A 56378-nucleotide genomic window follows, 5' to 3' on the forward strand; every position below is an offset into this window, starting at 1 on the left:
CAACCTCTTCCGCACGTATCGCAGCATCCGCGATTACGGGTGGGAAGAGACCATGGCTTCAATGGCTCGCCGTACTTTTTACGACCACGTTCGTGACCTCCAGGAAGTGGGCATTTCCAAGGCCTTCCTGCAGAACCTCAAGGAACACGACAACGTCCGCAACGTCGTTCCGGTCCTCCAGCTCATCCAGATCGACTTCAGCGCCCAGCGCCCCGACTGGTACGTCGAGCCCACCGTGGAGGCTGCGTAATGACAGCCCTCAAGCGATTTTTCTCCGAGCTTCTGTTCCTCGCCGGTTATGCCTGTTCCCTTGGCCTGTTCTTTTACGGCCTCTACAGGTTCTCGTTCTGGATCGTCGACCTCGCCAACAGCTTCCCCGAGGCGTTTGCAGTCGGTGCCTTCGTTCCTGCGTTCCTGGCCATGTGCTTTCCCGGCTTCCGTGCCTTCCTCATGGCTCCGTTCAAAGGGGAGGGTGGCGATGCTCAACATTGACGCCCACCAGCGCCTGCGCAACGCCATGGAGGCCGAGATTGTTGCGCGTGTCCCTGACACCCAGCAGGCGCGGCACATCCTGGATGCATGCATGCGCCAGGTGCTGCTTGCCCTGGAGCAACAACAGCGTGCTCGTTCCGAGCTCGACCGCCAGTTCCACGAATTCCACCGCGACCCGAAAGCCCCGGCCCCGGCCTGGGCGTTCCGGTCTCCGGGCACTCGCCCACAACGTAACCCCCTGAGGTAATTCAAATGCTCGTACTGATCGGCCTGTGCCACGGCTACAACCAGACCTCCCGCAACGTCGGCGAAAACACCTACATCGATCACAACCTGTTGATCGAGGTAGAGACCATCAATCGTTACGGCTTCCCCGAGCGCAAGACCGAGGCCGTCAAGCTCTCTAAGGCCATGGTCGAGAAGGGCATGCAACACGTGTGGGACCAGATCAAGGGCCAACAAGTCAGCGTGCCCGTGTTCGTCAACTGCTGGGTCTCCAAGGCCAACAAGGCTGGCTATGACCTTTACCTCGCCGGTGACGGCAAGCCCATCAACCTCCAGCTCGTGCAGACCGCTGAAAAGCCGGCACCTGCCGTGCGTTCTGCGAGCTGACCATGGCTACCCGCGTCTCCTTCAGCTGCGAAGGCAACCACACGGTTGCCAGTGACGGGGCGCTCCTGTGTCAGGGGACCTGGATCGCCGAAGCGGTCCCGGCCCCGTTCGATTGGAAGACCATCAGCCCGGACCAGAAGGCCGAGCTGGCGGGGTTCTTCCTGGTTGGCTTCATCACTGTTGCCGGTGTCTGGTTTACCGGCTTCGTCCTGAAGCTCGTTCTCTCCCCACTCAGAAGGAAACACTCATGAAACTGATGAACATCGCTCGCAAGTACGGCCGTCAGGCCTCCGTCGCTGTCTCCCTGGTCGGCGCCACCGTGTTCTCCGGCCTCACCATGGCCGCTGACGCCACCAGCATCGCCGAATTGACCGCGGCCCTCGCTTCTCCGGCTGCCGAGGCCAAGACCGGCGCGCTCGCCATCGCTGGCATCGTTGGCGGCATTTTCGCCCTGCTGTTCGCCATCTACATCGTCCTCGGGATGATGAAGCGCCGCGGTTGATTCACCGGCCATCCGGCCTGTTGGGAAGGGGGCCTCTGGTCCCCTTTTTCATTGGAGGGAAACAACATGTTCGAACTTTGGCAGGCACTCTTCTTTGCAACTGGCGTTATCTGTGCATTTGTTTGTTTTGCGGGGTGGTGAATATGAAGCGCCTAATACTATTCATTCTGTGCCTATTTTCTTTTAACGCTTATTCCGCAACTACTTACAGCTGGAAGTTGACTGTTGTTGATATCAACCTTCCGCAATCCTTGCTTAATACGCAATATCCAAGCTACGCGGCTGCCTGCACTGCAATTCTAGATGCTTTCAAAGCAAAGTATCCAAAAGAGTCAATTTCCAAGATTGAATATATACCCTCGAATAACGCCACTTATTACGCTTGCAAAATAACCCTTTCTGGTGGCTTTTATCAGAACTACGGGGCCGCTACTCGTCAGGGCGACTCATGCCCCGCCGGCGGAACGTACAACCCAACTACCGGCGCTTGTGATGTTCCTTCTCAACCTCCTGGAACACGTTGCGGTGATGTCGATGCAACTGGTTATCCCAAGATTTACAACGCTTCCGGCGACTGTGTTCAAGCGACCCGAGCTGATATCGCGTCCTTTTGTAAGTTCCATGGCCAGGATCCCGACTACCAGGACTCCACGCTCGAAAACGTACTTGTTCAGAAAGACCCCAACGGAAACCCCATTCAACCAACCGATACCGCGCAGTTTGGATGCACGGTCAAAGTGACCGGCGCCAACTGCACAACTCCACCACCCGATGAAACATGCGCTGACGGTGTATGTGTCATCAAAGAGCGCTCTGCTGTTTGCACTCTAAACGTTCACCATACCGGCGAAGTCTTCAACGAGAAGGCTGATCCTGGTGTTCTCGCCAATGCTCGATGCAAGTCCGGTGACTGCCTCCCGCCACCTCCGAAACAGCAGACCAAACAAGAGCCCTGCACCTATGTTTCAACCGGCCCTAACTCCGTCGCCTGCGTTTCTTCGCAGTTCTTCACCAAGGAAGGCCAATCGCAATGCGGCACTGTGAATGGTGTTTTGACGTGTCGTAACGACATGCCGAAACCCGTTTCCGGTGGCATCAAGATCTCCACCGACGTCAAGACCGAGACGTTGCCTGACGGCTCCACCAAGACGACCAAGACCGACAAACGCACGGACACCAAGTGCGTTGGGATGGCCTTGGTCAACTGCATTTCCGGCGTCACCACCTCCAGCACCGTCACCATCAAGGACGGCAACGGCAAGGTCACCAGCACGACCGGCAGCTGTACCGGCAAGCTCTGCCCCGACTCGAACACCAACCCCGACGCAGACGGCGACGGCTTCGGCGATTGCGTCGGTGGCGACTGCACGAATCTTGGCGGGGAGGGCGGCGAGGGCGCTGGCGTCAAACACCCCGAACTCGGCGAGGTTCCTGGCTTTGGCGAGGCGCTCACCACCTTTGAGGACTCCGTATCCAATGGCCCCATACCCACCGCTCTACGGGGTTTTCGTGCGCCTTCTGGTGGCCAATGCCCCAGCGGCAGTGTCGATGTCTTTTTCGGCCATTTGGATTTTTCCGCCCACTGCGAGCTCGTCCAGGAGCAGGAACCATTGATTCGGCTCATCGCGAAACTTGCTTGGGCTTTTCTCGCCATGATGATCTTTCTGGGGTGATATATGGATTGGATAAAAAGCTTTTTCGTCGGTCTCTATAACGATCTTCTGCAATGGATTTACGATTTCGTTCTTTGGATTCCGCGTAAGTTGTGGTCGGACTTCCTCGTTTCGCTCGCAGAAAAGATTACCGGTATTCCTGCACCTGACTTCATCCTGGAAGCGAAGTCCCTACTTGCTCAACTTCCACCCGGCGTTACTTGGGCTCTCGATATGTGCCAGTTCAACTGGGGCATATCGCTCTGCATGAGTGCATTTGCACTTCGTTACGCCAAGAGTTGGATTCCGTTTGTCGGAGGTAAGTAATGGCTATTGATGCGTATGTCGGTCTTCCTGGTCACGGCAAGTCATACGGTGTTGTTCAACACGTTGTTATTCCATCGCTCAAGCAGGGCCGGCATGTTCTTACTAACATTCCGCTCCAGGTCGATATGCTGTTGCACGACTATCCCGACGGCAAAATCACTCAGCTCCCTGCCGATTGGTTTGAACGTGAAGACTTGGCCTCACTGTTTCCAAACGGTTCTGTTGTCGTCCTGGACGAACTGTGGCGACGTTGGCCACAGGCCATGACGTCGAAACAGGCGCCCATGGCCGACAAGTCGTTACTTGCCGAACACCGACACATGGTTGATGGCAACGGTAATTCCATGCGCATTGTTTTCATCACCCAGGACTTGAGCCAACTTGCGTCGTTTGCTCGCGTCCTGGTCGAACAGACTTTTCGCGTTGAAAAGCTGGTCGAGCTTGGTTTGCGCGGTAGATACCGGGTCGATATCTACCGTGGTCCAGTTACTGGCCAGCGTCCTCCGAAGTCCGCATTCATCCGCAGTTCCGGCCCGCACAAGTACAAGGAAGAGATTTACCGCTACTACAAGTCCGCCACGAAGTCCGACACCGGCGACGTTGGCGACGAGACCAAGGCTGACAACCGTGGCAGCATCTGGCGTTCTCCCATGCTCTGGGCAGCACTTGCCATGGGCCTCGCTGGTCCGCTGTTCGGCGGTTACTACCTGCTCAGCTTCTTCGATGTTGGCCGTTACCAGGAACAACCCCCAGCCACTGCCGCACTTGTGAATCCGCCGCCGCCATCGCTCCAGGAGCAGCCGGTTCTTCCAGGTGCATCGCCTCACGTCCAGGATCCCGCCACCAACCCAGCTCCACCAGCTGGACCCATCGTGTCCGACTTCTGGCGGGTAGGCGGCTTCGTCATGCCCGCAACCGATTCGCGACCCGATCAACCGGGATGGGCTTCGAAAGTCGGTTACGGTGACCGCCCTGGGGATCCGCCGATCAGCAAGACCGCCAAGGTCGTGCTCACCAGTCCGGCCGGTACCCGGTTCGTTCCGCTCGATAAATGCCAGCTCCAGGACGAGATCTACGTGACCTGTCCAGTGGATGGCCAACTGGTGACGTTCTGGAGTGGCGCGATGACGGGGGTAGCGGGTGCCATCAAGGGCGGCGTACAGCGGACCGTTGAGAGTGGCGTGGCGACGTATGAGCGTAGCGAAGCAGGAGCGCAGCCACGAACAACGGACCCCCGGCAGCCACCGCAGCAGAACCCGGTAACACCGCCAGCCGCTGCCACTTCACGGACGTTCTGAGGTTCGCCATGTCGCTTGACCAGGTCGTGATCATGTCTGTTTTCATCGCCGTGCATTCCGTGCTGTTGCTGGCGTGCGTTTGGCGGTGATTCGTCAGGGGGTTCCTGTTCCAGGAAGCCCATAATGCATATTATGTTAAATTGCATGTTATGGATTGGGCATCACTGATGCCTGTGTCCTCTCACTCACTCGCCCCGCTTCGTTCGTATCGGACATCGCCTCGACCTTCGCCACGTAGGTACTGGTCGAGGCTGTTTCGTTTCGCGGGCGCCGAGAGCGATGCCTGCGCAGCCAACTACAGGTGGAAGTCACCTGCAGCTTCCGGTTGGTAAAGCACCTTCCTGATCTCGATCCGGCGGGTCCGGTCTGAGATTCGCCAGTCGATGGCATCCCCCTCCTGGTAACCCAGGATGGCGGCGCCGATGTCGGAGCATACGGAAAGCTTACCGGCGCGGCTGTCTGCGTCTTCCGGGTAGACCAGGACCACCTCGAGCTCTTCGTCGTCCACCTGCAGCAAAGCCCGCGAGTTCATCGTGACGATATCGCGCGCCACCTGCTCCGGCGTGACGACGGTGGCCCGCTCGATTTCATGCTCGAGTTCCACAATGACTGGGCCTTCTTCAAGGACGATCAGGCTTTCGAGCCTGGCCTTGTCGAACTCGGTGATGGATATGCCAGTGGCATTGCCAAGAGCACCTTCGCGCAAGAGCTGGAAATAGCGTTCCGCCGACATGGCAAGCGACTTCAATGACGGCGTTTCGCTCTCGAGCAGGAAGCCGCTGCGCAGGAAGGCTTTCAGTGATCGCACGTTGTCCGGGTGGATCTTGGCGATGAGCTTCTTGGCCCGCATGTCGAGGAAGGCCAGCTTCATGCCCTCGCGGATCGTACTGGCGCCGAGGTTCCGGCCCCACTCGCCGCTGTTTCCGATGGCCAGGACGATCTCGCAATCCGGGCCGGTCTTGATGAGGCGGACAAAGCCCACCGGGGTGTCGTGCCGGTCGAAGGCCAGGAAGAATCGGCCATCCCGGTTGAACAGATGAGTGAGGATCGGCGATTGAGACCGATCGATGGCTTGCTCGATGGAGCGCGAGACATCACGCGAATCGCTCAGGTAGCAGGTGACGCGCTCATCCTCCAACCAGTCCATCAACGTCAGCGCGTGTGCCCGAGTGATTTCAGGGCACAGCGAAATGAAAGGCTTGTTCATCTTCACCACACACGTATCCGTAAAGAATGAAAGCCCTTCATGGCTACGGCCATGACGGTTCTTTCTGCGACCGGCCACTTTAAGGCATTGGGCAAGAATGGCGAACGACCTGAGCGCTTTTACTGGATCAGCCGTTGCATGCCTGCTGTGTAGGCACGGCGTAAAACCTACCGCACCTGCGCCCCAACCTCCTGCATGAACTGCCACAGCCTCGGTGGCAACTGGTCCGGGTCGAGGCCGTCGAGCAGGTTTTTCATGCCGAGTCCCAGGTCGGTATCGCCTTCGATGACCAGGCGCCGACGGAAGAACAGTGTGTCCGGGTCTTCCTGGCGGCTGGCCAGCAACAGGAAGTCGCGCCAGGTTCCGCGGATGCACACATCCACCGAGCGGCGCTGGGCCACTCGCAGCCGATTGCCGCTGCAACTCACGCACCAGGCCAGGCCCAGGTCGCTGACCTCCAGGCGCAGCCAGCGATTTTCCAGCAGATGGAACGCACCCTCGGACAGCGGCGCGGCGAACAACCGCGCGGCAGCCAGCTCGATCACTCGGCGCTGGATGGCGAACGGCACGTGACGGCTGTAAGGCAGCAGCGGCTGGCCCAGTCTCAAGGCCCATTTGGCGACGCTCATAGCCCGCCCTCCTCCACGGCCAGCATCCCCGGTTTGCCGTGCCAGTAACCGTTGCAGCCACTGACCGCGAGGGGCGGCAAGGCACCGTCACGCACGGCGGCGAATTCGCCAATGACCCGATCCATGCCCTCGCTGCGTGGGCTGAGGCGCAGCACATCAACGCCACTGCCCGCGACACTGGCGTAGTCGGCCAGCAGATTGCCCACCTCGGCGGACATCGTCTGGATGCCATTCAGCGTGAACAGCGCCTGGCCTTCCTGGCTCAGCAGCGGGATGCCTTCGGGGTAGTTCTGGCAGCAGAACTGGCAATCGTCCTTGGGCCGGTTCTCGGCCCGTGCCGTGAAGCAGCGGGCCGAATACGCCAGCGGCAGATGGCCGTAGGCGAACAGTTCCACCTCCGGGCGCGGCGCCTGCAAAGCGTCGAGTTGCTGCAGGCACTCGTCCAGCAGTCGCCCGGAGCACTCCACCGGCGGCACCCAGCGCTGCAGGCCACAGGCTTGCAGCTCCATCAGCGCATGGGCGTTGTAGAGATTGAGCGCCGGGCCGCCGACGAAGGGCCTGCCCTGCTCCGCCAGCAACTGCACCGCGCCCATGTCGTTGGCTTCCACCAGCAGCTCGCCGTTGTCGCACAGGCGGCGAAGGCTGGAGAGCTCCGAGGACGCCTCCACCAGCGCCAGGCCCGACAGCACAAGCTCGGCCCGAGTGCCCTCACGCAACTCGCGGGCCAGCCCCAACCAGTCGTCCAGCGACAAGGCGCGGCGCTTGGAGCACACCGTCTCACCCAGGTAGATGATGTCGAGCGGCTGGCTGGCCATCTCGGCGTAGAAGTCCAGCAGCTTGTTGCGGCTCCAGTAGAACAGCACGGGTCCGAGGCTCAGTTTCATAGGGTCCTCACTGCCAGGATCGGTGGTAAGCGCCGAGGGTCGTCTGGCTGCCTTCCGACAGCCCGTCCAGTGCCCTGCGCCAACGCTCCTGGACGACAAAGCGGCCGCTGGCGTGGGCGTCCAGTGCCTCGCGCCAGACCCGCGTGACCTGCTCGACATAGGCCGGGCTGCGTTGGCGGCCCTCGATCTTCACCGCGGCGATGCCCATCTCCGCCAACTGCGGGATCAGGTCGAGGGTGTTCAGGCTGGTGGGCTCCTCCAGCGCATGGAAGCGCTGGCCTTCGACCAGAAAGCGGCCCTTGCACAAGGTCGGGTAGCCTGCCGGCTCGCCCGGCGCATAGCGGTCGATGAGCACCTCGCTGAGGCGTGAACTCAGGCCCTCGGCATCCTCCTGCCAGCGCACCGCCTTGGCGGGTGAGCACACGCCGCAGAGGTTGGGCGATTCCCCCGTCACGTAGGACGACAGGTGGCAGCGGCCCTCCGCCATGATGCACAGGCTGCCGAAAGCGAACACCTCCAGCGGCACGCTGCTCTTCTCCGCCACCTGGCGCACCTGGGCCTGGGACAGCACCCGTGGCAGCACCGCGCGGCGGATGTTGTAGCGCTGCTGGTAGAACGCCAGCGCGGCCGGGTTGGTGGCCGAGCCCTGCACGGAAAGGTGCAGGTTGAGATCGGGGTGGCGCCGGCTGGCATAGGCCAGCACACCGGGATCGGCCGCGATCAACGCATCCACGCCCAGCGCCGCCGCCTGGTCCACAGCGCGTTGCCAGCGCGCCCACCCCTGAGGCTGGGCGTAGGTGTTCACCGCCACATAGAGCTGCCGGCCGCGCTGGCGGATCAGTTGAAGGCCGGTCTCCAACTGCCGCTCATCCAGATTGAGCCCGGCGAAGTGGCGTGCGTTGGTGTCATCGCGAAAGCCCACGTAGATGGCGTCCGCGCCTTGCTGGAGAGCAGCCTTGAGGGCGGGCAGACTGCCCGCCGGACAGACCAGATGCATGAATCGACTCCTGCTCGAACGGCGATGCGCCAGTCTAGACAGGGCATTTGTGGCTGCCTTGATCACGGTCAAGCGGTTCAGGCCAAGAGGCCGTCCAGCGCCAGGAACTCAACGGGCTCCCCAGCCCTCAAAGTCTGCCCCGTCTCCACCACCGCAAAACCTTCTGCCCAGCTCATGGCCCCCAGCATCGCCGAGCCCTGATGCGCGTGCAGCACGGCTCGCAGCTCACCAGCCACCGGTACCAGCCGAGCGCGCAGGTACTGCCGCCGCCCATTGGCCTTGAGCCAGTTGAAGCCGGCCGGCAGCGACACCGAGCGCGGCAATACGACACGGCGGCCCTGAGCGGCCAGAACGCTACCAGGCGCCCCAAGCCGTAGACGAGGGCTGAACCCCAGGCACACGCCGAAAATTGGTCTGCCTAACTGCTAAAAACTGGTCCGTAATCACCTACCACTGCCCCGGTATAAATCCCGGCCTGGGTCCTGGCAGTTGCCGACCCGGACTTTCATGACCAGCAAGGATTCAGACCCATGACAGCAATGCAGCAGGTGGTAGCCGTTCGCCCCGTTACGGACGCGGACTTCGAGCAATGGCAGGCGTACTGGGGCCAGTACCAGGCGTTCTACAAGGTGGAACTGGGGCCGGAAATCACCCGGCGCACCTGGGCCCGCTTCTTCGACGCGAGCGAGCCGGTGGAGTGCGCCGTGGCCGTGGAGGGCGAGCGGGTGCTCGGCTTCGTCCATTACGTGTTCCACCGCTCCACCTGGGGGCAGAACGACTTCTGCTACCTGGAAGACCTCTTCGTCTCCCCCGAGGCCCGTGGGCGGATGATCGGCAAGCAGCTCATCGAACACGTCCAACACCAGGCCCGTGCCCGCCACTGCGACCGGCTCTACTGGCACACCCAGGAAACCAACCACACCGCCCAGCGCCTGTATGACTGGATCGCCGAGAAACCCGGCGTGATCGAATACCGCATGGCGCTGTAACACCCTGGAGCGAGGCCCGGGGCCTCGCTTCGTTTCGCCCGCCAACACCCAACGGGTTGCCACCGGCTGCCGCTGCAATCCTGCTGAGGGCACCCGTGCCTGCTAGAGCCTTTCTTCATCACAGGACCGCGCATCCATAACCAATGGATTGGCAGGTGGCGTCCTCGCCTACGCGCCCTGCCCCCTCGGACCCCTCGTCCGACGCGGCTTTCAGTCCCTCCATGAAGTAGAACGCAGCGCCCTGGTGCGGGCTTCTGCTGCCACTGGCGGGCCAGTCGCGGCGCCTTGCAAATACCCCTTCGCTGGCTACGTTGATAGCAAAACCACAGTACAGGTAAGCCTTCTCCCAACCGACCCATCCGGAAGTGTGTCGGCCCCGCTGAATCCGCTGCACGGCAGCGCGCCTTGAGACAGACGGGATACGGAAATCCGCCATAAGAACAAGGACTTCGCATGAAACGTGGCCTGATGACTCACGTCCTCTCCCGCAGAGGCCGTACGGAATTCCTTTGCCTATCGCTGGCCCTCTTCGTGGGCCTGGTGATCGTCAGCTTCCTGCTGCTCGAAGCCCCCTTGCAGCAGTGGCTGGACGGCCTCGGCCCGACCGCGACCGACCCACTGCGCAGCCTGGGCCTGGCTGCCCTGCTGGTGGCCCTGCTGGCGCTGGACGTGGTGCTGCCGGTGCCCTCCAGCATGGTCTCCTTGCTGGCCGTGGCGGCCCTGGGCGCCATTGGTGGCTACCTGGCGATCTTCACCGGCCTTTGCCTGGGCTCGCTGCTGGGCTACTGGCTGGGGGCCGGCTACATCCGCCTGCTCTCGGGTTGGCTGAACCTCGCTGATTGGGACAAGGCCAGCCGCCTGGCCAACCGCATCAACACCCTGTCGCTGATCTGCCTGCGCGGCGTGCCGGTGCTGGCGGAAACCTCCGTGCTCGCCGCCGGCATGCAGCGCTACCCGCTGCGACGCTTCCTGGTCATCACCACCCTGGCCAACGCCGGCCTGGCACTGGTGTACAGCGCCCTGGGCAGCGTCGTCGCCGAGGAGCAGGTGCTGCTCTGGGCAGTGATGGCCAGCATGGTCCTGCCCGGGCTTTTCCTGCTCGGCAAGGGTGCCCTGGCCCGTCGCCAGCCCCGTGCCGCCGAGGCCGGCGAAACCCTGGATGGCCGTTTCACCGTGGCCTACCACTACCCGGTGCATTTCACCGACCACCTGTTCGACCCCGCCAACCCTTGCCTGCATGAGCAACTGACCCAGCGCGGCAGCGGCCCCGTCTCGCTGCTGGCCTTCGCCGATGCCGGCCTGCTCGATGCCGCGCCCGGCCTCGACGAACGCATCACACGCTACGTGCAGGCCCACGGGGACCTGCGCCTGCTGGCCGCGCCCATCCCGGTGCCGGCTGGCGAGGCGGCGAAGACCGCCGAGGTGCTGCAGTGGCTCTACGCGCAGATGCTCGAACACGGCCTGGACCGCCACTGCTACGTGCTCGCCCTGGGCGGCGGTGCGCTGCTGGACAGCGTCGGCTACGCCTGCGCCACCTTCCACCGGGGCGTGCGCCTGGTGCGAATCCCCACCACCGTGCTGGCCCAGAACGACGCCGGCATCGGCGTGAAGAACGGCATCAACGCCTTCGAGCAGAAGAACCTGCTGGGCGCCTTCCAGCCCGCCGATGCGGTGATCAATGACTTCCAGTTACTGCTCAGCCTGCCGCGCCGCGACCAGTTGGCCGGGCTGGCCGAGGCGGTAAAGGTCGCCGCCATCAAGGACGCTACCTTCTTCGCCTGGATGGAGCAGCACGCCGACGCCCTCGCCCGCTTCGAGCACGCCCCCAGCCGCCACGCCATCCACCGCTGCGCCGAGCTGCACCTGCAGCACATCACCCGCGCCGGCGACCCCTTCGAGCGCGGCAACGGCCGGCCGCTGGACTACGGCCACTGGGCCGCCCACAAGCTGGAGAAACTCAGCCGCCACCGGCTCCGCCACGGCGAAGCGGTGGCCGTCGGCATGGCCCTGGATGCGCTCTACGCCCAGGCCAGCGGGCTGCTGCCCACCTCCGAGCTGGAGCGCCTGCTGCACCTGCTGCTGGGCCTGGGCTTCGACCTCTCCCCGGCGGAACTGACCCTGCGCGACGAACAGGGCCAACTGCGGGTGCTGCAAGGGCTGGAAGACTTCCGCCAGCACCTGGGCGGCGCACTGTCGATCCCCATGCTCGACCGCATCGGCCACGCCGTGGACCTGCACCAGATCGACGACCTGCGCATGGAGCAGGCCATCGAACGCCTCGCCGGGTTCGGCCACCAGGCCTTCGTCCCTGCAGAGGGCGCCCCGTCATGATGGCCCAGGGCTCGCTGCACACCTGGCTGACCCTGGGACGGGTCTCCAACCTGCCCACGGTCTGGACCAACGTCCTGGCTGCCGCATTGATCGCCAGCGCGTCCGGGCCCCATGCCCCGCCCTCGGCCCTGGGCTGGCTCCTGCTGCTGGCGGCAGGGTCCGCGCTGTACCTGGCGGGCATGCTGCTCAACGACCTGTTCGACGCCGACTGGGACAGCCAGCACCAGAACCCGCGCCCCATCGCCCTGGGCCAGGCCAGCCGGCAGCAGGTGCTGCTCGCCAGTGCCGGGCTGCTGGGTATGGCAGCACTGGCCGTGCTCCTGCTCAGCCGCCTCGCCACGCAGCCCCTCTGGCTGCTGGCCAGCGCCGCCGCCCTGGCCGGGCTGATCCTGGCCTACAACCTGCTGCACAAGCACTACCTGCACAGCGTGTGGCTCATGGGCGGCTGCCGTGTTGCGCTTTACCTCACCGCTGCCGCCAGCCTCGGCGCCCCGTCGGCGTCCCTGTGGCTCTGTGCGCTGCTGCTGGGCACCTACATCAGCGGTCTCACCTACGTGGCCCGGCAGGAACACCTCAACCGGCTCACCAGCCTGGTCCCGCTGCTGCTGATGCTCAGCCCGCTGCTGCTGGCCCTCCGGGGAGAGGGCCTGATGTTCTGGCTGATGCTGCTGCTCTGGCTCGGCTGGCTGGGCAAGAACTACCGCCAGCATCTGGCGCGACCCGGCCAGCGCAACGTGCGGGCCTTCATCGGTGCCGGGCTGAGCGCGCTGCCGCTGTACGACGGCATGGTCCTGGCCCTGGCCGACGTGCCCTTGGGCAGCCTCTTCTGCATCGGCGTGTTCCTGCTCCTGCCGCGCCTGCAACGCTGGGTGAAACCGACATGAATCCCACTGCCTGCCTCCTGCCCGACCTGCGCCTCGACAGCGCACGGATCACCGACCTGCGCCAGACCCTGGTCGCCGCCCTCGACGATGACGCGCGAGCGGCCTGGGAGCTGACCTGCCAGCGCCTGGCCGAACACCCCGATGGCGACACCCTGGCCCTGCTCAGCGGCCGCCTGCGCCGCCAGCTTGGCGAGCAGTACGTACAGGGCCTGCACTGGCGGCGCGGTGAGCTTGGCCGTGCCCTGCTGCTGGCCCAGGCCCTGCAGGCCCAGCCAGAAGGCGCCCGCGAAGCGCTGCTGAAGCGCTACTTCGCCTGGGGCGACGACCTGGAGAAGGCCGCCCTGCTCAAGGCGCTGGACTGGCTCGATGGCCACGGCACCTGCCTGGACCTCGCCCTGCAGGCCACCCGCACCAACAGCAGCGACGTGTTCGCCGCCCTGGCCCTGGACAACCCCTACCCCGCCCGCTTTTTCCCCGAGCGCGCCTTCCAGCAGTTGATGCTCAAGGGCGTCGCCATGGAGCTGGACATGCGCCGCGTGCAGGGCCTGGAGGCGCGGCGCAACGGGGTGCTCAACCAACTGGTGCTGGACCAGTTGAACGAACGCCTGGCCGCCGACCGCAGCGCCCTGCCCGGCCTCGCCCAACTGCTGGCCTGGCCCCTGCTGACCCTGGCGCAGATCGCCAGCCTCCAGGCCCACGCCCGCGCCGGCCGGCTGCCGCCCGGCTGGCTGCCCGCCGACTTCCCCCGCACCTGATTCCCCGCACACCGAGAAAGGATGCCCCCATGCCCAGGTACTTCGACCCGCACATTCACATGGTCAGCCGCACCACCGACGACTACCAGAACATGGCCGACGCCGGCATAACCGGCGTCATCGAGCCGGCCTTCTGGCAGGGCCAGGCCCGCACCAGCCTGGGCAGTTTCGTCGACTACTTCGACACCCTGGTGGGCTGGGAGCGCTTCCGCGCCAGCATGTTCGGCATCCACCACTTCTGCACCATCGGCCTCAACCCCAAGGAGGCCAACAACATGACCCTGGCCAACGAGGTGCTGGACATCCTCCCGCGCTACCTGGTCAAGGAAGGCGTGGTGGGCGTCGGCGAGATCGGCTACGACGACATCACCCCCGAGGAGGAGCACTTCTTCGCCCGCCAACTGGACCTGGCCAAGCGCTTCAACCTGCCGGTGCTGGTGCACACCCCGCACCGCGACAAGATCGGCGGCACCCGCCGCACCCTCTCGGTGATCCGCGAGGTGGGCGTCCCCGAGCACCTGGTGCTGATCGACCACCTCAACGAGCTGACCCTGCCCCTGGTGATGGAGAGCGACTGCTGGCGCGGGCACTCCATCTACCCCAACACCAAGATGTCCGAGCAGCGCATGGTGGCGCTGCTGCAGCAGTACGGCACCGAGAAGATGGTGGTCAACAGCGCCGCCGACTGGGGCGTCAGCGACCCGCTGAAGGTGCCCAAGACCGGCGAAGCCATGCGCCAGGCCGGCTTCAGCGAGGCCCAGGTGGAGCAGGTGCTGTTCGACAACCCGGTGGACTTCTTCGCCCAGAGCGGCCAGTTGGACAAGGCCGAAGTCGGCAGCCTGCTGCCCATCGACCAACGCCGCCTGTGGCAGGAAAACTCGGCCCTGCGCGGCCAGGAACCGGTGGTGAAATGAACGGTGCGATGGGATGGACCCCAGCGCAACTGGGTTACTGCGGCAACGTCCACCCGGCCCATGACCTGGAAGCGCTCTGCGCCTCCATCACCGGGCCGTTCCAGGCAGTGCGCCGGCAGCGCGGCCTGGCCGAACAGGACAGCGGCCTGTGGATCAGCGCCCATGCCGCCAGCGAACTGCAGGTGCCGGACCGCCGTCGGGCCTTCCTCGCTCTGCTGCGGCGCTGCGGGCTGCGCCTGACCTCGCTGAACGGCTTCCCCTTCGGGCGCTTCCACGGGGCGGCAGTCAAGGCCGAGGTGTACCAGCCCGACTGGGCCGATCCCCGGCGTCTGGCCTACAGCCTGCTGTTGGCCGAACTGCTGGCCGAAGCTCTGCCGGAGGACTGCGACCAGGGCGTCATCTCCAGCGTCCCCCTGGGCTATCGCGCCCACTGGACGCCGGCCCGTCAGCGGCACGCCGAGAGCCGCCTGCGCCAACTCACCCGGAGCCTGGCCGAGCTGCGCCAGCGCACCGGCAAGCACATCCGCCTGTGCCTGGAGATGGAACCGGACTGCGTGCTGGAGCGCACCGAGGAGGCTCTGGCGTTCTTCACCCGCTGGCGCGACACGGACCCGAACTGGCGCCACCTGGCGCTGTGCCTCGACGTGTGCCACCAAGCGGTGCTGTTCGAGGAGGTGGGCGAATCCCTGGTGCAACTGCACCAGGCCGGCATTCCGGTGGGCAAGATCCAACTGTCCAACGCCCTCGCCTGCCAGTTGCCGATTCAGGCGCGCGCCCGGGCCATGGCCCTGGAGCGGCTGGCCGGCTTTGCCGAGGGCGTCTACCTGCATCAGGTGAAGGGCCGCCGCCACGACGGCAGGCTGAGCAGTTGGGTCGACCTGCCCCAGGCCCTGGCCGACCCGGCGCTGCACGCCTGCACGGAGCTGCGCGTGCATTTCCACGTGCCGCTGTTCACCGAGCGCTTCCAGTGGCCGGAGCTGCACGGCACCCAAGCGGCCCTGCACGCGGTGTTCGACACCCTGGCCGCGCACCCCGGGCTGCACCCGGTGCTGGAGGTGGAGACCTACAGCTGGAACGTGCTGCCCGAGGCTCTGCGCCCGGCCAGCGAAACCGCCCTGGCCCAGGGCATCGCCGCGGAACTGGCCTGGGTCGATGACCAGTTGGCCTCGCGCTTCGGGCCGGCCCTGCGCCGGCGGGCGGTGCGCCATGGCTGACCCCAGGCCCCTGCTGCTGGTGGACGTGGTCGGGCTGACCCCGTCCCTGCTCGGCGATAACACCCCCCACATCAACGCCCTGCTCAAGCGCGGGCGCATGGCCGGCCTGCAACCGGTGTTCCCGGCCGTCACCACCAGTGTGCAGGCCTCCATGCTCACCGGCCTGCCGCCTTCGGGGCACGGCATCGTCGGTAACGGCTGGTACTTCCGCGACCAGGCCGAGGTGCGCTTCTGGCTGCAGCCCAATGCCCTGGTCCAGGGCGAGAAGGTCTGGCAGGCCATCGCCCGCCAGTGGCCGGCGTTCCGCTGCAGCCAGCTGTTCTGGTGGTACAACATGTACGCCGACGTCAGCGCCTCCATCACCCCGCGCCCCCACTACCCCGCCGACGGGCGCAAGGTGTTCGGCCTCTACTCGTCCCCCGCCTCGCTGCACGCGGAGATCGAGCAGCGCATCGGTACCTTCCCCTTCCCTAGCTTCTGGGGCCCGATGGCCGGCATCGGCTCCAGCCGCTGGATCGTCGACTGCGCCATGGCCGAGTTCGACCTCAATCGGCCGCACCTGCAACTGGTCTACCTGCCCCACCTGGACTACGACCTGCAGCGCCTCGGCCCACGCCACCCGGAGATCGGTGCCCAGGTGCGCGCCATCGACGCCGAGGTGGGCCGCCTGCTGGACTTCGCCCGCACCCAGGACACTGCGGTGATGCTGGTGTCCGAGTACGGCATCGAGCCGGTGCAGCAGTCCATCTCCATCAACCGCCTGCTGCGGGCCGAAGGCTGGCTGCAAGTGCGCCGTTCGCTGAGCTGGGAGCTGCTCGACCCCGGCGCCAGCGCGGCCTTCGCCGTGGCCGACCACCAGGTGGCCCACGTCTACGTGCGCGAGCCCCGTGAGCTGCCCCGGGTCAAGGCGATGCTGGCGCGCCAGCCGGGCATCGAGCGGGTGCTGGACCGTGACGAGCAGCGCGCCTGGCAGCTGGACCACCCCCGCGCCGGCGACCTGGTGGCCATGGCCGCGCCCGGCTACTGGTTCGATTACTACTACTGGTTCGACGACCGCCTCGCGCCGGACTTCGCCCGCACCGTGGACATCCACCGCAAGCCTGGCTACGACCCGCTGGAACTGTTCGTCGACCCCGCCATCGCCTTCCCGCGCCTGCGGGTGGCGCGGCGCCTGGCGCAGAAGCTGCTCGGCTTCCGCTACTACATGGACCTGATCCCCCTGGACACCCGCCTGGTACGCGGGAGCCACGGCCGTCTTCCCGCCAGCGACCAGGATGGACCGCTGCTGATCACCGATTGCGACCTCCCCTTACCGGACCGCCTGCCGGTCACCTCGGTAAAACACCTGCTCCTGCAGTACTTCCTGGGGCACCGCACTCTCGACAAGGCTTCGGCCAAGGAGACCCCATGCAACGAGCCCTCTCCCTTGCAGTCCTGAGCATCCTGGCCGGTTCGGCCCAGGCCCAGAGCCAACCCTCCTTCGACTGCACCGGTTTCTTCGACTACGGCGGCCATGCCGATGCCCTGCGAACGCAGTTCACTGGCGCACCGGAAGTCACCGCCTGGAACTGGTTCGTCTGCCTCAACCAGCCCGAAATAAAGGGCAGCACCAGCCGCGTCTGGGAGGGCCTCAAGCCCACCGACCAGGTGTTCCTGCCCAACGGTGGCAAACCGCTGCCCTACAACGAGCGTGAACCCACCCCCACCACGGTGCTGAAGCAGGCCAAGCAACTGGGGCTGGACACCACAGCCACCTTCCACAACCTCGACAGCATCCAGCAGGTGGACGGTCTGGTGCTGGAAATGGGCGGCCAGGTGCCGGCGGCGCAGAAAGGCAAGCCGGTGCGCTTCCAGCTGCTGATGGGCCAGGGCACCTTCGACTACATCGTCGACAAGCAGGTCTACAACGTCGACGGCCAGGCTGCGCTGACCGCCAACCTGGCCTTCCCCGCCAACGCCTGGGAGGTGAAGACGGCGTGGATCTGGATCGGCACCGATAAGACCTTCCGCAAGACCCTGGAGAACGACGGCTACTACATCGCCCAGGCCTACTACCTGAAGAACGGCAGCCAGTACGAAGTGGGCTACGCCGCCCTCAGCGGCATGCACGTGATCAACAAGCTCACCCCCGACTGGGTCTGGACCACCTTCGAGAACCGCAACAACAGCAAGTACACCGTCACCAACGACATCCCGCCCAAGCCGATGACCAACAGCACCGGCCCGACCCCGGCGGCCCAGGCCGCCAACGCCCAGTTCCAGCCGCAGTACGCCGCGCTGGGCCAGTACGAGCTGATCGGCGTGCAGTACATCGCCGGCGGCGAGCCCAAGCTGCTGGCCAACTCGCAGTTGGAGTCGGCCTTCCAGAGCCAGTCCTCGTGCCTGGCCTGCCATGGCACGGCGGCCTTCTCGGCGAAGAAGGGCTACTTCAACTTCGCCCTGCCCTCCCAGGACGGCATCGCCTACCCCGTGGAACCGCTGCCGGAGAGCGCCTTCGCCGGCTACAACCGGCTGGACTACGTCTGGTCGCTCAAGCGCGCCCAGTGGAAACAATAAGGAGCACGAACCATGAGCGTCTTGAACTTCCCCCGGCTCTACCTCAACGGGCATTTCTTCTGGAACCCGCCCACGGCCAACAACAACGACCTCTACCCGCTCTACGACGCCGTGAAGATGGACCTGAACTGGCCCTTCCTGGAGCACTTCGGCATCAACCCCGGCAATGCGCGGGACAAGGTCCTGCCCTGGATGATCGCCCCGCTGCCCGAAGCCCAGGTGCCGGACTACGTGCTGCAGGTGCCCAACAACAGCGCCAACAGCGGCCTGCCGCAGATCCCGGCGGAATGGGACCTGTTCGGTGACAATGCCTGCGGCACCGTGGACTACAACGACATCCGCTCGCTGATCATCGGCGGCGAACTGCAGGCCAACAGCTACATCGAGCAGGACCCCATCGTGGGCAAGGGCTTCCAGTTGCTGGGCAACCCCTTCGGCAGCGACAAGCCCACCCCCGCGCGCTTCGTCGACATCAGCCCCTGGCAGAACACCTTCACCGCGCTGTACTTCGACCGCCTGGTGCTGGGCGACGCCACCTGCGGCCTCACGGCCAAGCGCGCCTACCGCATGCTCGACCGCTTCCTCAACTTCAACTGGGGGGCCGTGCAGGGCCTGAACACGGTCACCACCACCTGGCAGACCTGCTTCCCCCGCGAGAACCTGCAGTGGCAACTGGGCGACTCGGCCCTGCTCAAGGCCCTGCAGCAACAGATGGAGGCGCAGAACGCCAAGGGCCTGATGTTCCGCTTCACCACCTACCTGACCTACTACGACCGCAACGGCATCTTCAACGACTACCCGAAGGTGGTGACCCGCACCGGCGGCCCCGGCTGCGACACCTGCGCGACCGATCCCCAGTGCGATCAATGCAAGCAGTGCCTGGAGGCCCTGGCGGTGCAGCAACAGGCGCTGCAGGACATGTACCAGAAGGGCCTGGACAACGTCGCCGACATCTTCTTCAACCCGGCCTACAGCCGCACGGCCGGCGTGCTGGGCCTGTGGTTCGCCGATGAGTACCCCACGGCCCCGGCCGGTCGCCGGCTGGAGCCGGCCAATGCGGTCTCCGTCCTGTCGCCCATCCCAGGCAACCCCGATGCGCCCCCGTCGATCACGCTAGGGGTGATTTCTGCGCAGGCCCAGGGGGATCTGCTGTCCCTGGACCTGGGTACCGGCTTTCCCTTCTACCCCCTGCCGGACAGCCAGGCGACCGTGCCGGAATGCGAGAAGCTGCAGCTGGGGGACTTCCAGGTCGGCGTCCAGCAGAACGGCCAGTTCCAGCCCCTGGCGGACCTCGCCTTCGCCCAGTACGCCCAGGCCGCCTTCGACAAGCGTGCAGGCCTGGTGGACCTGCCGGTGACGGATGCCGTGGCCAGGACCCAGACCGGCACCCTGGCCCTGCAGACGCAGGGCAGCAGCCCGGTGCTCGCCGCCCAGCAGCAGATGTGGACCGCCGAGGTGATCGAGAGCGGCACCTTCATCGATGTGGGGGACACCCGCACCCTGCAGATCATGGTGCAGTACGACGGCCTGCCCGCCCCGGCCGGCACCACCCTGTGGGTGGCGGAGTACAACAACCCCTACATGCTGACCACCAGCAGTTATTTCCTGGCCTTCAGCAATGACGTGGACTTCGGGCTGATCACAGACGACCCCGCCAACCGCAACAAGAACGCCACGCTGCTGCCGCAGTTCGTCGGTACCCAGGCGCCGGCAAGCCTGGTCAGCGAGGGCGCCGGCCGCAGTCTGCAGCGAGTGCTGCCGACGAGCGACGAGCCGACGGCCACGATCAACTACCAGCACGTCAAGGCCACCCCGGCCGGCGTCAGCCTGGCGCCCTGCCTGCAGTTCATCCCGTCCATCCCGCGCACGGGCGTGCTGGGTGACGGCACCACGGTGGACTACAGCCTCACGCAGATCACCACCGACGCCAACGGCGTCGCCCAGGTGACGGTCAAGGCCATCGCCGCCGGCTTCCCGACCCTGCGCTTCTTCGTCCAGGACGGCCCCGGCGCGGCGCCTGCGGTGCCCTTCAGCTTCGACTACCCGACCGCCTACACCGACTTCCTCGCGCCCCTGCGGGTGCTGCCGGACGAGCCCGGGTTGATGGGCGAGTTCGTCGCGGCCTGGAACCAGGTGTGCAAGCTCACGGACGCGCGGGTGCAGATCTGGGAGGGCTTCATCTACCCACGCATCTTCGAGCCGTTCTATTACCTCTACCCGATCATGGACAAGTACATGCCGCTGAACTCCCTGCAGCGCATCGAAGGCGCCATCGACCAGTTGATCCGCCTGGTCAGCAAGCCCTACCAGGAAGAAAGCACCCTTGCCATGCCCATCACCCGTGACCTGCCGCAGAGCCGGCGCGCGGTGCTGGAACGCTGGGCCAACGAGCTGGTGAAGCTCAACTACCCGCCACGGCCCCTGACCTGAACCGTCGTTGACCTGGAACCCGCAGGCGGGCCGGCACCGCTCGCCCGCCCTGCCGTTACGAAGGAGAGTCCTCATGAAGAAAGTCCATCTGCTTGCCTGGCTGCTGCCCCTCGCGTTGATCGGCCAACCCGCCCTCGCCGCCGATGACGCCCCCAACGTGTTCTTCACCAACGGCGTGCACAACACCTACGAGTGCGACGCCAGCAACGGCAACTGCATCGCCGAGCGCAAACCCGGCGAGCCCAGCGACCCGTTCTTCCCCGCCACCTGGGTCAGTGACTGGACCATGTTCCGTGTCACCCAGAACTACGAGAAGAACCCGCCGCCCTACAGCAACCCGCCCAGCACCCTCAAGCCCGCCGACTACACCGTCTCCAAGGGCACCAGCTACTACGACACCACCTACATCCCCGCCGATGGCGACGGCTACGGCGCGATGATGGAGCACTACGAGAAGTACTGCCTGCCGATCTTCCCGATCAAGGACAACAACTACACCTGCTCCTTCGTCTCCCTGGGCAACAAGGCCTACTTCCTCACCTACGAGGACCGGCCCAAGACCATGCCCGAGTGCTGCGCCTTCTCGCCCATGAACCACCCGGCGCGGCAGGACTTCATCCAGCACCTGCCCTACAGCCCCACCCGCAGCCAGAACCTGGGCGGCAGCGTGCAGGCCTATGCACTGGACGTGCAGTCGCCCCAGGGGCCGATCCTGTTCGGCTACGTCTTCTACAAGGACGCCACCCGCGCCGCGCCCGGCCAGCCGCTGTTCCGCCACCCGCAGTCGTTCTACTTCTCCGGGGATGCCAGCGTCGCCAACGCGCCCATCGTCAGCCAGAACTACGTGAACTTCCGCATCGAGAAGCCCGACCCGGCCAAGACCTGGGACCAGGTGGCCAAGAAGTGCCCGGTCAACCCCGAGCCCTGCCAGTTGTTCAACCCGCCGTCGCCCCAGGCCAACGGGGCCAAGGCCCAGTGGAACCAGCTGAAATCCATGCAGCCCTGACCGGCAAGGAGCGCCACCATGAACCCGACCTTCCGCTACGCCGGCTCCGCCCTGCTGCTGGCCAGTGCCCTCGCCTGCCAGGCCCGCGAGCAGCCCCAGGCCGCCGTCACCGGCACCACCCCGGCCTGCCAGCCGCCCACCAGCGCACCGGCTCCTACTGCCGCCCAGGCCGACTTCGACCGTTACAGCTGGCAGCTCTTCATCGCCCTCAACTGGCCGGTGCAGGCCGGCCAGCGCGGCCAGCCGGATTGCAACCGGCCCCTGGGCTCCCCCGGGCCCACCGTGTGGCAGAGCTACAAGGACGTGAACGAGATCTTCCTGCCCAACGGCCAGAATCCCGGGCCCTGGAACAGCCCGATGAGCGCCCGCAGCCTGGGCATGATCAACATCGCCGCGCTGAAGAACACTTCCGTGGTGCAGTTAGTGGACCAGGCCGTGGGCGGCTGGCTGATCGACCAGCGCGGCAACCCCACCTACTACGACATTGCCGCCAACGAGGTCTCGTACGACTACATCGTGCAGAACCGCTTCTACGACCTGAGCGTGGTGAGCCAGGCGCGCAACATCGCCTTCCCCGCCCAGGCCACCGAGATCAAGGCTGCCTGGCGGGTGCTGACGCCCCAGGACAATGCCGCGCGCTACTTCACCACCCGCGCCCAGGTGGCGCAGTTCAACAGCCAGGGCGTTGCCACCGGCACGACCGTGGAAGCCACTCTGGGCCTGGTGGGGCTGCACATCATCGTCAAGGCGCCGGGCTACCCGCAGTGGGTCTGGTCCACCTTCGAGCAGGTGGACAACGTGCCCGGTGGCAGCGGCAGCGCCAGCCCCTACAGCTACTACGACGCCAGCGCCCCGGCGAGCAGCGTCAACCAGTCGCCCTGCACCTGGCAGCAGCAGGACAGCAACCTGGTCTGCGTTCCCAAGCCTGGCACCACCTTCCAGACCCCCGACCCGCTGACCCGTGTCACCCCCATCGCCAGTGACACGGCAGCGGTCAACGCCCAGTACCAGCAGAACGTGCAGCAGAGCGTGTTGCGCTACTACCAACTGGTCACCACCCAGCGCCCGCTGATGCCGGACAACCCCGGCAACCCACTGGGCCAGCCGACGCCGGCGCTGTCCGCCAACGTCACCATGGAGAGCTACATCCAGCCCAACAGCAGCTGCATGAACTGCCACTCCATGGCTACGGCGAGGAACAGCCCCTACAAGTCCGACTACTCCTACCTGTTCAAATTCGCCAAGGCGCCCGCCTCGGCCGCTCTCAACAAGGACGAGGAATGAGCCCATGAGCATCCTGAACGGACCCCGACTGAACTTCTGGGGCGGCATCCGCACCGACGTGAGCCTGCCCAACAACAAGCCGACCATTCCCATGGGCCCCGACGACTCGCAGACCCTCGACCTGTTCGACATCCCCAACTCCCAGGTGGCTCCCGAAGCCCAGGGCTACAGCGACGACGAACTCAACGATCTGATGAACGCGCCTGCCGGCGGCTACTACACCGCCGGGGGCTGGAACCATTACGGCCAGCACGTGGTGGACCTGCAGAACGTGCTGATCAGCTCCCAGGGCACCCCCGGCGCCATCAGCACCAGCGGTGATCTGGTGGGCCAGCCGGTGTACCTGCTCGGTTCGGTGGACCCGGTGACCGGACAAGCCCCGGTATCCGGCCCGATGATGGTGGACCTGGACCCCACCGGCTCCATCTCTACCCAGATTTACATCGGCGGCCTGCAGATCGGCGGCACCACCGACCCGCAACTGGTGATCCATGCCAACGTGGTGGCCAGCAGCTTCGACCTGGCCAAGCGAATCCTGGAGCGTATCGACGATGCGCCGGGCTCCTGCGTCATCAGCGGCACCTTCCAGGTCACCTTCCCGCTGAGCGCCATCGTCAGCTGGAACCAGAACAGCGCGGCCCTCAAAAGCCTGATCGAAGCCCCCGGCGCCACGGGCCTGGTGCTGCGCTTCGTGATGTTCGAAATGTGCCCCGGCATGACCACTGCCGAGTTGGACGCGGACTATGCCGCCGGCCGCTACACGCCAAACCCGAGCATCGGCCGGGTCATCGGTACGCTGGCCCCGGCGTTCGCCGGTGAGCCGCAGATCTGCCCGGCCGGCCGTTCGCTGTTCAACGCCGACACCGGCGGCGCGGGCTATGCCCAGGTGGTGCCCGCCAGTGCACCAGGTCATTGCGGTTGGCTGAGTCTGGACATGGTCAACCTGATTCCCAAGGCGACTTTCCGCGCCGACCGCACCGACATCACCAGCCCCATCGGCCCCAATGCCGACTACGGCCCGGTGACCATCACCGCCGGGGGTTTGACCCTGGCCACCCTGCCCGCCGACTCGGCGTTGCTGCAGCAGTACTACGTCTACGGTGGCCTGGTGGACATTCCCCTGCCCCACCCGGCCTGCGAACTGGCCAGCACCACGGCCCTGGGCATGCACGCCCCCAACATGGTCTCCGGCACCCAGCTGCAGGTCAGCGAAACCCCAATGCGCATCTACAGCGACCAGCGCAACCTGTACATGGACGACTACCCCGATGGCCTGGAACTCACCCTGCAGGTGCGTTACCTCGGCGGGCCGCTGCCGCAGGCCACGTCGATCAGCTTTAGCGCAGGGCCAGCCGGCATCCTCGCCGATCCCTCGAACTGGGACCTGTTGCAGTACCCCGCTGAGCCGGTAACGGTCGAGTCCGGGCAGACGGAAGTGAAGGTGTCCCTCTCACGCAAGAGCAACACCTCGGCGGAGGCTGGCTACACCTCCCTGGCCTATAGCCTCGGCACCTCCAGCGGCTTCACCAACTTCCGTTTCTACTCCCACACCGACTTCGGCATCCCCGCTGGCAGCACCGTCACCTGGGACCAGGTCTACCCGGCGGTGCTGCGCTTCCACTACCTGGCCTTCCCTGCCATGTCCCGCTACATCCCGCTGAACCAGCAGGACGCGATCTGGAATGCACGGCAGGCGATCCTCGCGCGCACCGACGACGCCTACAAAGGCACCACGCTGTACATGCCGGTGGTGCGCTCCATGTCGCCGTGCCAGCGGGCGCTGCTCAAGGCCTACCTCACCGGCAGCCCCTGGCAACCCCCGGCAGCCTGAGGAGGAGCCGCCATGACCATCCATATCCCCTTCAACCCTCGCGACGCCGTGCGCAGCAGTACGGTGATTGCCGAGGGGCTGCTCAACCCCCGGGGCCTGTGCGTAGAAGAGTTCGGCAGCCTGCTGCTGGTGGAGGCCGGTTCCGGACACGCCGACCAGCCCCTCAGCGGGCGTATCAGCCGCCTGCGACCGATGCCGGGCCTCTCCGGCCATTACCAGGCACCGGAGGTGATTGCCGAGGGCTTCCGCTCCATGAACATGCAGGTGCGCATGCTGCGGGACGAGATCATGGGGCTGTCCGACGTGTGCTGTGACGGCGGGCGTTGCCTGGCCAGCCTCACCGACTACGTGGACGGTTCGCGCATCCTCGACCTCGGCCAATCGCCGCCTGCCATGCTGTTCCGCAGCCGGGGCAACCTCAACGCGCTGTGCTACCACCCGGGGCGCCGCAGCTGGCTGTCGGTCAAGCCGGATACCAACCAGGTGGTGGAGTTCGTCGAAGGCTATGACGAGCGAGTGCTGGTCCAGTTGCCGGACCTGGCCCAGGGCCAGGAAGCGGTGCCGGTGACCCTGGTGCACGAGCCGGCCACCGGTGCGCTGCTGGTGACGCTGTTCTCCGGCGAGTTGCGCCGCGACCCGGCGTTGCGCGGCGTGGAGTTCGCCGACCACGCCGGGCAGGTGATCCGCGTCTGGCCCGAGGACGGCCACATCGAGACGGTGGTGTTCGGCCTGCAGTTACCCACCGGACTGGCACTGACGAAGGACGGCAACCTGCTGGTCCTGGAGCTGTGCCAGCGCCTGCTGCAACCGCTGACGCCGGACTGGGCCGGCGCGGCCTGGCACGGCGGGTTCGAGCGCTTCAGCGGGCGCCTGCTGCACTGCGACCTGGGCCGTGGTGCGGTTGCGGTGCTGGCCGAAGGGCTGGATACACCGTCCAACCTCTGCCTGCTGGCCGATGCGGTGCTGGTCAGCGAGGGCATGGGCCTCAGCGGTCGGCCGCTGCCGACGCCAGACGCAGGCACCGCCCCCCTGGACGGACGCATCCGCCGCATTCCCCTGACCGGGCTGGGCTGATCAGCGCGCCTTGGCCAGGTCCCGGACGATTTCGTCGGCCAGTTCGGCGGCGACATCGTCCAGGTTGCGGTCCAGGGCTCGGCGCTCCAGCAGGAACTTGGCGGCTGCCACCTGGGGGTTGCGTGTAAGCAACGCACCGGGCAGGCGCCCGGAACGGTCCTGGGCGGCCAACTGACGCCACTCGCCCGCTGCCAAATCGCTGATCCACACCTGAGCCTCGACGCTGCTGGCGCCGGCGCCGAATCCCACCGCCGTGCGCACCAGACGCCGACCACCCTGGCTGGCGACCTGGCCCTGGATCAGCCAGCCGCTCTGCGGCAAGGGCTGGCGATCATCCAGATGCAGCACCTGCACCTGTCGCGCAGCGAGGGCCCGCTGCAACGCTGTGCCCAACTGGCCGGCGCGCTCACGCTGCTGGGCATCTCCGGGGTTTGCCGCCACGAAGTCGGCAAGGTAGAGCGGCGGCGCGGCGAGCGTGGCGACGGGCAACGACAGCACGGCGGCAAACAGGATCGAGCGCATGAAGGAATCCCATGGGGACTGGAGGAACGCAGCCTGAGCGAACGCCGGGCGCCTGTCGAGGGCGGCCCGGCGAAGCGCGGTGCAGCCGGCGTGAACGGCATTATCCGGCGGCAGGCTCACCGGACACGTCACGCTGGCGACTGCAGGAGCGTCCACCCGTCTTGGCCTCGTAGAGCGCCGCATCCGCCGCCTTGAGCAGGTCGGGCGGCGTCAGGTGCCGGTGTGCTGCCGGTTCGGCAGGCGCGAAGCTGGCAACGCCGATGGAGACCGAGACCTGCCCCTTGTCGCTGGCCGAGTGCGGTATGCCCAACAGCGCCACCTCCTGGTGGATGTGCTCGGCAACCTCCCAAGCGCCATCGGCTCCCGTATCCGGTAACAGCAGGGCGAACTCCTCGCCGCCGTAGCGCGCCACCAGGTCGATTGCACGCTTGGCGCAGCGGCGCAGAGCCGACGACACCAACACCAGGCACTGGTCGCCCTGGATGTGGCCATAGGTGTCGTTGTAGCGCTTGAAGAAATCGATATCGAGCAGCACCAGGGACACCTCGCCACCGGAACGGCTGGCGCGGATGCATTCGCGCTCCAGGGCTGCATCGAGGGTGCGTCGGTTGGACAGCCCGGTGAGGCCGTCGGTCTGGGCCAGTACGTTGAGGCGGTCCAGGGCCTGCTTGAGCCTGAGGTGGGTGCCGGCCCGGGCGGCGACGATGGCCGGACGAATGGGCTTGGCGATGAAATCCACGGCACCCAGGGCCAGGCCGGCCTCCTCCATGTCGCCTTCGGTGTGGCTGGTGATGAAGATCACCGGGATTTCCTCCAGTACCGGGTCCTTCTTCAGCGCCTCGCAGACCTGGAAACCGCTCATGCCAGGCATCTCCGAGTCGAGGATGATCAGGTCCGGAAAGCTCTCACGGGCGATGCGCAGGCCCTCCTCCCCGGAGGTGGCGAAGCGGATCTGACCCAGCCCATTGAGGGCCTTGCTCAGCGCGCGGATGGCCAGGGTGTCGTCGTCTACCAGGAGGATGATGGCTTCATGCATGTTCGCTGCCCTCGTTGCCAGTCAGTCCATGAGCCGCCAGGATGCCCAGTGCCTGGTCGAATTGCAGGTCGTCCACCGCCTTCCAGGCGGCGTCCGCCAGTGCCTGACCGCCCTTTGCCACCAAGGCCGCCACGGCGTCGGGAAAGGTGTCGATGGCCGCCATGTCACGCCCCCGCAACTGGCTGATCAGCGCCGCCAGGGCCTGCTCGGTCTCGTCGCTGTCCTGAGACCCGGGTGCGGGGGCATGCTGCTGAGCCTCCAGATGGGGCGCGGCTGCCGCACGCAGGGCCACCAGGGCTTCGGACACCTGCTGCAGGGCCAGACGCTGTTCGGCGCCGCTGGCCTGCTTGCGGATGCTCGACTCGCCATCGCCACAAGCCCGGTGCAAGGCCATGGCCCCCAGCAGGCCGGCGGAGCCCCGCAACTTGTGCAGCTTGCTGACCAGGGCCGCTGCATCGCGGCTGAGCAGTTGCTGGGCGAGTCGGGTGTCCTCGAGGTCGGCGAACTCGTTGAGCAGCTTGTTCAGTGACCCGAGGAACAGTTGGATGTCGTTGCCCAGACGGTTGGCGGCCTCCCGGGCGTCAATACCGGGAATCACCGGCCAGGTCTGGTCGCCCAGTGGTTCCAGGCGTGCAGACAGGTTGCGCACGGGCAGCGGCTCCAGGCGGAACTGCTCGATAAGCCGACGCAGGGTGCGGATCAGCGAAGCCGGCTCCAGGGGTTTGGAGAGGAACTCGTCCATGCCGGCCGCCTCGGCCTGGCGGCGCTCCTCGGCCAGGGCTCCGGCGGTCAGAGCGATCACCGGCAGGCGGGTCAGGCCAAGCTGCGTGCGCACAATGCGGGTGGCTTCGTAGCCGTCCATTTCCGGCATCTGCACGTCCATCAGCACCGCGTCGTAGCGCTCCGGTGCCTGCTCGAGGCGCTGCACCGCCTCACGCCCGTTCATGGCGGTGTCCACCTCGGCCCCCTGCTGACCAAGCAGCAGGCTGGCCACTTCGAGGTTGATCTCGCTGTCGTCCACCAGCAGCAGGCGGGTGCCCTCCAGCCAGCGGGTGGAGAGGGTGTCCAGGTCGGTGCCGAGCATGATCTTGTCGGTGTTGCCGACGTGGCGAACCACCGCCGAGTTGACCGCATTGAACAGGCTGGAGCTGTCCACCGGTTTGCGCAGGGCCTGGTCCACCAGTCCGCTCCCGGCCGCCCGCACATAGCCGTCGAGTTCATGGGCTGAGACCAACAGGCTGCTGGGCAGGCGGTTCGCACCGAGGGTGCGGGCGCTTTCCTCCAGTACGGCGACACCGTCGAGCCCCGGCATCTGCCAGTCCACCAGCAGCACGTCGGGCAACTGCAGGCCGTGCTGCATGCGCTCGCCCAACAGGTCGAGCAGCGCTTCGCCGCTGTCCAGCGTGCGTACCCGCCAGCCGAGACCGCGACAATGACGTGCCAGTTGCTGGCGGTCGGCTTCGCTGTCGTCGACCACCACCACTTCGAGACTGCGTGCGGTGGCCGTGGCGTCGAGGTCGGTCTGGGCAATCTCCATCGGGACACAGACCCAGAATTCACTGCCCTGCCCCAGTTCGCTGCGCACCCCGGCGCTGCCGCCCATCTGCTCGGCCAGGCCACGCACCACGGAGAGCCCCAGCCCAGTGCCGCCGAACCGTCGGGTGGTGGAGGTGTCGGCCTGGGTGAAGGGCGAGAACAACTGGTCCACCACGTCGGCGGCGATACCGCAGCCGGTGTCGATCACCGTGAGGCTTACACGGGCGCGGGCAGTCCCCTCCTTCTGGCAGGCGACGCGGACGGTGATGCCGCCCGTAGCGGTGAACTTCATGGCGTTGCCCACTAGGTTCATGAGGATCTGGCTGATCCGCAGGGAGTCCCCCATGACCTGGCCGGGCAGCTCGTCGAGCCCTTCCAGGGTGAAGTCCAGGCCTTTGGCCTCGGCCTGCGGCGAGAACAGCTCGCCCAGCTCCCGCAGCACCTGGCGCAGGCTGAAAGGCCGGCTTTCCAGGCGCATCTCGCCGGCCTCGATCTTGGCGATGTCGAGGATGTCGTTGATGATCCCCAGCAACGAACGCCCGGCAATCTCCAGCTTGCCCAGCAGGTTGCGTTGTTCTTCATTGAGCGGGGTGCTCTGCAGCAGATGGGCGACGCCGATCACGGCGTTCATCGGTGTGCGGATCTCATGGCTCATGTTGGCCAGGAACAGGCTCTTGGCCGCGTTGGCGCGCTCGGCGGCCACGGTGGCCGCACGCAGCTCTTCGCTGGAGCGCAGGCGCTCGGTGATGTCCTGGGCGATGCTCAGGTAACCGATGGCTTCGCCCTCGGCGGTGCGGATGGCAGTCATGATCATCGACACCGGGACGGCGCTGCCATCCTGGCGGATGTAGGTCCATTCGCGGGTTTCCGCGCCCTCGTTGTCGGCCTTCAGGCACAGCACCTCCAGCCCCTGTACCACCCGCCCGACCTCGGCACTCAGGGCTTCGCCGCGTCGGCTGATCTCGTCCTGTTCGTGGAGCGAGAGGATCGACAGCATCCCCACCGCATCACCGCTCTGGTAGCCCAGCAGGCGCTCGGCACCACGGTTGAACACCATGATGGTGCCCTCGGTATCGGTGGCGATGATGGAGACCTCGGAGGAGGCATTCAGGACACCCTGCAGCAGGCCCGCCAGTCGCGACAGCTCGGCAGTGCGCTGGCTCACCTGCTGTTCGAGTCTGGCGTTGAACTCCTTGAGGTAGCGTTCCGCGCGCAAGCGGTCGCTGATGTCATGCATCAGTTTGGCGGCGGCGAGAATCTCGCCGTCCGACTCACGGATCAGGCTGCAGGTGATGGCGACATCGATCAGGTGGCCCTGCTTGTGCCGTCGTTGGGTCTCAAGGGTGGAACCCAGTTCGCCACGGGCGACCCGTTCCAGCAGGTCCTCATCCTCGGAGATGCGCTCGGGCGGCAGCAGCAGCGGCGCCAGCGGCCGGCCGATCACCTCGTCGGCGCTGTAGCCGAACATCTGCTCGGCGGCGGGGTTCCAGGTGACGATGGTGCCATCCAGGGCTTCGCCGATGATGGCGTCCCGGGAGTTCTCGACGATGGTGGCAAGGCGCGCCTGTTGCGCGGCAATGGTCTTTTGCCGCTGGCGCGAGACCAGCAGCGCACCGGTCATGCCGGTGAGCAGCAGGCCGGCCAGCGCAACGAGTCCGAAGACACGCTCCGGGCTGGTCAGCTCCAATGACTGGATGAAGGCTGGCGACGAGGCGACCTCGAACCGCCAGGTGCGCCCATAGACTTCTCGATCGAATGTGACCGTGAATGCAGCGTCACTCGTTTCGTTGGGGCTCGAGTCGAACAGCAGGTGCGATGTGCCGCCCCCCACAACGTCATAAAGGGTCAGACGCAGGCTCTTCGCCTGCAGCACGTCGATGAAGCGCATCACCTCCCGTATGGACAACGGCGCATAGGTCCAGCCAAGCGTTTCCCGTTGCCGCTCCTCGACCGTGGGCGGCGTGTTGGGTGAAGCGTACACCGGGACCAGCAGGAGGAAGGCACGAGACGGCTCCGCCGACTCCTGCACCAGAACGAGGGGCGCGGTCAGGGTCGCTTGGCCTGTTTCCATTGCAGTGACGGCAGCTTGTCGGCGGCGTGTCTCGGAGGCCAGGTCAAACCCCAGCGCTTGCAGATTCAGGTGCTCCGGTTCCACGTACTCGATGACGAAGCGTTCCCCTTTGTGCGGGACCAACTGGCGTAGCATGAAATCGGGCCGGCCTTCGGCGCGGACACGCTTCAGGAAGGCAGCCTCGTCCTCCAAGGGAACACGCCTGACGAACCCGAAGCCCCGTGCGCCCGGAAACTCCTTTTCGATGTCCCGGACCTGGCTGAACCGATGCATCAGGTCCCGCGTTACGTTGGGCAGCTGCAGCATGTAGATGGCACCGCGGATGCTGCGTAGCCGATAGGTGTAGATGTCCAGACGGCCGACCAGATCGTGCTCGATCAGCTTGCCCTCGCTCAACAATGCCTGATTGATGAGTTCATCGTTGCGCACCGCCTGCTGGTAGCTGGCGAACAGGCCGACGAGCAGACAGACGGCCAGTACGCCGAGCATCCACAGAATCACGCGCGCTTTCTTGACAACCATTTCTTCCACCCGGTCCCCCCTGGCGATCGAGCTTGAATGAACCATGCCAGGGCTTTTGTTCCAGCCTAGGCGCTGCCGGACAAAATACAGGGCTCTCTTTCGGGCAATTGACGGTCGTCATGTCGGCCCAGTCCTAAAACACGTCGTTCATGCGGCGGAGAAGCCCTGTCGCCACCCTAGACTGGTTGCCGACGCAGCTTCCCCGGTGGCCTGGCAATCGGGATGCGGTGGATGGGACGAAACCACGACGAACAGGAGAACACCCCATGAAAGGTTGCTTCGGATGGCTGCCGGCCCTGGTCCTGAGCCTGGGAACGGCGCTGGCGGATGTGAAGGTGCAGAACGATTTCGACTACATCGGCCCGGCGATGCAGCGCTGGGTGGATGGCAACGGCAAGACCCTGCATTACCTGGACGAAGGCCCGCGCAACGGCATCCCGGTGGTGCTGGTCAGCGGGCATGGCACCAGCGGCCGGGCCCTGGTGCTGACCGACTTCCTGCACAGCCTGCGCCAGTCCCTGGGCTTGCGCTTCATCGCCCTGGAACGCAACGGCTTCGGCGAAACGTCCTTCGACCCCAACGGCAACTACGCCAGCTACGCCACCGAGGTGGAGGCGCTGCTGGCACACCTGGGCGTACAACGCTTCTCACTGGTGGCGATCTCCGGCGGTGGGCCGTACAGCGCCGCCATCGCCTCGCGCCTGCCGACACGCCTGCGCTCGGTTCACCTGGCAGCGGCCATCTCGCAAAACGCGGGGGTGGCGGCGCCCTCCCCGTCCTGCGCGCTCAGTGACCAGCAGATCATCGACAAGTACCTGGCTGCCCGTTACGACGTGCCCTCGGTGTGGTGGGACCTGGGGCCGAACACAGCGGTGAACCGGGTGCCGGGCTTCCTAGACGAAGCCGCCGACGAAGGCGCGCGCTTCTTCTATGGCAAGGGTTCGACCGGCTTCGACCTGCAGCCCCTGGTGCACGAGCTGAAGCTCTACTGCAGCCAGCCGGTGGCGGATGTCTCGGCGGTGGCCGCGCCGGTGTTCATCTACCACGGCGAAGCCGACACCACGGTGGTGCCGGCTCACGCCACGTTCTGGCGCAACCACTACGCCAACGTCGTGGCCACCCGCCTGTACCCCGGCGAGGGCCACGACGTGCAGTACCGCCATTGGGGGCAGATCCTCGCGGACCTGGCCTACGGCGGGCGTCGCACGCTGCTGTGCTGGCGCGGGCAATCACGCCTGGTGGAGACCCGCGAGGCCGGCCCGTTGCTCAAGCGCGGCGCCACCCTGGACATCTGCGCCTGGCAGCGCACCAGCCCTTGAGGCCGCGATCTACTGCGTCGGCGCCGGTATCCAGCGGATGGTGCCGCCGCAGCCGGTGAAGCACTGGTCGTAGTCGTCTGCGCAGGAACTGAAGGCGCTGTAGCCGCTGCCATAACCGCCGTAGGTAGCGGGGTACGCGCAGTCCTTGCGGGCCTGGCGCTTGCCCTTGCCGGCCACGCAGTAGTGGTAAGCGTCCATGCGGGCTTCCTGCAGGCGCCGCTTGCTGTCGTCCAGGTAGCCGCATTGTTGCTTCTGCATGCGGCACTGAGCGACGCAGGCCTGGGCATAGCCATCCTTGGGAAGATCGTATTGGTAGCGGCCGGAAGGGCCGCAGGCAGAAAGCAGGACGAGCGCCGCCGCGCCTGCCAGGGACAGGAGTCGTTTCAAGGGATCACCGGGGTTGGGGGTGGGGCCGGATCAGTCGTCCGGCTGGTACTCGAGGATGTCGCCAGGCTGGCAGTTGAGTGTCCGGCAGATGCGGTCGAGGGTTTCCAGGCGAATACCCTTCACCTTGCCGTTCTTCAGAAGGGAAAGGTTCTGCTCGGTGATGCCGATGATTTCAGCGAGTTCCTTGGAGCGAACCTTGTTCTGCGCCAGGACCACGTCCAGCCTGATGATGATGCTCATGGTGCCGTTATACGAACGCCTTGACTTCCTCGTTGAGCGAGCGGGCTTCATTCATCATGAAACCGAACGAGCAGACGAAGACCGCCTTGAGGAGTTCGGACATGGATTCGGTATTGAAACCGACGGAAACCGCCAGGAGACCCTCCCCCGGGGGAAGGCCGAGCGATAGTACTAGACCGGTCAGGGTATAGAGAACTGGTTGCAGCACAAGACCGAGGATAGACAGCCCGCCGATGGTCATCAGAAGCCGCGCATTGCGGGTGGACCACAGTTCGCGGCGTGACAGCCGCAGGAAGAACAGCCCCGTCAGCAGCAGGCCCAGGCTTGAGATCAGCACCGGCACATAGTCCAGTGCCACCAACAGGATCAGGTTCAGCGTAGGAAGCTGGTAGTCCTCTGCCAGCAGCAGCGGGATGCTCTCGCCCCAGAACTCCAGATAACTGGTACTGATCAGGCCGCTGTGCCACATGGCGGTGTTGATGATGATGTCGCTGAGGGCCATGACGCAGGCGAGGCCGGCAGTGGCCAGCCCGGCCCACTTGAGGCGCTTGAAGGAAGACAGCAAGGGAAGGTGGTGCATGGGGAAACCGTCCTGGGTTCAATTGCATTTGGGATTAATAAATTATCGTTTCACGATAACTTTTTAAAAAATAATGCAAATAAAGCCGATCGATCAAGCCCTAAAATTCAGGCCGCCCCATTCGTGCCCGCTACCAAGGCACCCGTTCTCGACGGGGACGCCACGACAGACGACGGAGCCACATGCGCGAATGTCGCACCCAGGCCGAGGCTTGCGGCCCTTGGCACCCCCGCAGAGGCGACCGGGCGCACCGAGCCGGCTGACACTTGCCTGCACCTGGCACGTCTATATTTTCCGTATCCCCGGCGCCAGTCCTGCGCCAGGGCCCCGGAGTGTTGCCTCGCATGCCCGATACCCACGACCGCCCGCGCACCGGCCGGATGAAGCGCGACATCGTCCTGATCCTGCTGTTCGCCCTGGTCAGCCTGGCCTTGCTGATTCACTTCGATGCGGGCGATCGCCTGCAACGGGCGGCCGCGCGCCATGAGCACTGGGAGCTGGACGAGATCCTGCTGATGCTCAGCCTGGTGGGCTGGTGCGGCTTCATCTTCGGCGTGCGCCGGCTGATGGAGATGCGCTGGGAGGCCCAGGCCCGGCGCAGCGCCGAACTCAAGGTCACCCGCCTGGCCGAGCACGATATGCTCACCGGCCTGCCCAACCGCCGAGGTCTGCGCAGTCACCTGGAGCCCTGCCTGGGGGTGTCCGACTCGCCGTTCTACTTCGTGCTGGTGGACCTCGACGGCTTCCGCCTGGTCAACGATCTGCACAGCCACGAGGCCGGCGACCACCTGCTGCAGGTGCTGGCCCGCCGGCTGGCCACCGCATTGCCAGAGGGCGACCTGATCGGCCGCACCGGCGCCGACGAGTTCGCCCTGGTGCTGCACTCCCAGAAGAGCCGCACCGCCGCCAACGCCCTGCTGGAGGCTCTGCTGGAGCTGATCCGCCAGCCGGTGCAGCACGAGGACGCGCGCATCGAGGTCAGCGCCACCCTCGGCGTCGCCCGTTACCCGGACGACGGCCGCCGCCTGGACGACCTCATGGCCCGCGCCGCGTTCTGCGTGCAGTCGGGCAAGCGCGAGGGGCGCAACACCCTGGTGTTCTACGAGGCCGGCAACGACACCGAACTGGAGCAGCAGACACGCCTGGTGAAGCTGCTCGACGACGGCATGAAGGCCGGCTACCTGCGGGTGGACTACCAGCCCATCGTTGCTCTGGAGAGCGGCGAGATCCTCGGCTTCGAAGCCCTCGCCCGGCTGGACCACCCCGAGGCCGGCAGCCTGGCGCCTGCGCAATTCATCCCGGCGGCCGAGCGCCTCGGCTACATCACCCGCATCACCCGCCAACTGCTCCAGCGCGCCTGTGAAGAAGCCCGCCAGTGGCCCAACGGTGTGTTCCTCTCGTTCAACCTCAGCGGCATCGACCTGGCAGACGAGAGCCTGCCTTTCCATGTCTCGCGCATCCTCAACAAGGTGGGTTTCCCGCCCCGGCGGCTGGAGCTGGAGGTCACCGAGACCGCCGTGATCGACCATGTCGAGCGGGCCAACGCCAACATCCAGGCGCTGCAGGCCATGGGCATCCGGGTGTCACTGGACGACTTCGGCACCGGCTACTCGTCCCTCGCCCACATCAGCCGCTACAACTTCGACAAGCTCAAGATCGACCGTCAGTTCGTCGCTGCGCTGGACAACGGCAGCAAGGACGAAAGCATCCTGCGAGCCATGCTCGGCCTCAGCCAGGAGCTCGGCATCCCCACCGTTGCCGAAGGCATCGAGACGCAGCGGCAACTGGAATGGCTGCAAAGCGTCGGCTGCCGGCAAGGCCAGGGGTATTACTTCAGCCCGCCGGTGTCCACCGCACAGGCCACCGCCATGGTGGCCCGTGGGCCCTGCCTGCTGGGGCCGGTCCCCCAGCCATCCGCCCGCCCCCACTCCACGGAACCCTGATTCCGCCCCTGGGGTCGTCGCTCCCTGTTACTGAACGGCCGTCCGGGGCGGGGCTGAACCGCCTCAGCCTGCCGCCAGCCGGGCGAAACCGTCGGCCAGGTCAGCCTTGAGGTCGTCCATGTCTTCCAGACCGATCTGCAGGCGCAGGCAGAAGCCCGGTTCCGTCCAGGCCGTGGCGGTGCGGTAGCTGCGACAGTCGAAGGGGATCACCAGGCTCTCGTAGCCACCCCAGGAGAAGCCCATGCTGAACACCCGCAGGTGGTCCAGCATGGCCGCCAAGCCATCGCGGCTGTAGCGATCCTCCAGAACGATGGAGAACAGCCCCGAAGCCCCCGTGAAGTCGCGTTTCCAATGGGCATGGCCAGGGCAGTCCTCGAAGGCCGGGTGCAGCACGCGCTTCACCTCCGGCCGGGCCTTGAGCCAGTGGGCCATCTCCAGGCCTCGGCGCTGGGCCTCTTCCAGTCGCAGCTTCAACGTGCGCAGGCCACGCAGCGCCAGCACGCAATCCTCGGCACCCGGCAGCATGGACATGCTGTCGTAGCTGGCGCGCAGAGCCGGCCAGCATTCGGCGTTGGCCGTCACCAGGCCCAGCAGCAGGTCCGAATGCCCGCCGAGGTACTTGGTGCCCGCCTCCACCGTCAGGTCGATGCCCAGGTCATGGGCCCGCAGGAACAGTGGTGTTGCCCAGGTGTTGTCGAGGATGGTGCGCACCCCGCGCCGCCGCGCCACCTCCACCAGGGCCGGCAGGTCCGGCACCTCAAAGGTCTGCGAGCCCGGCGCCTCGAGGAACAGCGTGGTGGTCTCGGGGCGCATCAGCGCTTCGATGCCGGCGCCGATCATCGGGTCGTAGTAGGTGGTGGTCACGCCGTAGCGGGCCAGCATGTGGTTGCAGAAGTGCCGGGTCGGCCGATAGACGCTATCCGGCACCAGGATGTGATCGCCCGCGCGGGTGGTGCTGAACAGCGCCAGGGCCACCGCACCCAGGCCAGAGGGCGAGAGCACCGTACCGGCGGCACCGGTCAGTTGGGTCCAGGCATCCTCCAGGTTGGCGATGGTGGGCGTGCCAGCGGTGCCGTAGGAGAAGCGCGCACGGCGCTGCTCGATGTCGTCGAGGGTCTTGTAGATGACCGTGGAGCCCCGGTACAGCGGGCCGTTGACGAAGCCGTACTGCTCGGAAGGATCACGCCCGAGCATGGAAAGGCGGGTGCCGATGCCGAAGGAAGGGATGTCGTCTCTGTTCATGTGCCTGAGCCTGTCGAGGCCCGGCGCAAGCGGCCGGGCAAAGGCCGCGATGCTAACCGATTCCCCACCGTCGTCGGCAGCCCGGGCCGGCATCATGCCCATGGGCGGGCGCCTGAGTCGCTGTTCTCCCAGGGCACGCCGATGCTGGCGGCCGGCGACGAGTTCGCCGCACCCTGAGGGCTTCGCCGGTTACCTGAGGGCGCTGCTGGCCTCGCCCTGAAATGGCACCGGCGCCCCTTCCACGGCCACGCAACTGCGGTTGCGGCCCAGGCGCTTGGCCTCGTAGAGCAGCTCGTCGGAGCGGCGATACATCAGCGCCTCACTGACGGGCAGGTGGAACAGGCAGGCACCGACGCTCACCGTCAGCACCGGGGCTGCTGCCGAACGTGCATGGGGAACTTCCAGGGCTCGCACCTGCTGGACGATCCGCAGCGCCACCGTCGCCAGGTGGGCCTCCTCCACGTCGTAGAGCACCAGGGTGAACTCCTCGCCGCCCAGCCGCGCGGCGATGTCCAGCGGACGGCGGGCGAAGGACTCCAGCACGGTGGCCACGGCGCACAGGGCCGCGTCTCCGGCCTGGTGGCCGTAGTAGTCGTTGTATTGCTTGAAGTAGTCGAGGTCGACGATCAACTGGGCCAGGCTCGCGCCCTCCCGCGCGGCCAGGCCCAGCACGGTCTGTACGTGCTGGTCGAAGGCACGGCGGTTATGCAGCCCGGTCAGCGGGTCGTGGCTGGACTGCCACTTGAGCAGCTCGCGCAGGAGGAACTGCTCGCGCTTGACCTGATCGCGGATGTACCCGCCCATGGCACAGGCGATGATCGACAACAGGAACACCAGGGACACCGAGCCGTACTGCCCGGGCGACTCCACGGCGTACACCGGGTAGCCCACCAGCAGCCAGAGCCCGAACAATGCCAGCGCCACCAGCAGGCTGCGGCGGAAGCTGATGCCCAGGGGGAAGAAGGCCGCCACTCCCAGCAGCGCGAAGATGCCGTCGGAGAAGTACAGGCCCTTGATCCGGTAGATGAAGATCGAGGCCATGCCGCCCGCCAGTACCAGCAGCAGCACCCAGGAAGCGAAGCGCACCGAGTAGGCCTCGATGCCGCGCAACAGCATCTGCAGCACCAGGCCAACGAGCAGCAGCAGGACACCCACCCGCACCACCACCAGCAACAGCAGCCAGCCGTCGAGGCCGGCCCGCAGGTCGAAGTGCAGCAGGTCCAGCCCCATGAACAACGCCCATACCAGCATCACCACCACGGCAGAAGCCTTCTGGAACGGCAGGAAATCCCGCGTCAGCGAGTCGCGGTACTGCTGTTCGAGCCGAGGCGAAAAACGTGGGCGCAGGAGGCTCCGGCCCTGGTGCGCCTGGTACAACTGCTCAGTGTCCGGATTGCGCATTCCCTTCCCTCCCCGGCGCCTGCCGGTATCCGTCAGGCGTGGTTGGCCTGCACCAGGTCACAGGCTTGCTGGACCGTGGCCACGGCGAAATCGAGCACGGCACGGGCACAGGCCGAGAGCGTGCGGTGGCTGGAATAGGCGGCGTGCAGCGCCCGCCCGCGTACCGCGTAGTCGGGCAGGATGCGCACCAGTTGCTCCTTGCGCCATTCCGCCACCAGGGTGGACAGCAGGGCGACGCCCGTGTCGTTGATTGCCGCGTTGAGCAGCGCCGAACTGGAGGTTGTCGTCAACCTGCCGCCGGAACGCAGGCGATAGGTCTTGCGGCCGCAACTCGAATGCAGCTCGAAGCCCTGGGCGTGCTTCAGGTGCAGGCAGGCGTGCTCGGCCAGGTCCTCCACCCGCTCCGGCACGCCATGCATGGCCAGGTAGCCCGGACTGGCGTAGAGGCCCAGCTCCAGGTCGAACAACTTGCGCACCACGTAGGCGTCGTTCTTCAGCTCACCGAGAAAAAACAGCAGGTCCAACCCATCCAGCACCAGGTCCGGCTCGTGGTCGGCCACTACCACGTCCAGCTCCAGGCCCGGATGCTGGCGCAGAAGCTGGCTGAAGAAGCCGTTCTCCTGGCACTCGAAGAATCCCGTGGGCACCTGGATGCGCACCTGGCCGACGATGCCCTGGGCATCGTCGCGCAAGGTGGCCAGGGCGTTGCCCAGGTGGTCGATGCTCGACTTGCATTTCTGGTAGAGCCGCTCCCCGTCGGCCGTGCAGCGCAACAAGCGGGTGGAACGGAGAAACAGGGCCGTGCCGAGACTGCGCTCCAGGCTCATCAGGCGGCGGCTGAGGGTATTGGCAGGTATCCCTAGTGCCCTGCTTGCTTTTGCGAAGCTTCCTGCCCGTACGATCTGCACGAATAAAGCCAAGTCATCCAGCATCTTCACCAACTTCGAAACTCGTCGAGACTTATCCGCGTCGTGCAGTTTTCATGCTAACAGCCGGTTTTTTTGCAGAGAACCTACATTTCCGGACTGCCGATCTCCATTTTTCGAATGAACTTAACCGGCAAGTAGTGTGCAATTCGCGGTGTTCCGGACGGCCGATTCAGTGGCACCCAACTTTTGTCAAGGAGTTCGGCAAACCCTCGCCAGGCGGGGCTTTCAGCACTTACGGGGAAAATTTCTCATTGCCCCCGAGGAAACTTGGAAGTTGTCCAAGTTGTGGGGGGGCACGATTAATCCGGCGAAGTTGTCATCCGCTGCCATTTACTGGCGAACTTGGATGTAGTAAGGCGACGGAAACTCGTCACCTTCACTGCCGTGTGCAACTTAGGCGACGGAATCAGGACGAATTCGAAGGGCTTGCAAGACCGCCCGACCATTGCAGCCAGGCGGCAGGTGTATCGGATCAGGCAGCGGCGTGGTGAAGGCGAACATTGAACAGCGGGCCCTGGCTGTAGCGCGACAGGGTCTTGGCCAGTGCCAGTACGCCCAGGTCGATCAGCGGCTCCACCAGGATCACGCTCATGTAAGCCAGGCCGAAGGTGCCCACCGAGGCCAGGGTCTCGGCGCTGAAGCCGTGGCCGTAGAAGGCCCAGAAGGCCACCCAGGCGACGATGCCACCCTGGTAGGCAGTGGACAGTGCCAGGGCCTGGCTGTAGCGGGTTTCCACATAGGCGGTGCGGGCCGGGATGATGCGGTTGGCCAGCAGGCTGATGCCCCACAGCGGCACCAGCAGGGTGGTGACGTTCATCCCGTACTGCGGCAGGTCGAAGGGGGCGAAGAACAGGCCCTGGACCAGCAGCCCGGCAGCCAGGCCAATGGCCGCGGCACCGGCACCGAACATCAGCAGCAGGGTCGAACCGAGGATCAGGTGGACCTCGGAGACGCCCACCGCGTGGTGCGGGAACACCTCGAAGAAGCAGAACACCAGGGCCGTGGCGATCAGGCTGCGCAGGGCCAGGGCGCTGATGCCGCCATTGGTGCGGATACTGTCGTAGGCCATCTTGGCGGTGAGACCGAAAGCGGTGACGGCGGTGCCGTAACTGAGCAGGAGCTTGGCGCCTTCGACGACGCCGGGTTCGATATGCATGTGCGGTTCCTTGCCGCGCCCACCGCGCGGTGACCAGTTCTAGGGGTCGGGCCTCGTGCCCGTGACGGATGGCAGGTCTCCTGGCTCGCAGGTCAATGCTCCACCCACCTTCCCGGCCGGGGCCAGTGGTGCTTCGGGTTTCGCTCACTGCTTACAGTTGCGGGGGCAGCCATGGCCTGGGCGTTGCGCCGCACCATGTTCCCTGTTGCTCCGGGCGGCTGCCCGGAAACCATCGGCGGCCATCTTACTGGGGGGCCTGCAGGCGGCAAAGGCAAATTTGCAGGGCCCTGCTCATCCCTTTCCGGCCGGCCTGCGCCAACGCCCCCTGCGACAGCCTGCCGCAGGCTGTCCAGCCTGCCCGTGCCGGCGCCGTGCCCAGGTGCCCCGGGGGCCAGGGTGTGGCAGCTCGTCGCAGTCGGGCGATGCCGGAGGCCCTTGCTAGCATCCCTCACGCAGCCCCAACGGGGTCTGCCATGTGAATGCGGGCGCCCTGGGCGCCCGGTAGTCATCCAGGGACCGGACAGCTAGGCGCCAAGCGGCATACGTCGTTCCCGGAATCACCCGGTACGCCCCGCGTACCCACGACAACAACAGGGAATCGACGCCCATGGCCGCCACACCCTCTTCCTCGCTCTGGGGAACCTCCTTCCGCCCGACGCCCGCCACTGCCTGGCCGCTGCTGCTCCTGCTCTGCGCCGCCGCCCAGGCCCAGGAAGACAGCAAGACCCTGGTGCTGGACAGCACCACCGTCACCGCCACCCGCAGTGCCAACAGCAGCTTTGACCTCCCAGCCTCGGTGTCCACGGTGGACCGCAAGGCCCTCGACGATGCCCAGGCCGACAGCGTCTCCAGCGTGCTGCGCAGCCTGCCCAACGTGAACTTCGGCGGTGGCCCCCGCCCTGCGGCACAGATACCCGCCATCCGTGGCCTGCAGGGGCCACGCATCATCCTCACGGTGGACGGCGCGCGGCGTAACAACGAGGGCGGCGTGAACAGCCCGCTGCTGCTGGACCCCGACTTCATCCGCCAGGTGGACGTGGTACGCGGCCCCATGTCGGCGGCCTATGGCAGTGGCGGCCTGGGCGGCGTGATGGCCTTCGAGACCCTGGCAGCGGAAGACTACGTCGACCCCGGGCGCGGCTACGGCGGCCAGGCCAAGGTGGGTTACCGCAGCGGCAACGAGGCCTTCTCCACCCACCTCACCGCCGCAGCGATGAACGACCAGGCCGACGTGCTGGCCAGTGCCACCTATCGCAACTACGGCACCCTTCACACCGGCAAGGGCGGCGCTGATTCGGAGTACCCCAACGACGGCGACCTAGGCGCCAGCCTGCTCAAGGCCGGCCTCAACCTGGGCGAACTGAACCGGGTGGAGCTGAGCCGCCAGACCTTCGACGACGACTTCACCGGCCCCACCAACCCCGGCGGCAACCTGGTGTTCCCCTTCGACCAGGACACCCGCCGCCGGCAGGAGCAGTACACCGGCAACTGGTCGTTCCACGACACCGACCGCAGTTGGCTGGACGGCAAGCTGAGCCTCTACCGCACCCGCTTCAGCCTCGCCGGCCACAGCCGCTCGACACCGCCCCAGGCCGACACCTCGGCCATGACCCGCACCGACGGCGGCAGCCTGCAGAACACCAGCACCTTCGAGGTGGGCGAGCACGACCGGCAGCGCCTCACCTACGGCGTGGACTACTACAAGGACACCGCCGAGAACACCTCCAACGGCCAGGGCAATTCGGTGCTGCCCGACGGCGAGCTGCGCGCCCTTGGCGGCTTCATCCAGAGCGAACAGACCTTCGGCCGCTGGACCCTGATCGCCGCGTTGCGCCACGACGACTACAAGCTGTCCTCCCCCGGCCAGGGCGACGCCCGCCACAGCCGCCTCTCGCCGAAGATCGCCCTGAAGTACCAACCCATCGACCCCCTGGGGCTGTTCGTCAGCTACGGCGAAGCCTTCCGCGCGCCGACCATGACCGAGATGTACGGCAACCTGGACACCCGCCGGGCGCTGTTCAACTTCCGCCCCAACCCGACCCTGGAACCGGAGACCAGCAAGACCTGGGAAGCCGGCTTCACCCTGGACTTCAGCGACCTGCTGGCCAGCGGCGACCAGTTCCGCCTCAAGGCCACCGGCTTCGACGAGGACGTCTACGACCTGATCGACTCCCAGGTGGTCGGCACCTACGTGCGCCAGGCGCCCTTCGCCGGTGTCGGCCAGGTCTTCCAGCGGCGCAACGTGGCCCGGGCCGAGCGCCGGGGTGGCGAGATCGAAGCGGCCTACGAGCTGGACCGCCTGAGCATCGGCCTGGGGTATTCCCAGCTGCGCTCGCGCAACGCCCAGACCGGCGCCGACCTCTACGCCCCGCCGGACAAGCTGGCCCTGACCCTGGGCTACCGCCTCGACGAGCAGTGGTCGGTCAACTACCGCGGGCAGTTCGTCAAGGCCCAGGACTACGACGACACGCTATTGCGCCGCCGCGACGGCTACGCCCTGCACGACATCGGCCTGACCTGGGAGCGCGACCCGTACCGCGTCGACCTGGGGGTGACCAACCTGTTCGACCAGGCCTACGCCACCTACCAGCAGACCCAGGCCAACACCTTCAGCTACGAGGAAGGCCGCAGCGTCAACCTCACCCTCAGCTCGCGCTTCTGAGAGGCCGCCCATGCACGCCCATCGCCTTCCCCTTCTGCTCGGCACGACCCTGCTCTCGGCATGTGCCGCCCAGGCACCCAGCGGCCCGCAACCGGTGGTGATCGACTTCGCCCTGCTGGCCAACGGACACCCCGCCCGCTGCGGTGCGCCCCTGGGCCCGCAGGGCGCCGATGCCCGCCCCTCGACCCTGCGCGATGCGCGGTTCTACGTGCAGGACGTGGCGCTGCTCCGCGCCGACGGCCAGGCCGTGCCCCTGGTGCTCGACCACGACGACTGGCAGGACGGCCAGGTCGCCCTGCTGGACTTCGAGGACGCCACCGGCACCTGCCGGGGCGGCACCCCGGCCACCCGCACCCAGGTGCGCGGCCAGGCACCGGCCGGCGACTACGTCGGCCTGCGCTTCAGCCTCGGCGTGCCCGAGGCCCTCAACCACACCAGCACCGAACTCCAGGGCCCGCCCCTGGACATCGCCGCCATGGGCTGGAGCTGGCAGGCCGGGCGCAAGTTCGCCAAGGTCGAGGTCAACCCCGAAGGCGGCGTGGCCAAGGCCGATGGCGCCAGCGCCCCCAGTTGGTACCTGCACCTGGGCTCCACCGGCTGCAGCGGCAACCCGCTCACCGGAGAAACGGTGGCCTGCCTGCGGGCCAACCGGGTGCCCGTCACCCTGCGCGGTTTCGACCCCCGGCGCGATGCCGTGGCACTGGACCTGTCCAGCCTGCTGGCTGGCAGCCAGCTCGGCCGTGACCAGGGCGGCGCTGTGGGCTGCATGAGCGGCCCGGACGACCCCGAATGCCCGGCGGTGTTCGCCCGCCTCGGCCTGGACCTGGCCAGCGGCCAGCCGCTGCCGGATGGCCAGGTTCCGGCCTTCCGCGCCGTACCCCGGCCATGACGCGGCGCATCGGCCGACTCGCCGCACTGCTGGCCGGCCTCGGGCTGGTCGGCAGCGCCCTGGCACAGGACTGGGCCTGGCCACTGCCCAGCCACGTGCCCGCGCCCCGCGTACCGGCGGACAACCCCATGAGCGCCGCCAAGGTGGAGCTGGGCCGCCGGCTGTTCTACGACCCGCGCCTCTCCGGCAACGGCACCCTCGCCTGCGCCGGCTGCCACCTGCAGGCCAAGGCCTTCAGCGACCGCACGCCACGCTCCACCGGCAGCGCCGGCGCCCTCACCCACCGCAATGCCCCGGGCCTGGCCAACGTGGCCTGGAACGCCACCTACAACTGGGCCAACCCGGCCGTGGTGTCCCTGGAGCGGCAGATGGAAGGCCCGCTGTTCGGCGACGACCCGGTGGAGATGGGGGTGAACGACGGCAACCGCGCCACCATCCTCCAGCGCCTGCGGGAGGAGCCGCTGTACCCGCCGCTGTTCGCCCAGGCCTTCCCCGAAAGCCCCGAGCCCATCGCCATGGCCTCGGTGATCCGCGCCATCGCCGCCTTCGAGCGCACCCTGCTGGCGGTGGACAGCCGCTACGACCGCTACCTGCAAGGCCGCCTGCAACTGACGGCCGCGGAAAAGCGCGGCATGGAGCTGTTCTTCGGCGAACGCGCCGAATGCCACCACTGCCACGGCAGCTTCAACTTCAACGACCAGGTGGTGCATGCCCGCACCCGCGAGGTGGAAACGCCCTTCCACAACACCGGGCTCTACAACCTGGACGACCAGGGCAGCTACCCCTTCCCCAACCGGGGCGTGTTCGAGCTGACCGCCCAGGCCCAGGACATGGGCGCCTTCCGCGCGCCCAGCCTGCGCAACGTGGCACTGACCGCGCCCTACTTCCACGACGGCAGCGCCGCCACCCTGCGCGAGGTGCTGCGCATCTACTCGGCCGGCGGCCGCGACATTCCCGAGGAGCCGCTGAAGGGCGATGGCCGGCGCAACCCGCACAAGAGCGGGCTGATCGCCCGCATCGACCTCAGCGAGGCCGAGCTGGACGATCTCGAAGCCTTCCTCGGCAGCCTCACCGACCTGAGCCTGCCCCATGACCCCCGCTACGCCGACCCCTGGCCGGCGGGCTACCGGTTCCAACCCACCCACACCCAGGAGGCTGCGCACCGAGAAACCGCCCACCGTTCCACCTCACAACCCTGACGGCGTTGCCGTCGAACGACGTTCCTTTCATTGCTGATCCACAAGGAGAAACCCCATGAACATCAAGATCGCCAGCAAGAAAACCCTCACCGTCGCCGGTCGTGCCGGTGCCTGCTGTGGTGCCTGCTGCGCCCCGCTCGGGGTGAACTGAGCCCCACCCACGCCGGCGCCTGCTGCCGGCGTGGGTTCCCGACAAGGAGGAACCATGCGCCTGGGATTCAACTTCACCCTCGGGGAAACCACGCCCCTGGTCCGCCGCCTGCTGGCCGAAGGGCGGATCGACTACGTGGAGCTGCTGATCGACAACTTCCTCACCCTCGACACGGACACCCTGGCCGGGGCCTTCGACGCGCCGATGGGGTTCCACATCATGTTCTCGCGCTTCATCGAGGCCGACGCCGCCAGCCTGGACGATATGGCCCAGCGCCTGCGCACGCTGATCGACCGGGTCAAGCCGCTGTACGTCTCCGATCATGTCGCCCGCTTCAGCCACGAGGGGCGCCAGCTCTACCACCTGGCCGAGATCGACTACCAGGCCGACTACGCCCGCGTGCGTGATGCCGTGGACGCCTGGCAGCAGCGCCTGGGCTGCCAGCTTCTGCTGGAGAACTACCCGTCCATCCTCGAAGGTGGCCACGACGCGCCGGCCTTCTTCGAACGGCTGTGCCGGGAGACCGGTGCGGGGGTGCTGTTCGACATCTCCAATGCGGTGTGCGCCCACCTCAACTGCGGTGTGCCCCTGGAGGCCTGGCTGCCGGTGATCGACGCCTCCCGCCACTTCCACGTCGCCGGCTACAACCTGTCGATCCTCCAGCCGCACCTGGTGCTGGACACCCACGACCGCCCGCTGTCGGATGAAACCCTGGCTTTCATCGAAACCTGGCGCGAGCGCTTCGACCGCCCCGGCGCCACCCTCACCTACGAGCGTGACGACGCCTTCGTGCAGCGCGAGATCGACAGCGACCTGGCCTGCCTGCGCACGCTGTTCGCCCAACCGGAGGTGCGCCGCCATGGCTGACCAGCCGCGCACCGACAGCCAGTTGCTCGCGGCCCTCTACCAACCGGCCCGCCAGGGTGACTACCCCCGTGACTCCCGCGCCTTCGTGCGCATCGACACCAGTCTGCGGGTCTACTGGCACAGCCTGTTCGACATCTGCCCCGGTCTTCTGTCCCTCTCCGGCCCGGATGGCCTGGCAATCTTCCGCCCGTTCATGGCCTGGGCGGTGGAACAGGGTTGCTCGTTCAACTGGGCCTGGTACCTGTGGGTGGACGTGTGGCTGCAGCAGTCGGCGTTCCGCGATGCTGTGGACGATGAGTTGCGCTACAGCCTGATGGCCGCCTCCGCCGCCCGCTGGGCCACCGGCGACCGCTCCGGCCAGCGCGGCATCGTGCTCGGCAGCGCCGCCCTGCCCGACCTGGTGTGCGGCTGGAAGGCCAGCAGCCTGGAGGCCGGCCGCCAGGTCGAGCGCTTCGAGCTGGAGGAACCCCTGCCCGCACCCGCTGCCGCCTTCGGCTACTTCACCAGCGCCACCGGCGACCTCTCCGAGGGGTTCCCCGGATGGACCGACCTGCCCCGTTGAACACCCGGTTCTGGCACGGCTACCTGGCCCTGCTGCTGGCCTTTGCCGCCGGCCAGCTAGGGCCGCAGATCGACCTGGCGGTGCTGGCCCGGGCCGACGACGCTCTGGCCGGCCTGTACGTACTGCTCACCCGCCTGGCACTGCTGGAACTGGTGGTCACCATGGCCCTGGGCACCGCGCTGTCGGTGATGGCCAGCCAGGCCCAGCGCGCGGGCCGCCACGGGGAAGGACTGCGTCCGGCCCTGGTGCTGGCAGGGGCGCTGGGGGTGCCCCTGGGCCTGCTCGGCGCCCTGGCCGGCCTGGGGTTGCTGCCGATGCTGCTGCACAGCGAGGCGGCGCGGTTGCCCGAGGTGATGGCGGCGCTGCCCTGGTTCTTCCTCGCCACGCCCCTGCGCCTGCTCAACGGCTGCGCCGGCCTGTTGCTCCACGCCCGTGGCGAGGGCCGGCAGGCGCTGCGCATCAAGGGCGTCGAGCTGCTGGCACGGCTGGTGCTGGACCTGGTGCTGGTCCTGGGGTTCGGTGCGGGCCTCTCGGGCTGCTTCATCGCCGGCCTGTTGCTGAACCTCGGCACCTGCGCCTGGCTGTTGCGCCACCTGGCCCGCGCCTCCCCGGGCCAACCATGGCGCCCTCGGTGGGCCTGGTGCCGGCAGGCGCTGCTGCACAGCGGCTGGGAGAGCCAGCGGGTGCTGGCGATCCAGGCCTTCGGTCTGGCGGCTGTGGTGCTGGTGGCCATGGACCACCCCTGGCCGGAGTCCAGCGGGCGCCTGGATGGATTTTCCGCCGTACTCACCCTGGGGCTGCTGGTGCTGTCGCCGCTCAACGCCCTGCTGCGCTTTCTCGCCCTGCGCCTGGCGGCCGGTGACCCGGTGGCGATCCGCGATGAAGTGCGGCGACGGGCGCTGCCCGTCGCTGCCGTGGCGTCGGTGGGCCTGCTGCTGGCAACACAGGCCCTCGGCCAGCTCTACGGGCAATCGGGCCCCTGGTGGACGGCCGGCCTGCTGCTGCTCGCGCTGTCCCTGCCGCTGCGGGTGCTGGGCAACCTCCAGCGCGCCCAGTACCAGGCGGCCGGGCGTTTCGCCGAGGTCAGCCGGCTGGAGGCCGCTGCCCTCTGGCTCGTCGGCCTGCCGGTGCTGCTGGCCGGCCTGGCGCTGGACTGCCCACCCCTGGCCTATGCCTACCTGCTGTTGCCCGAACTGTGCGTGATCACGGGTCTGCACAGCAGGAAGGCCTGGGCCAGCCTGGCAGGGCCTGGCGAACGCACCGAGGGCTGAGCCACCTGGAAGTAATCGGTTGCATCGTCGGGATGCTCAACAAGGGCGCCAAGGGTGACCTGTACCGCTCGCTGACCGGTGCGGGGCTGGGCTCGGGTGTCACCACTCGCCCGGCCGACTGGTGTGGACGCTTCCCCGTGCACGGCTTGGCGGCCTGTGTACGGGGCTTTTCAGCGATTCGATTCATGCGCGTCCCGCTGTTTCGCAACGGCGACACTCTGCTAGCATTGCCACCCAGCCCGACCTGAACCTACCCGGACCGACGTGATGAACATGGCCCGCCGACATCGCTCGCTGATCGCCTGGATGCTGTATTTCAGCGTCCTGTTCGGCACGCTCGCCTGCGCGGTGGGTCACGGGCAGATGGCCGGCCTCGCCCTGAGCGGCATCGATGGGCAGTTCTGCTCCCTGGACGATACCAGCGGCAGCGGCAAGGGCCTTGGCGACTCGGGCGTGGCCAGCGGCAACCTGGCCTCCGGCTCGGGTTGCGTGCTGAGCTCCAGCTTCGGCGCCCTCCTCCTCGCGGCCTTCTTCGGCCTGCTCGCCCTGTTGGCACCCAGCCGTCACTGGCCCGTGCCCGAATCGGCCCACCGTCATACGCTCCGGCGAGCCTGGGTGCTCGCCAACCCTCGCGCCTCCCCGCTGTTCGCCTGACCCATCGGCCTCACTGGCCGTCGCTTGCCCCTGCGAACCGTTTGTGCCGGCCTGTCCGGCAAGTCGTGGCCTGGAGGCCCGAAGATGACCACCCGTACCCCTGCGCCGGCTCAGCCGGCGACCGCTGCCCGCCCGGCGTTCTACACCCTGGCCTGGCGCTGGCATTTCTATGCCGGCCTGTTCGTCATCCCGTTCATGATCCTGCTGTCCATCACCGGGCTGATCTACCTGTTCAAGCCGCAACTGGACCAGGCGATGTACGCCGACCTGCTGCGCGTGCCGGCAGCCGGCCAGCCGCTCAGCGCCGATACCCTGCTGCAGCGGGCGCAGGCTGCCCATCCGCGGGGGGTGGTCAGCCAGTACCTGCCGCCGGTGGCAGAAGGCTGGAGCGGGCAGTTCGTGATCACCGAGCAGGGCCGCGAGCTGAACCTCTTCATCGACCCGTACAGCGGCCGGGTGCTGGGCACCCAGGATGCGCTGTGGAACCTCCAGGCCGCCGCACGCAAGCTGCACGGCGACCTGCTGATCGGCCCGCTGGGTGATCGCCTGATCGAACTGGCCGCTGGCTGGGGCATCGTGCTGGTGATCTCCGGGCTCTACCTCTGGTGGCCACGGGGCAGCGGCGGTGCCGGTGTGCTGTGGCCGCGCCTCTCGGCACGCGGGCGCCTGCTGTGGCGGGACCTGCACGGCGTGACCGGGTTCTGGGGCTCGCTGTTGCTGCTGTTCATGCTGATGACCGGGATGACCTGGACCGGCTTCTGGGGCGCCCAGTTCGCCGGCGCCTGGAACCACTTCCCGGCAGCCATGTGGGAGGACGTGCCGAAGTCTGGCCAGGCGGCGGCCAGCCTCAACGAGGCCCATCGCCAGACCGTGCCCTGGGCGGTGGAGACCACGCCCCTGCCCGCCTCCGACCCGCATGCCGCGCACCACGTCCACGGTGGCGAGCAGGCGCCGGCCAGTGGGTCGCGCATCCTCCTGCAGCAGGTGGTGGACACCGCCCGCGAACGCCAGGTGACGCCGGGCTACAGCATCAGCTTCCCCAAGGGCGCCGAGGGCGTGTTCAGCGTCTCGGTGTTCGCCGACGACCCGCGCAACGACGCCACCCTGCACCTGGACCAGTACAGCGGCGAGGTGCTGGCAGACGTGCGCTGGGCCGACTACGGCCCGGTGGCGCGCACCGTCGAGACCGGGGTGATGCTCCACGAAGGCAAGCTGTTCGGCCTGCCCAACCAACTGCTGATGGCGGCCGTGTGCCTGCTGATCCTGTTCAGCTCGGTCAGCGGCCTGGTGCTCTGGTGGAAGCGCCGCCCGGCCGGCCGCCTCGGTGTGCCGCCGCTGCGCCATGACCTGCCGCGCTGGAAGACGGCCATCGGCGTGATGCTGGTGCTGGCCGTGGCCTTCCCGCTGGTGGGGGCGTCGCTGGTGGTCGTGTGGCTGCTGGACCGGGTGGTCCGGCTGCTGCGCCCCCTGGCCCATGCCGACGCTGCGGCAGACTGAGGTCCGCACGTTGACGCGTGTACTCATGCAGACGGCCCGATACCCGTACGAAGGCGAACGTCGATGAACGCGCGCCTGCGCCGGCTGGGCGCGCACCTCGGGCTGCTGGCCCTGGCGCTCATCGTGCTGGGGCCGCTGGTGGCGCGCCTCCAGGCAACGCCCCAGGACTGGAGCTGGCTGCAGGCGCTGGCCTGCCACACCGGCGGCGTCCAGGCCAGCCCGGGCCCGGCTCCTATTCCGTTGCAACCCAAGGCGCCCGAAGCCCCCCTGCTGACGGCGCTGGACGCCTGCGGTTACTGCTCGCTGCTGCTCAACTCCCCGGCGGCCACCGGCCCGCTCTGGCAGCCGTTGCCCTGCGCCCGCCCCGGTACACCGGTGTGCTCGGGTCAGCCCGTGACGACGCTTGCCGCACTGCAATTCCCCTCCTCCCGCTCCCGTGCGCCACCGGCCAGCGCCTGACCGTCCGTCACCGGCCAGCATGCAACACCGGCCGAACCCAGGGTTAGACGGGCCAAGAGGCCCGCGATGACAAGGAGCGTGAGCGATGCGTTCACCCAAACTCAGGTCCACCCTCACCACCCGCCGCGCAGGCGGCGAGCAACCCTTTCCCGACTACCCCAGCAATGCGCGGTCGTTCATTGCGCTGGACACGCGGTTGCTGCCGTACTGGCACATGCTGTTCGACCTCTGCCCGGTGCTGCTCAAACTCGACCCGCCGGAGGGCGTGGGGATGTTCCGCGCCTTCATGGTCTGGGCCTACCGGCACCAACCGGCGCAGGACTGGACCTTCCACATCAGCTTCTGCCGCTGGCTGCTGCAGTCCGAGTACGCCCCACAGGTGAAGGCGGCCCATGTGGAGAGCCTGCTCTCTGCGGCTGCAGCACGCTGGATCAACAGCGACCCCAGTGAAGCCCAGGGCGTCCTCCTGGCGTGCAGCGCCTTCCCCATGACCACGGTGGAATGGAAGGAAGGCAACACCGTCGGCAGCGACGCCGACATCCAGGTGTTGCCACCGGCACGCTTCGACTTCGCCTGGTCACCCCTGGGGCGTGGCGGCATCGGCAGCTTCCGCCGCTGGCTGAGGATCCACGATTGATGCTGCGACAGCCTGCCGCAGGGACCTGTCCGGCGGTTAACGGCGCCTGCCGGGTGCCCGGCTGCGGCAGGCAGTCGCAGTTGAGGGGGGTTTCACGCCCCCACTAGGATGGCGGGGCCCCGAACCTGGAGTTGTCCTTGGCAGGGCTTCCACGGTTGGGTTCGGGGCTCCCCTCGAATCGACGCCGTCGATGACGACCCTCCCATACGGGAGGGTCTTTTTTTCAGGCAGCCGGGCCCGGCAAGATAACGCCCGGCAGATGCCACCGTGATCCGATAACAACACCCACGATGAGGAATCCCCGATGAAAGCCATCCTGCTCGCTTTCGGCCTGCTGTCCCTGGGCGCCATCCAGACTGCCCAAGCCGCCCAGGACCCGGAAGCCGTGTTCAACCGCGCCTGCGCCATGTGCCACAACGGCCAACTGCCCCAGGCGCCGAAGAAAGGCGACCACGCTGCCTGGGCCCCGCGCCTGGCCCAGGGCAACGACACCCTGGTCAAACACGTCACCGAAGGCTTCAACGCCATGCCACCGCGCGGCCTGTGCATGGACTGCTCGGCCGAGGACTACAAGGCCGTCATCGAGTGGATGAGCAAGTAAACTTCTGCCAGGAGCGGAATCGCCCCCTTTGCCTCACTGCTCGCCTGCGTCCAGCCAGGCGAGCAGTGCGCGGGCATAACGGAAACTACCATGGATGGAAAGGTGGAACTTGTCGTAGTAGTCCACTCGACCGTCGCTCTGGTAGTGACAGAGTTTGCTGTCGCACAACAGTGTGTAGGGGTCATAAACCCGGATCGGATAACGCTCGGCCATGCTCACGAGGAACTGCCGTATCTCTGCCTGGTAGGCTTCGCTTTCGGCACGGGGCACGACGCAGTTACCAAGCGGTCTGCGTACGCAATCCTTGGGGGCGAACGACAACTCGGGCTGTGGCATCAAAACCACCAGTTGTTTTCCTGTCGAAGTGATGCGGCGAATCGTTTCTTCCAGCCCCGAGCGTAGGATTTCCATCTGGCTCATGGCGTCAGCGGCCGTCGGCGCTGCATGGTGTTCGTCACCCAGCCTGATCGGAGTTAGGATGCGGCCCAACAACGCCAGGACAATGCGCTGAGGACTTTCCGGACCTGCGGCCCAGTCGACCACTTTCTCGGTGACCTCTCTACACCCTTCCCCAGCTACGACACCATAGGCCGGAGGACATCCCCCCTTTCCGGCAAGCACCCAGATTCTCTGACCGTCCAATGAAGCGATGCCATAGTACTTATCGTTGGAGAAGCTATCGCCAATGATTGCGATATCAGGCAGCCCATCGCGTGATTGATTGCAATAGCTCAACGGAGGCTGGATATCACGCAGTGATGCTGGACAAGGAGGAAAGTGAAAGTGGGCTGTTCCAGTTGCATAGTCGATATCTTGCCCAAGCACTGCTATGGGACGCTTGGCAAAGCCGCCCTGCACCTGGACCAAAATGCCCAGCGTTGCGACCAGTGCCATGGCGGACACCAGCACTGCAGCCTTCAGGCCACCTCGCCCCCCCCCTGCGGAAGGGACGCTCAAACAACCAGTAGGTAGCCACGGCAAACCCAACCGAAGACACCAAGACGCCCAATCGCAGTCCGGGCGACGTTGCTTCACCATGGACAATGCGTAACAAGCTCAGCAGCGGCCAGTGCCATAGATACAACGGGTAGGAGATGAGACCGAGCCACACCAGAGGTGGGGCCGCCAGCAAAGTGCGGTTGAGTCTGGCGGACATACCGGCAAACACCAACAGCACACCCCCCACGACCGGCAGGAGTGCCTGATACCCAGGAAATCCGGCTGCAGCTTCTGCCCAGATGAGCCCGATCACGATTAGGAGTGCTCCACTCCAGGCCGCCAGGTTCCGAAGTCGCTGGCTGGCTTCATGTCGAGCAATTGGCAATACCGCCAGCAGCGAGCCCGCCGCCAGCTCCCAGAAGCGAGTCATGGGGGAGTAGAAATCTGCAACCGGGTCTCGCTGATGCAACAGGATGTTCCAGACGAACGACACACCCAGGATGCTTCCGATCAACAAGAGCCGCCAACGCGGTCTCTTCCACACAAACCAGAGCATCAACGGCCAGAGCAGATAGAACTGCTCCTCGATACCCAGGCTCCACAAGTGGAGCAATGGCTTGGAAACCGCAACCGTGTCGAAGTACCCGCTTTCCCGCCACAGCAGTAGATTCGAAACAAACGCACTGGCACCGACAGTGTGCAGCCCCAGTTGCCGGTACTCATCAGCAAAAAGAAAGTACCAACCAAGCGCGAGAACTGTCAGCAACACCAGAATCAGGGCCGGGAACAAGCGACGCACGCGACGCATGTAGAAATGGATCAGCGAATGCGCGCCCGCCTTACGGGACTCAATGAGGAGGGAGGTGATGAGGTAACCCGAGATGACGAAGAAGATATCGACGCCAATGAAGCCTCCCGGCAGCAAACTCGGGAACGCGTGATACAGAACCACCGATAGAACCGCTATGCCTCGCAGCCCGTCAATATCCCGCCTGTAGTTCATGACGCCGACGACACCATGGCTACCCAAGATACGCGAAGATCGATACGCAAACTGTCCGGCATCGATTGGCGGGTTTATGCCGCTCACGGTTGCTCCGCGAGCGGGCAAGTACAAACACTGCCTGGAGCGATCAGCATGATCAGCAAGCCCGGTCGGCCAGCATCATGATTCGCTGCCCAGATGCGTACCAGTCGATCGGCTCGGTGCCGTAGTCCATCTGGCGAATCATGTCGAACCCGGTCTCCTTGAGCAGCACCTCAAGGCCTCCGCGGTTTGGCCAGAGTTCAAGGTTGCTGAAACCGGCGGTGTTGGAAAGTACCGAGTCATGGCGCACATAGAACCCCTCATTGTCCGGGCTGTAGTGCGGCACGTTGTAGAACCCTTCCGTCCTAGGCAAAGCCAGAACGGTTTCCATCGCCAGGTGACCGCGCACCTTCTCTGCAACAAGCCGGAGCATCTGGAAAGGCTCCAGCAAGTGATAGAGGATGCCCATGAACAGCACCAGGTCGTACTGCCGGGTATCACACTGCAGAAAGTGGGTAATATCGTCATGCACCACGGCGATCTCGGCCTTCTTCACGTCGAAGACGAAACGCGCCTTGTCGACATTGATCGCACGCCCCTCCACGCAGGTGATGTCCCGAACCCCCCGTTCCTCCCAGAGTGCGAGCGCCATCGAGCCCTCGCACGCGCCGAGGTCCAGCACCGATATCTGGTCATAGCGGCCGGCAAACAAGGTGTCCAGGTTGCTCAGCAGCACCTGCTTGCGCCAGGGATGCAGTACCTGCTGAACCTCCGTGTAAGTGCGAGTCACGATGCCGTGTCCAAGGTCGAACGGGTATTGCCACCCCTCGGCTGGACCGCCCTCCCACCCCGACAGCTTCGACAGACGATCGGCCTCGGCTTGGATAGCTGGGGCTGAGCGCGTGAAGACTCGCATGTCCTGTACCAGGCCCAAGCGCTGGAGCTCTCGTTCGATCCAGAGACGGTAGCCCTGTCCAACCTGCTCCCCCATGCCGAGATTGGAGACCGTAGTAGCCGCCTGCTTCAACCGCGTCTCGGCCAATTGCCTGGAAACAGGCTCAAGACCGTATTCGGCCAGCAGCGTTTCGATCCGATTGGGCCGCATATCCAGCAGCAATGGCATCCCATGACGGAATTGAAGCGGATCAACGTCCTCGAAGTAACGGCGGGTCAGTTGATCCCGTTCGGCAGGAGGAAGATGAGCAGAAGCGGGGGCAACGGGGAAACGCGGCAGCTCTGCGGCAAGGCTGCTCAGTGTCTTGAGCAGCTTGATTTCAGGCTGATCGGAATGCGTAAGGTCGTCCTCGGGCAGGCGCTCCAGACAGCGCAGCGCTATGCCGACCTGGCCCTGCGCCAATGAGAGCAAGGCCAATTTGAGCAGATCTCCAGAGGGCCGGCTGGATAGGCTGTCCGGTTTGCGCAGGAAGCAGGCTTCTATCCGCTGCAGTGGCAGTTGGCAAGTCCGCCCGATATACGGAGTGCCCATCGACGCACTCCCACCAAGCTCCACCAGGTGGAAGCACTCGCTCAGTGCTCTTTCAAGTTCCGCGAACAGTCGACAGTCCACCCCACAAAGCTGCACAGCGAGGGCACCGCCCAATGCCACCTTTGCCACGGTGCCTTCGACGCCCTCTGCCAGCACCAGGACATCCGCGTGGATCTCGTCCGTACCAGGGGCGGTCATTTCTATCAGCTTTGGAAAATATCGCTCGAACCCCAGAACGCGCCGCTCCGAAGGCAGCCCAAGGGTGAGTGTGCGTAGGTTGAACACCGCTGTCATTCCTGCGTCTCCATCAGGGCTACCGGCCTCTCTGCAGCCTGCCCCCTGTCCATGAATGTCCAATGCCCCTCCAACTCGGCGACGCCGATGTCGCTGGTTGTGGGGCGTACATGCAGCTTGATGAACGAGCGTCGTACGTCGAGGAAAACCTTGTCCTCCCGCTCATGGCGATAGCTGCCAATGCTCAGGTAATAGTTGCCTCCCACAAGATGAGGACGCCAGTCTATGGCGATGACACGGCTCTCTCCCGCAACACCATCCAGCCCTCGGGTCTCGTTCACACCATAGACATAGAGGCCATCGACGCTCAGGACTGCAAACCCAAAGCAGACCTCGGTCAGGTCCCGCTCGAACACGACCTTGACCAGCAGCCGGGCTTCGCCGTGGGCGTCCACCTCCGCAGGATTGACCTCTCCATCCACCACCAGATC

Annotated in this window: 54 protein-coding genes, 2 pseudogenes and 1 riboswitch (1 of these 57 running past the window's edge); of the genes and pseudogenes, 37 read left to right on the forward strand and 19 right to left on the reverse strand. The window is 66.1% G+C overall.

Going from position 1 to position 56378, the window contains the following annotated elements; genetic code table 11:
• The 9 genes from A9G05_RS08995 to A9G05_RS09035 form a co-directional block, all read left to right on the forward strand.
• A partial coding sequence (locus A9G05_RS08995; RefSeq protein WP_218187189.1) for a phage/plasmid replication protein, II/X family occupies nt 1-250 on the forward strand: 250 nt, incomplete at its 5' end.
• Nucleotides 250-492, forward strand: a complete 243-nt coding sequence (locus tag A9G05_RS09000; protein WP_069560642.1) for a hypothetical protein — start codon at nt 250-252, stop codon at nt 490-492. The genes A9G05_RS08995 and A9G05_RS09000, both read left to right, overlap by 1 nt.
• On the forward strand, nt 479-739 hold the full coding sequence (locus tag A9G05_RS09005) for a hypothetical protein (RefSeq protein ID WP_069560643.1): 261 nt from the start codon (nt 479-481) through the stop codon (nt 737-739). The genes A9G05_RS09000 and A9G05_RS09005 overlap by 14 nt, the downstream gene beginning before the upstream one ends.
• Nucleotides 740-744: 5 nt before the next feature.
• Nucleotides 745-1104 (forward strand): DNA-binding protein, encoded by a 360-nt coding sequence (locus tag A9G05_RS09010; RefSeq protein ID WP_069560644.1) that lies wholly within the window; start codon nt 745-747, stop codon nt 1102-1104.
• A gap of 2 nt (nt 1105-1106) precedes the next feature.
• Complete coding sequence (locus tag A9G05_RS09015) at nt 1107-1355, forward strand: hypothetical protein (protein ID WP_069560645.1); 249 nt, start codon at nt 1107-1109, stop codon at nt 1353-1355.
• Nucleotides 1352-1606, forward strand: a complete 255-nt coding sequence (locus A9G05_RS09020) for a hypothetical protein (protein ID WP_069560646.1) — start codon at nt 1352-1354, stop codon at nt 1604-1606. Before A9G05_RS09015 ends, A9G05_RS09020 begins: the two co-directional genes overlap by 4 nt.
• A 143-nt stretch (nt 1607-1749) precedes the next feature.
• The gene (locus tag A9G05_RS27095; RefSeq protein ID WP_139131103.1) at nt 1750-3279 is read left to right on the forward strand and encodes a hypothetical protein; all 1530 of its coding nucleotides are present in this window, start codon (nt 1750-1752) and stop codon (nt 3277-3279) included.
• Between the two features lie 3 nt (nt 3280-3282).
• Entirely contained in the window at nt 3283-3585 is a 303-nt protein-coding gene (locus A9G05_RS09030; protein ID WP_069560648.1) for a hypothetical protein, read from the forward strand.
• Nucleotides 3585-4883, forward strand: coding sequence for a zonular occludens toxin domain-containing protein (locus A9G05_RS09035; protein ID WP_083272521.1), 1299 nt, complete (start codon nt 3585-3587; stop codon nt 4881-4883). The genes A9G05_RS09030 and A9G05_RS09035 overlap by 1 nt, the downstream gene beginning before the upstream one ends.
• Before the next feature lie 295 nt (nt 4884-5178).
• Here A9G05_RS09035 and A9G05_RS09040 read toward each other — a convergent pair.
• From A9G05_RS09040 to A9G05_RS09060, 5 genes and pseudogenes are all read right to left on the reverse strand, one after another.
• Nucleotides 5179-6143, reverse strand: a pseudogene (locus A9G05_RS09040) (GNAT family N-acetyltransferase).
• A gap of 114 nt (nt 6144-6257) precedes the next feature.
• Nucleotides 6258-6719, reverse strand: a complete 462-nt coding sequence (locus tag A9G05_RS09045) for an SCP2 domain-containing protein (RefSeq protein ID WP_069560649.1) — start codon at nt 6717-6719, stop codon at nt 6258-6260.
• Nucleotides 6716-7603, reverse strand: a complete 888-nt coding sequence (locus tag A9G05_RS09050) for a U32 family peptidase (RefSeq protein ID WP_069560650.1) — start codon at nt 7601-7603, stop codon at nt 6716-6718. The genes A9G05_RS09045 and A9G05_RS09050 overlap by 4 nt, the downstream gene beginning before the upstream one ends.
• A gap of 7 nt (nt 7604-7610) precedes the next feature.
• The gene (locus A9G05_RS09055) at nt 7611-8600 is read right to left on the reverse strand and encodes a peptidase U32 family protein (protein ID WP_069560651.1); all 990 of its coding nucleotides are present in this window, start codon (nt 8598-8600) and stop codon (nt 7611-7613) included.
• 77 nt (nt 8601-8677) lie between these two features.
• Complete coding sequence (locus tag A9G05_RS09060) at nt 8678-8911, reverse strand: hypothetical protein (protein ID WP_069564223.1); 234 nt, start codon at nt 8909-8911, stop codon at nt 8678-8680.
• 219 nt (nt 8912-9130) lie between these two features.
• On the opposite strand from A9G05_RS09060, the gene A9G05_RS09065 reads away from it, so the two are divergent.
• The 13 genes from A9G05_RS09065 (at nt 9131) to A9G05_RS09125 (ending at nt 25868) form a co-directional block, all read left to right on the forward strand.
• Nucleotides 9131-9589, forward strand: coding sequence for a GNAT family N-acetyltransferase (locus tag A9G05_RS09065; protein WP_069560653.1), 459 nt, complete (start codon nt 9131-9133; stop codon nt 9587-9589).
• A 453-nt stretch (nt 9590-10042) separates the two neighbouring features.
• Complete coding sequence (locus A9G05_RS09070) at nt 10043-11920, forward strand: 3-dehydroquinate synthase (protein ID WP_069560654.1); 1878 nt, start codon at nt 10043-10045, stop codon at nt 11918-11920.
• Nucleotides 11920-12804: a UbiA family prenyltransferase gene (locus A9G05_RS09075; RefSeq protein WP_069560741.1), complete on the forward strand. Its 885-nt coding sequence runs from the start codon at nt 11920-11922 to the stop codon at nt 12802-12804. The genes A9G05_RS09070 and A9G05_RS09075 overlap by 1 nt, the downstream gene beginning before the upstream one ends.
• Nucleotides 12801-13559, forward strand: coding sequence for an EboA domain-containing protein (locus tag A9G05_RS09080; protein WP_069560655.1), 759 nt, complete (start codon nt 12801-12803; stop codon nt 13557-13559). Before A9G05_RS09075 ends, A9G05_RS09080 begins: the two co-directional genes overlap by 4 nt.
• 29 nt (nt 13560-13588) lie before the next feature.
• Nucleotides 13589-14473 carry a TatD family hydrolase gene (locus A9G05_RS09085; RefSeq protein ID WP_069560656.1) on the forward strand — a complete coding sequence of 295 codons (885 nt, stop codon included), beginning with the start codon at nt 13589-13591 and terminating at the stop codon, nt 14471-14473.
• A complete protein-coding gene (gene eboE, locus A9G05_RS09090) occupies nt 14470-15687 on the forward strand; it encodes a metabolite traffic protein EboE (protein ID WP_069560657.1) in 1218 nt (405 codons plus the stop codon). The genes A9G05_RS09085 and eboE overlap by 4 nt, the downstream gene beginning before the upstream one ends.
• Nucleotides 15680-17125: an alkaline phosphatase family protein gene (locus A9G05_RS09095; RefSeq protein ID WP_069560658.1), complete on the forward strand. Its 1446-nt coding sequence runs from the start codon at nt 15680-15682 to the stop codon at nt 17123-17125. Before eboE ends, A9G05_RS09095 begins: the two co-directional genes overlap by 8 nt.
• Nucleotides 17095-18243 carry a hypothetical protein gene (locus A9G05_RS09100; RefSeq protein WP_069560659.1) on the forward strand — a complete coding sequence of 383 codons (1149 nt, stop codon included), beginning with the start codon at nt 17095-17097 and terminating at the stop codon, nt 18241-18243. The genes A9G05_RS09095 and A9G05_RS09100 overlap by 31 nt, the downstream gene beginning before the upstream one ends.
• 12 nt (nt 18244-18255) lie before the next feature.
• The gene (locus tag A9G05_RS09105) at nt 18256-20673 is read left to right on the forward strand and encodes a hypothetical protein (RefSeq protein WP_069560660.1); all 2418 of its coding nucleotides are present in this window, start codon (nt 18256-18258) and stop codon (nt 20671-20673) included.
• 73 nt (nt 20674-20746) lie between these two features.
• Nucleotides 20747-21679 (forward strand): hypothetical protein, encoded by a 933-nt coding sequence (locus A9G05_RS09110; RefSeq protein WP_083272523.1) that lies wholly within the window; start codon nt 20747-20749, stop codon nt 21677-21679.
• Between the two features lie 18 nt (nt 21680-21697).
• Complete coding sequence (locus A9G05_RS09115; protein ID WP_069560661.1) at nt 21698-22963, forward strand: hypothetical protein; 1266 nt, start codon at nt 21698-21700, stop codon at nt 22961-22963.
• Nucleotides 22964-22967: 4 nt separating this feature from the next.
• Nucleotides 22968-24794, forward strand: coding sequence for a hypothetical protein (locus tag A9G05_RS09120; RefSeq protein ID WP_069560662.1), 1827 nt, complete (start codon nt 22968-22970; stop codon nt 24792-24794).
• A 12-nt stretch (nt 24795-24806) separates the two neighbouring features.
• Nucleotides 24807-25868: a hypothetical protein gene (locus A9G05_RS09125; RefSeq protein ID WP_069560663.1), complete on the forward strand. Its 1062-nt coding sequence runs from the start codon at nt 24807-24809 to the stop codon at nt 25866-25868.
• On the opposite strand, the gene A9G05_RS09130 is transcribed toward A9G05_RS09125, so the two are convergent.
• The 3 genes from A9G05_RS09130 to A9G05_RS09140 form a co-directional block, all read right to left on the reverse strand.
• Nucleotides 25869-26390 carry a DUF4410 domain-containing protein gene (locus tag A9G05_RS09130; protein WP_069560664.1) on the reverse strand — a complete coding sequence of 174 codons (522 nt, stop codon included), beginning with the start codon at nt 26388-26390 and terminating at the stop codon, nt 25869-25871.
• A gap of 100 nt (nt 26391-26490) precedes the next feature.
• Nucleotides 26491-27426 (reverse strand): diguanylate cyclase, encoded by a 936-nt coding sequence (locus A9G05_RS09135; protein ID WP_069560665.1) that lies wholly within the window; start codon nt 27424-27426, stop codon nt 26491-26493.
• Nucleotides 27419-31555: a CHASE domain-containing protein gene (locus A9G05_RS09140; RefSeq protein ID WP_139131104.1), complete on the reverse strand. Its 4137-nt coding sequence runs from the start codon at nt 31553-31555 to the stop codon at nt 27419-27421. The genes A9G05_RS09135 and A9G05_RS09140 overlap by 8 nt, the downstream gene beginning before the upstream one ends.
• A gap of 266 nt (nt 31556-31821) precedes the next feature.
• Between A9G05_RS09140 and A9G05_RS09145 the strand changes: the two genes are divergently transcribed.
• The gene (locus tag A9G05_RS09145; RefSeq protein ID WP_069560666.1) at nt 31822-32874 is read left to right on the forward strand and encodes an alpha/beta fold hydrolase; all 1053 of its coding nucleotides are present in this window, start codon (nt 31822-31824) and stop codon (nt 32872-32874) included.
• A gap of 9 nt (nt 32875-32883) precedes the next feature.
• Here A9G05_RS09145 and A9G05_RS09150 read toward each other — a convergent pair whose 3' ends face one another.
• From A9G05_RS09150 to A9G05_RS09160, 3 genes are read right to left on the reverse strand one after another with little or no spacing between them, the layout of a single operon-like run.
• A complete protein-coding gene (locus tag A9G05_RS09150; RefSeq protein ID WP_069560667.1) occupies nt 32884-33261 on the reverse strand; it encodes a hypothetical protein in 378 nt (125 codons plus the stop codon).
• 30 nt (nt 33262-33291) lie between these two features.
• Complete coding sequence (locus A9G05_RS09155; protein ID WP_044402756.1) at nt 33292-33501, reverse strand: helix-turn-helix transcriptional regulator; 210 nt, start codon at nt 33499-33501, stop codon at nt 33292-33294.
• Between the two features lie 7 nt (nt 33502-33508).
• Nucleotides 33509-34081 carry a hypothetical protein gene (locus tag A9G05_RS09160; RefSeq protein WP_069560668.1) on the reverse strand — a complete coding sequence of 191 codons (573 nt, stop codon included), beginning with the start codon at nt 34079-34081 and terminating at the stop codon, nt 33509-33511.
• Nucleotides 34082-34425: 344 nt separating this feature from the next.
• Between A9G05_RS09160 and A9G05_RS09165 the strand changes: the two genes are divergently transcribed.
• Nucleotides 34426-36024 (forward strand): bifunctional diguanylate cyclase/phosphodiesterase, encoded by a 1599-nt coding sequence (locus A9G05_RS09165; RefSeq protein ID WP_069560669.1) that lies wholly within the window; start codon nt 34426-34428, stop codon nt 36022-36024.
• Between the two features lie 63 nt (nt 36025-36087).
• On the opposite strand, the gene metC is transcribed toward A9G05_RS09165, so the two are convergent.
• The 4 genes from metC to A9G05_RS09185 all read right to left on the reverse strand — a co-directional run bounded on the left by metC (nt 36088) and on the right by A9G05_RS09185 (nt 40752).
• On the reverse strand, nt 36088-37266 hold the full coding sequence (gene metC / locus A9G05_RS09170) for a cystathionine beta-lyase (RefSeq protein ID WP_069560670.1): 1179 nt from the start codon (nt 37264-37266) through the stop codon (nt 36088-36090).
• A gap of 189 nt (nt 37267-37455) precedes the next feature.
• Nucleotides 37456-38667, reverse strand: coding sequence for a diguanylate cyclase (locus A9G05_RS09175; protein WP_069560671.1), 1212 nt, complete (start codon nt 38665-38667; stop codon nt 37456-37458).
• A 32-nt stretch (nt 38668-38699) separates the two neighbouring features.
• Nucleotides 38700-39599, reverse strand: a complete 900-nt coding sequence (locus tag A9G05_RS09180) for a LysR family transcriptional regulator (RefSeq protein WP_139131105.1) — start codon at nt 39597-39599, stop codon at nt 38700-38702.
• Between the two features lie 469 nt (nt 39600-40068).
• Complete coding sequence (locus A9G05_RS09185; protein ID WP_069560673.1) at nt 40069-40752, reverse strand: energy-coupling factor ABC transporter permease; 684 nt, start codon at nt 40750-40752, stop codon at nt 40069-40071.
• A gap of 52 nt (nt 40753-40804) precedes the next feature.
• A riboswitch (cobalamin riboswitch) is annotated at nt 40805-41001 on the reverse strand.
• Between the two features lie 358 nt (nt 41002-41359).
• Here A9G05_RS09185 and A9G05_RS09190 point away from each other — a divergent pair.
• From A9G05_RS09190 to A9G05_RS09240, 13 genes and pseudogenes are all read left to right on the forward strand, one after another.
• Entirely contained in the window at nt 41360-43414 is a 2055-nt protein-coding gene (locus tag A9G05_RS09190) for a TonB-dependent hemoglobin/transferrin/lactoferrin family receptor (protein WP_069560674.1), read from the forward strand.
• 10 nt (nt 43415-43424) lie between these two features.
• Nucleotides 43425-44303 carry an MbnP family copper-binding protein gene (locus A9G05_RS09195; protein WP_069560675.1) on the forward strand — a complete coding sequence of 293 codons (879 nt, stop codon included), beginning with the start codon at nt 43425-43427 and terminating at the stop codon, nt 44301-44303.
• Nucleotides 44300-45502, forward strand: coding sequence for a methanobactin export MATE transporter MbnM (locus tag A9G05_RS09200; protein ID WP_083272525.1), 1203 nt, complete (start codon nt 44300-44302; stop codon nt 45500-45502). Before A9G05_RS09195 ends, A9G05_RS09200 begins: the two co-directional genes overlap by 4 nt.
• Before the next feature lie 55 nt (nt 45503-45557).
• On the forward strand, nt 45558-45653 hold the full coding sequence (mbnA, locus tag A9G05_RS26470) for a methanobactin (RefSeq protein WP_074971730.1): 96 nt from the start codon (nt 45558-45560) through the stop codon (nt 45651-45653).
• 54 nt (nt 45654-45707) lie between these two features.
• Nucleotides 45708-46520, forward strand: a complete 813-nt coding sequence (gene mbnB / locus A9G05_RS09205; RefSeq protein WP_069560676.1) for a methanobactin biosynthesis protein MbnB — start codon at nt 45708-45710, stop codon at nt 46518-46520.
• Nucleotides 46513-47082 carry a methanobactin biosynthesis protein MbnC gene (mbnC, locus tag A9G05_RS09210; protein ID WP_083265526.1) on the forward strand — a complete coding sequence of 190 codons (570 nt, stop codon included), beginning with the start codon at nt 46513-46515 and terminating at the stop codon, nt 47080-47082. The genes mbnB and mbnC overlap by 8 nt, the downstream gene beginning before the upstream one ends.
• Entirely contained in the window at nt 47061-48353 is a 1293-nt protein-coding gene (gene mbnM, locus A9G05_RS09215) for a hypothetical protein (RefSeq protein ID WP_139131106.1), read from the forward strand. Before mbnC ends, mbnM begins: the two co-directional genes overlap by 22 nt.
• Nucleotides 48350-48460 (forward strand): annotated as a pseudogene (locus tag A9G05_RS27860) (Mn-containing catalase); the annotation flags it as partial. The gene mbnM and the pseudogene A9G05_RS27860, both read left to right, overlap by 4 nt.
• A 166-nt stretch (nt 48461-48626) precedes the next feature.
• Complete coding sequence (locus A9G05_RS09220; protein ID WP_256548322.1) at nt 48627-49007, forward strand: DUF2946 domain-containing protein; 381 nt, start codon at nt 48627-48629, stop codon at nt 49005-49007.
• A gap of 84 nt (nt 49008-49091) precedes the next feature.
• Nucleotides 49092-50504, forward strand: coding sequence for a PepSY domain-containing protein (locus tag A9G05_RS09225; RefSeq protein WP_069560679.1), 1413 nt, complete (start codon nt 49092-49094; stop codon nt 50502-50504).
• A 63-nt stretch (nt 50505-50567) separates the two neighbouring features.
• Nucleotides 50568-50963 carry a DUF2946 family protein gene (locus A9G05_RS09230; RefSeq protein ID WP_069560680.1) on the forward strand — a complete coding sequence of 132 codons (396 nt, stop codon included), beginning with the start codon at nt 50568-50570 and terminating at the stop codon, nt 50961-50963.
• Nucleotides 50964-51048: 85 nt separating this feature from the next.
• Nucleotides 51049-51600 (forward strand): putative natural product biosynthesis protein, encoded by a 552-nt coding sequence (locus A9G05_RS09235; protein WP_069560681.1) that lies wholly within the window; start codon nt 51049-51051, stop codon nt 51598-51600.
• Nucleotides 51601-51904: 304 nt separating this feature from the next.
• Nucleotides 51905-52201: a cytochrome c5 family protein gene (locus tag A9G05_RS09240; RefSeq protein WP_069560682.1), complete on the forward strand. Its 297-nt coding sequence runs from the start codon at nt 51905-51907 to the stop codon at nt 52199-52201.
• A gap of 33 nt (nt 52202-52234) precedes the next feature.
• On the opposite strand, the gene A9G05_RS27605 is transcribed toward A9G05_RS09240, so the two are convergent.
• The 4 genes in view from A9G05_RS27605 to A9G05_RS09260 are tightly spaced (at most 52 nt apart) and all read right to left on the reverse strand, a layout consistent with a single transcriptional unit that may run on beyond the window.
• Nucleotides 52235-52936: an SGNH hydrolase domain-containing protein gene (locus A9G05_RS27605; RefSeq protein WP_171902704.1), complete on the reverse strand. Its 702-nt coding sequence runs from the start codon at nt 52934-52936 to the stop codon at nt 52235-52237.
• 13 nt (nt 52937-52949) lie between these two features.
• On the reverse strand, nt 52950-54230 hold the full coding sequence (locus tag A9G05_RS09250; protein WP_139131107.1) for an acyltransferase: 1281 nt from the start codon (nt 54228-54230) through the stop codon (nt 52950-52952).
• Nucleotides 54231-54282: 52 nt separating this feature from the next.
• Nucleotides 54283-55947: a methyltransferase domain-containing protein gene (locus A9G05_RS09255; RefSeq protein ID WP_069560685.1), complete on the reverse strand. Its 1665-nt coding sequence runs from the start codon at nt 55945-55947 to the stop codon at nt 54283-54285.
• A protein-coding gene (locus A9G05_RS09260) for an ABC transporter ATP-binding protein (protein ID WP_069560686.1) crosses the window boundary here: on the reverse strand, nt 55944-56378 show its 3' end. Its footprint extends 906 nt past the window's final position; 435 of the gene's 1341 nt are visible here — the last part of the coding sequence; its start codon lies off the right edge, out of view; the stop codon is at nt 55944-55946. The genes A9G05_RS09255 and A9G05_RS09260 overlap by 4 nt, the downstream gene beginning before the upstream one ends.

The sequence above is a fragment of the Pseudomonas sp. ENNP23 genome (assembly GCF_001728945.1).
In the GTDB taxonomy this organism is placed as follows: domain Bacteria; phylum Pseudomonadota; class Gammaproteobacteria; order Pseudomonadales; family Pseudomonadaceae; genus Metapseudomonas; species Metapseudomonas otitidis.

Bases quoted from the DNA above. Each gene is read 5' to 3' on its own strand.
- A9G05_RS09015 (WP_069560645.1), top strand. From the start codon at position 1,107: ATGGCTACCCGCGTCTCCTTCAGCTGCGAAGGCAACCACACGGTTGCC.
- A9G05_RS09110 (WP_083272523.1), top strand. From the start codon at position 20,747: ATGAAGAAAGTCCATCTGCTTGCCTGGCTGCTGCCCCTCGCGTTGATC.
- A9G05_RS09070 (WP_069560654.1), top strand. From the start codon at position 10,043: ATGAAACGTGGCCTGATGACTCACGTCCTCTCCCGCAGAGGCCGTACG.
- A9G05_RS09200 (WP_083272525.1), top strand. From the start codon at position 44,300: ATGACGCGGCGCATCGGCCGACTCGCCGCACTGCTGGCCGGCCTCGGG.
- A9G05_RS09080 (WP_069560655.1), top strand. From the start codon at position 12,801: ATGAATCCCACTGCCTGCCTCCTGCCCGACCTGCGCCTCGACAGCGCA.
- A9G05_RS09010 (WP_069560644.1), top strand. From the start codon at position 745: ATGCTCGTACTGATCGGCCTGTGCCACGGCTACAACCAGACCTCCCGC.
- A9G05_RS09100 (WP_069560659.1), top strand. From the start codon at position 17,095: ATGCAACGAGCCCTCTCCCTTGCAGTCCTGAGCATCCTGGCCGGTTCG.
- A9G05_RS09105 (WP_069560660.1), top strand. From the start codon at position 18,256: ATGAGCGTCTTGAACTTCCCCCGGCTCTACCTCAACGGGCATTTCTTC.
- mbnM (WP_139131106.1), top strand. From the start codon at position 47,061: ATGGACCGACCTGCCCCGTTGAACACCCGGTTCTGGCACGGCTACCTG.
- A9G05_RS09005 (WP_069560643.1), top strand. From the start codon at position 479: ATGCTCAACATTGACGCCCACCAGCGCCTGCGCAACGCCATGGAGGCC.
- mbnA (WP_074971730.1), top strand. From the start codon at position 45,558: ATGAACATCAAGATCGCCAGCAAGAAAACCCTCACCGTCGCCGGTCGT.
- A9G05_RS09230 (WP_069560680.1), top strand. From the start codon at position 50,568: ATGAACGCGCGCCTGCGCCGGCTGGGCGCGCACCTCGGGCTGCTGGCC.
- A9G05_RS09165 (WP_069560669.1), top strand. From the start codon at position 34,426: ATGCCCGATACCCACGACCGCCCGCGCACCGGCCGGATGAAGCGCGAC.
- A9G05_RS09135 (WP_069560665.1), bottom strand. From the start codon at position 27,426: ATGCATGAAGCCATCATCCTCCTGGTAGACGACGACACCCTGGCCATC.
- eboE (WP_069560657.1), top strand. From the start codon at position 14,470: ATGAACGGTGCGATGGGATGGACCCCAGCGCAACTGGGTTACTGCGGC.
- A9G05_RS09225 (WP_069560679.1), top strand. From the start codon at position 49,092: ATGACCACCCGTACCCCTGCGCCGGCTCAGCCGGCGACCGCTGCCCGC.
- A9G05_RS09095 (WP_069560658.1), top strand. From the start codon at position 15,680: ATGGCTGACCCCAGGCCCCTGCTGCTGGTGGACGTGGTCGGGCTGACC.
- A9G05_RS09185 (WP_069560673.1), bottom strand. From the start codon at position 40,752: ATGCATATCGAACCCGGCGTCGTCGAAGGCGCCAAGCTCCTGCTCAGT.
- A9G05_RS09075 (WP_069560741.1), top strand. From the start codon at position 11,920: ATGGCCCAGGGCTCGCTGCACACCTGGCTGACCCTGGGACGGGTCTCC.
- A9G05_RS09195 (WP_069560675.1), top strand. From the start codon at position 43,425: ATGCACGCCCATCGCCTTCCCCTTCTGCTCGGCACGACCCTGCTCTCG.
- A9G05_RS27095 (WP_139131103.1), top strand. From the start codon at position 1,750: ATGAAGCGCCTAATACTATTCATTCTGTGCCTATTTTCTTTTAACGCT.
- A9G05_RS09130 (WP_069560664.1), bottom strand. From the start codon at position 26,390: ATGCGCTCGATCCTGTTTGCCGCCGTGCTGTCGTTGCCCGTCGCCACG.
- A9G05_RS09120 (WP_069560662.1), top strand. From the start codon at position 22,968: ATGAGCATCCTGAACGGACCCCGACTGAACTTCTGGGGCGGCATCCGC.
- A9G05_RS09180 (WP_139131105.1), bottom strand. From the start codon at position 39,599: ATGCTGGATGACTTGGCTTTATTCGTGCAGATCGTACGGGCAGGAAGC.
- A9G05_RS09190 (WP_069560674.1), top strand. From the start codon at position 41,360: ATGGCCGCCACACCCTCTTCCTCGCTCTGGGGAACCTCCTTCCGCCCG.
- A9G05_RS09240 (WP_069560682.1), top strand. From the start codon at position 51,905: ATGAAAGCCATCCTGCTCGCTTTCGGCCTGCTGTCCCTGGGCGCCATC.
- A9G05_RS09155 (WP_044402756.1), bottom strand. From the start codon at position 33,501: ATGAGCATCATCATCAGGCTGGACGTGGTCCTGGCGCAGAACAAGGTT.
- A9G05_RS09020 (WP_069560646.1), top strand. From the start codon at position 1,352: ATGAAACTGATGAACATCGCTCGCAAGTACGGCCGTCAGGCCTCCGTC.
- A9G05_RS09085 (WP_069560656.1), top strand. From the start codon at position 13,589: ATGCCCAGGTACTTCGACCCGCACATTCACATGGTCAGCCGCACCACC.
- A9G05_RS09125 (WP_069560663.1), top strand. From the start codon at position 24,807: ATGACCATCCATATCCCCTTCAACCCTCGCGACGCCGTGCGCAGCAGT.
- A9G05_RS09030 (WP_069560648.1), top strand. From the start codon at position 3,283: ATGGATTGGATAAAAAGCTTTTTCGTCGGTCTCTATAACGATCTTCTG.
- metC (WP_069560670.1), bottom strand. From the start codon at position 37,266: ATGAACAGAGACGACATCCCTTCCTTCGGCATCGGCACCCGCCTTTCC.
- mbnC (WP_083265526.1), top strand. From the start codon at position 46,513: ATGGCTGACCAGCCGCGCACCGACAGCCAGTTGCTCGCGGCCCTCTAC.
- A9G05_RS09115 (WP_069560661.1), top strand. From the start codon at position 21,698: ATGAACCCGACCTTCCGCTACGCCGGCTCCGCCCTGCTGCTGGCCAGT.
- A9G05_RS09220 (WP_256548322.1), top strand. From the start codon at position 48,627: ATGGCCCGCCGACATCGCTCGCTGATCGCCTGGATGCTGTATTTCAGC.
- A9G05_RS09055 (WP_069560651.1), bottom strand. From the start codon at position 8,600: ATGCATCTGGTCTGTCCGGCGGGCAGTCTGCCCGCCCTCAAGGCTGCT.
- mbnB (WP_069560676.1), top strand. From the start codon at position 45,708: ATGCGCCTGGGATTCAACTTCACCCTCGGGGAAACCACGCCCCTGGTC.
- A9G05_RS09065 (WP_069560653.1), top strand. From the start codon at position 9,131: ATGACAGCAATGCAGCAGGTGGTAGCCGTTCGCCCCGTTACGGACGCG.
- A9G05_RS09050 (WP_069560650.1), bottom strand. From the start codon at position 7,603: ATGAAACTGAGCCTCGGACCCGTGCTGTTCTACTGGAGCCGCAACAAG.
- A9G05_RS09255 (WP_069560685.1), bottom strand. From the start codon at position 55,947: ATGACAGCGGTGTTCAACCTACGCACACTCACCCTTGGGCTGCCTTCG.
- A9G05_RS09045 (WP_069560649.1), bottom strand. From the start codon at position 6,719: ATGAGCGTCGCCAAATGGGCCTTGAGACTGGGCCAGCCGCTGCTGCCT.
- A9G05_RS09235 (WP_069560681.1), top strand. From the start codon at position 51,049: ATGCGTTCACCCAAACTCAGGTCCACCCTCACCACCCGCCGCGCAGGC.
- A9G05_RS09000 (WP_069560642.1), top strand. From the start codon at position 250: ATGACAGCCCTCAAGCGATTTTTCTCCGAGCTTCTGTTCCTCGCCGGT.
- A9G05_RS09175 (WP_069560671.1), bottom strand. From the start codon at position 38,667: ATGCGCAATCCGGACACTGAGCAGTTGTACCAGGCGCACCAGGGCCGG.
- A9G05_RS09140 (WP_139131104.1), bottom strand. From the start codon at position 31,555: ATGGTTGTCAAGAAAGCGCGCGTGATTCTGTGGATGCTCGGCGTACTG.
- A9G05_RS09160 (WP_069560668.1), bottom strand. From the start codon at position 34,081: ATGCACCACCTTCCCTTGCTGTCTTCCTTCAAGCGCCTCAAGTGGGCC.
- A9G05_RS09145 (WP_069560666.1), top strand. From the start codon at position 31,822: ATGAAAGGTTGCTTCGGATGGCTGCCGGCCCTGGTCCTGAGCCTGGGA.
- A9G05_RS09035 (WP_083272521.1), top strand. From the start codon at position 3,585: ATGGCTATTGATGCGTATGTCGGTCTTCCTGGTCACGGCAAGTCATAC.